General features: G+C 47.8%; 45 protein-coding genes, 1 rRNA gene and 1 riboswitch. Of the genes, 35 read left to right on the forward strand and 11 right to left on the reverse strand.

Annotation, left to right across the window (positions count from 1 at the left end):
• Positions 1-6 precede the first annotated feature (6 nt).
• Positions 7-122: ribosomal RNA gene (gene rrf / locus KU855_RS10335) — 5S ribosomal RNA — on the forward strand.
• Between the two features lie 187 nt (positions 123-309).
• Here the strand turns inward: rrf and KU855_RS10340 are convergent.
• Positions 310-693, reverse strand: coding sequence for a RidA family protein (locus KU855_RS10340; RefSeq protein WP_218530207.1), 384 nt, complete (start codon positions 691-693; stop codon positions 310-312).
• 79 nt (positions 694-772) lie between these two features.
• A complete protein-coding gene (locus KU855_RS10345) occupies positions 773-1,327 on the reverse strand; it encodes a lysophospholipid acyltransferase family protein (RefSeq protein ID WP_218530208.1) in 555 nt (184 codons plus the stop codon).
• Between the two features lie 93 nt (positions 1,328-1,420).
• Between KU855_RS10345 and KU855_RS10350 the strand changes: the two genes are divergently transcribed.
• A complete protein-coding gene (locus KU855_RS10350) occupies positions 1,421-1,843 on the forward strand; it encodes a DUF4440 domain-containing protein (RefSeq protein ID WP_218530209.1) in 423 nt (140 codons plus the stop codon).
• On the opposite strand, the gene KU855_RS10355 is transcribed toward KU855_RS10350, so the two are convergent.
• Both KU855_RS10355 and KU855_RS10360 read right to left on the reverse strand, forming a co-directional pair.
• A complete protein-coding gene (locus KU855_RS10355; protein WP_218530210.1) occupies positions 1,818-2,579 on the reverse strand; it encodes an NRDE family protein in 762 nt (253 codons plus the stop codon). The two genes, KU855_RS10350 and KU855_RS10355, sit on opposite strands and share 26 nt — an antisense overlap.
• A 54-nt stretch (positions 2,580-2,633) precedes the next feature.
• Positions 2,634-4,166, reverse strand: coding sequence for a metal transporter (locus KU855_RS10360; protein ID WP_218530211.1), 1,533 nt, complete (start codon positions 4,164-4,166; stop codon positions 2,634-2,636).
• A 194-nt stretch (positions 4,167-4,360) separates the two neighbouring features.
• On the opposite strand from KU855_RS10360, the gene KU855_RS10365 reads away from it, so the two are divergent.
• Entirely contained in the window at positions 4,361-4,954 is a 594-nt protein-coding gene (locus KU855_RS10365) for a YhgN family NAAT transporter (RefSeq protein ID WP_218530212.1), read from the forward strand.
• Here KU855_RS10365 and KU855_RS10370 read toward each other — a convergent pair.
• A complete protein-coding gene (locus KU855_RS10370; protein WP_218530213.1) occupies positions 4,951-5,499 on the reverse strand; it encodes a chorismate lyase in 549 nt (182 codons plus the stop codon). The genes KU855_RS10365 and KU855_RS10370 overlap by 4 nt on opposite strands.
• Before the next feature lie 106 nt (positions 5,500-5,605).
• Here KU855_RS10370 and KU855_RS10375 point away from each other — a divergent pair, with 106 nt between their 5' ends.
• Together KU855_RS10375 and rlmF are read left to right on the forward strand one after the other, a co-directional pair.
• Positions 5,606-6,004, forward strand: a complete 399-nt coding sequence (locus KU855_RS10375; protein ID WP_218530214.1) for a flagellar basal body-associated protein FliL — start codon at positions 5,606-5,608, stop codon at positions 6,002-6,004.
• Between the two features lie 36 nt (positions 6,005-6,040).
• Complete coding sequence (gene rlmF / locus KU855_RS10380) at positions 6,041-7,051, forward strand: 23S rRNA (adenine(1618)-N(6))-methyltransferase RlmF (RefSeq protein ID WP_218530215.1); 1,011 nt, start codon at positions 6,041-6,043, stop codon at positions 7,049-7,051.
• Here the strand turns inward: rlmF and KU855_RS10385 are convergent.
• Positions 7,048-7,953: a helix-turn-helix transcriptional regulator gene (locus KU855_RS10385; protein WP_218530216.1), complete on the reverse strand. Its 906-nt coding sequence runs from the start codon at positions 7,951-7,953 to the stop codon at positions 7,048-7,050. The genes rlmF and KU855_RS10385 overlap by 4 nt on opposite strands.
• Complete coding sequence (locus KU855_RS10390; RefSeq protein WP_218530217.1) at positions 7,950-8,789, reverse strand: formate dehydrogenase accessory sulfurtransferase FdhD; 840 nt, start codon at positions 8,787-8,789, stop codon at positions 7,950-7,952. The genes KU855_RS10385 and KU855_RS10390 overlap by 4 nt, the downstream gene beginning before the upstream one ends.
• Before the next feature lie 309 nt (positions 8,790-9,098).
• Here KU855_RS10390 and KU855_RS10395 point away from each other — a divergent pair, with 309 nt between their 5' ends.
• The 12 genes from KU855_RS10395 (at position 9,099) to KU855_RS10450 (ending at position 22,739) form a co-directional block, all read left to right on the forward strand.
• Positions 9,099-9,554: a DUF3305 domain-containing protein gene (locus tag KU855_RS10395; RefSeq protein ID WP_218530218.1), complete on the forward strand. Its 456-nt coding sequence runs from the start codon at positions 9,099-9,101 to the stop codon at positions 9,552-9,554.
• Entirely contained in the window at positions 9,551-10,195 is a 645-nt protein-coding gene (locus KU855_RS10400) for a DUF3306 domain-containing protein (protein ID WP_218530219.1), read from the forward strand. Before KU855_RS10395 ends, KU855_RS10400 begins: the two co-directional genes overlap by 4 nt.
• 150 nt (positions 10,196-10,345) lie before the next feature.
• Positions 10,346-11,989, forward strand: coding sequence for a 4Fe-4S binding protein (locus KU855_RS10405; RefSeq protein ID WP_218530248.1), 1,644 nt, complete (start codon positions 10,346-10,348; stop codon positions 11,987-11,989).
• A 10-nt stretch (positions 11,990-11,999) separates the two neighbouring features.
• On the forward strand, positions 12,000-12,665 hold the full coding sequence (locus tag KU855_RS10410) for a molecular chaperone (protein ID WP_218530220.1): 666 nt from the start codon (positions 12,000-12,002) through the stop codon (positions 12,663-12,665).
• Between the two features lie 124 nt (positions 12,666-12,789).
• Positions 12,790-12,984: a twin-arginine translocation signal domain-containing protein gene (locus tag KU855_RS10415; RefSeq protein ID WP_218530221.1), complete on the forward strand. Its 195-nt coding sequence runs from the start codon at positions 12,790-12,792 to the stop codon at positions 12,982-12,984.
• Positions 12,985-13,046: 62 nt separating this feature from the next.
• On the forward strand, positions 13,047-15,896 hold the full coding sequence (locus KU855_RS10420) for a molybdopterin-dependent oxidoreductase (RefSeq protein WP_218530222.1): 2,850 nt from the start codon (positions 13,047-13,049) through the stop codon (positions 15,894-15,896).
• 23 nt (positions 15,897-15,919) lie between these two features.
• Positions 15,920-16,522: a formate dehydrogenase FDH3 subunit beta gene (gene fdh3B, locus KU855_RS10425; RefSeq protein WP_218530223.1), complete on the forward strand. Its 603-nt coding sequence runs from the start codon at positions 15,920-15,922 to the stop codon at positions 16,520-16,522.
• 35 nt (positions 16,523-16,557) lie between these two features.
• The gene (locus KU855_RS10430) at positions 16,558-17,616 is read left to right on the forward strand and encodes a formate dehydrogenase subunit gamma (protein WP_256260976.1); all 1,059 of its coding nucleotides are present in this window, start codon (positions 16,558-16,560) and stop codon (positions 17,614-17,616) included.
• Between the two features lie 412 nt (positions 17,617-18,028).
• Entirely contained in the window at positions 18,029-18,226 is a 198-nt protein-coding gene (locus KU855_RS10435; RefSeq protein WP_218530224.1) for a twin-arginine translocation signal domain-containing protein, read from the forward strand.
• A 15-nt stretch (positions 18,227-18,241) separates the two neighbouring features.
• Positions 18,242-21,094 carry a formate dehydrogenase subunit alpha gene (locus tag KU855_RS10440; protein WP_218530225.1) on the forward strand — a complete coding sequence of 951 codons (2,853 nt, stop codon included), beginning with the start codon at positions 18,242-18,244 and terminating at the stop codon, positions 21,092-21,094.
• A gap of 29 nt (positions 21,095-21,123) precedes the next feature.
• Entirely contained in the window at positions 21,124-21,693 is a 570-nt protein-coding gene (gene fdh3B / locus KU855_RS10445; RefSeq protein WP_218530226.1) for a formate dehydrogenase FDH3 subunit beta, read from the forward strand.
• Positions 21,694-21,761: 68 nt separating this feature from the next.
• A complete protein-coding gene (locus KU855_RS10450) occupies positions 21,762-22,739 on the forward strand; it encodes a formate dehydrogenase subunit gamma (RefSeq protein WP_218530227.1) in 978 nt (325 codons plus the stop codon).
• 451 nt (positions 22,740-23,190) lie between these two features.
• Here KU855_RS10450 and KU855_RS10455 read toward each other — a convergent pair whose 3' ends face one another.
• Complete coding sequence (locus KU855_RS10455; protein WP_218530228.1) at positions 23,191-23,970, reverse strand: HNH endonuclease; 780 nt, start codon at positions 23,968-23,970, stop codon at positions 23,191-23,193.
• A gap of 944 nt (positions 23,971-24,914) precedes the next feature.
• On the opposite strand from KU855_RS10455, the gene KU855_RS10460 reads away from it, so the two are divergent.
• From KU855_RS10460 to KU855_RS10470, 3 genes are all read left to right on the forward strand, one after another.
• Entirely contained in the window at positions 24,915-26,252 is a 1,338-nt protein-coding gene (locus KU855_RS10460; RefSeq protein ID WP_218530229.1) for a coproporphyrinogen III oxidase family protein, read from the forward strand.
• Positions 26,253-26,524: 272 nt separating this feature from the next.
• Positions 26,525-26,695 carry a hypothetical protein gene (locus KU855_RS10465; RefSeq protein ID WP_218530230.1) on the forward strand — a complete coding sequence of 57 codons (171 nt, stop codon included), beginning with the start codon at positions 26,525-26,527 and terminating at the stop codon, positions 26,693-26,695.
• A gap of 459 nt (positions 26,696-27,154) precedes the next feature.
• On the forward strand, positions 27,155-28,015 hold the full coding sequence (locus KU855_RS10470) for a patatin family protein (RefSeq protein ID WP_218530231.1): 861 nt from the start codon (positions 27,155-27,157) through the stop codon (positions 28,013-28,015).
• On the opposite strand, the gene KU855_RS10475 is transcribed toward KU855_RS10470, so the two are convergent.
• Complete coding sequence (locus KU855_RS10475; RefSeq protein ID WP_218530232.1) at positions 28,012-32,250, reverse strand: hybrid sensor histidine kinase/response regulator; 4,239 nt, start codon at positions 32,248-32,250, stop codon at positions 28,012-28,014. The two genes, KU855_RS10470 and KU855_RS10475, sit on opposite strands and share 4 nt — an antisense overlap.
• 152 nt (positions 32,251-32,402) lie before the next feature.
• Between KU855_RS10475 and KU855_RS10480 the strand changes: the two genes are divergently transcribed.
• Positions 32,403-33,485 (forward strand): two-component system response regulator, encoded by a 1,083-nt coding sequence (locus KU855_RS10480; RefSeq protein ID WP_218530233.1) that lies wholly within the window; start codon positions 32,403-32,405, stop codon positions 33,483-33,485.
• A gap of 50 nt (positions 33,486-33,535) precedes the next feature.
• Here KU855_RS10480 and KU855_RS10485 read toward each other — a convergent pair whose 3' ends face one another.
• Entirely contained in the window at positions 33,536-34,654 is a 1,119-nt protein-coding gene (locus KU855_RS10485; RefSeq protein WP_218530250.1) for an MFS transporter, read from the reverse strand.
• A gap of 295 nt (positions 34,655-34,949) precedes the next feature.
• Here KU855_RS10485 and KU855_RS10490 point away from each other — a divergent pair, with 295 nt between their 5' ends.
• Positions 34,950-35,798, forward strand: a complete 849-nt coding sequence (locus tag KU855_RS10490; RefSeq protein WP_218530234.1) for a PfkB family carbohydrate kinase — start codon at positions 34,950-34,952, stop codon at positions 35,796-35,798.
• Positions 35,799-35,879: 81 nt separating this feature from the next.
• A complete protein-coding gene (locus KU855_RS10495) occupies positions 35,880-36,380 on the forward strand; it encodes a GNAT family N-acetyltransferase (RefSeq protein WP_218530235.1) in 501 nt (166 codons plus the stop codon).
• A gap of 110 nt (positions 36,381-36,490) precedes the next feature.
• Here the strand turns inward: KU855_RS10495 and KU855_RS10500 are convergent, their stop codons facing one another.
• On the reverse strand, positions 36,491-38,140 hold the full coding sequence (locus tag KU855_RS10500; RefSeq protein WP_218530236.1) for an electron transfer flavoprotein-ubiquinone oxidoreductase: 1,650 nt from the start codon (positions 38,138-38,140) through the stop codon (positions 36,491-36,493).
• A gap of 210 nt (positions 38,141-38,350) precedes the next feature.
• A riboswitch (molybdenum cofactor riboswitch) is annotated at positions 38,351-38,486 on the forward strand.
• Between KU855_RS10500 and moaA the strand changes: the two genes are divergently transcribed.
• From moaA to KU855_RS10560, 12 genes are all read left to right on the forward strand, one after another.
• Positions 38,474-39,454 carry a GTP 3',8-cyclase MoaA gene (gene moaA / locus KU855_RS10505; protein ID WP_218530237.1) on the forward strand — a complete coding sequence of 327 codons (981 nt, stop codon included), beginning with the start codon at positions 38,474-38,476 and terminating at the stop codon, positions 39,452-39,454. Its footprint overlaps the riboswitch before it by 13 nt.
• A gap of 88 nt (positions 39,455-39,542) precedes the next feature.
• Entirely contained in the window at positions 39,543-40,019 is a 477-nt protein-coding gene (gene moaC / locus KU855_RS10510) for a cyclic pyranopterin monophosphate synthase MoaC (protein WP_218530238.1), read from the forward strand.
• Between the two features lie 4 nt (positions 40,020-40,023).
• The gene (gene moaD / locus KU855_RS10515; protein WP_218530239.1) at positions 40,024-40,272 is read left to right on the forward strand and encodes a molybdopterin synthase sulfur carrier subunit; all 249 of its coding nucleotides are present in this window, start codon (positions 40,024-40,026) and stop codon (positions 40,270-40,272) included.
• A 3-nt stretch (positions 40,273-40,275) separates the two neighbouring features.
• Positions 40,276-40,731 (forward strand): molybdopterin synthase catalytic subunit MoaE, encoded by a 456-nt coding sequence (gene moaE / locus KU855_RS10520; RefSeq protein WP_218530240.1) that lies wholly within the window; start codon positions 40,276-40,278, stop codon positions 40,729-40,731.
• Positions 40,732-40,733: 2 nt separating this feature from the next.
• Complete coding sequence (modA, locus tag KU855_RS10525; RefSeq protein ID WP_218530241.1) at positions 40,734-41,534, forward strand: molybdate ABC transporter substrate-binding protein; 801 nt, start codon at positions 40,734-40,736, stop codon at positions 41,532-41,534.
• Between the two features lie 2 nt (positions 41,535-41,536).
• Positions 41,537-42,214, forward strand: coding sequence for a molybdate ABC transporter permease subunit (gene modB, locus KU855_RS10530; protein ID WP_218530242.1), 678 nt, complete (start codon positions 41,537-41,539; stop codon positions 42,212-42,214).
• Positions 42,201-43,313 (forward strand): ABC transporter ATP-binding protein, encoded by a 1,113-nt coding sequence (locus KU855_RS10535; RefSeq protein ID WP_218530243.1) that lies wholly within the window; start codon positions 42,201-42,203, stop codon positions 43,311-43,313. Before modB ends, KU855_RS10535 begins: the two co-directional genes overlap by 14 nt.
• 155 nt (positions 43,314-43,468) lie before the next feature.
• On the forward strand, positions 43,469-43,840 hold the full coding sequence (locus KU855_RS10540; protein ID WP_218530244.1) for a NirD/YgiW/YdeI family stress tolerance protein: 372 nt from the start codon (positions 43,469-43,471) through the stop codon (positions 43,838-43,840).
• A 183-nt stretch (positions 43,841-44,023) separates the two neighbouring features.
• Positions 44,024-44,551, forward strand: coding sequence for a PepSY domain-containing protein (locus tag KU855_RS10545; RefSeq protein ID WP_218530245.1), 528 nt, complete (start codon positions 44,024-44,026; stop codon positions 44,549-44,551).
• Positions 44,552-44,560: 9 nt separating this feature from the next.
• Entirely contained in the window at positions 44,561-45,238 is a 678-nt protein-coding gene (locus tag KU855_RS10550) for a response regulator transcription factor (RefSeq protein WP_218530246.1), read from the forward strand.
• Between the two features lie 120 nt (positions 45,239-45,358).
• The gene (locus KU855_RS10555; RefSeq protein ID WP_218530251.1) at positions 45,359-46,615 is read left to right on the forward strand and encodes a HAMP domain-containing sensor histidine kinase; all 1,257 of its coding nucleotides are present in this window, start codon (positions 45,359-45,361) and stop codon (positions 46,613-46,615) included.
• Between the two features lie 11 nt (positions 46,616-46,626).
• On the forward strand, positions 46,627-47,304 hold the full coding sequence (locus KU855_RS10560; protein WP_218530247.1) for a TIGR01621 family pseudouridine synthase: 678 nt from the start codon (positions 46,627-46,629) through the stop codon (positions 47,302-47,304).
• Positions 47,305-47,452 lie beyond the last annotated feature (148 nt).

Genomic DNA, 47,452 nt, shown 5'->3' on the forward strand with positions numbered 1-47,452 from the left:
AATTTGTCTGGAGACCATAGCACTGTGGCCCCACCTGATCCCATTCCGAACTCAGAAGTGAAACGCAGTCGCGCCGATGGTAGTGTGGGGCTTCCCCATGCGAGAGTAGGTCATTTCCAGGCGCCTAATAAGAGATAAGCCCGTTACTGATGTAACGGGCTTTTTTCGTTGGGCATTTTTTGATGTTAGATGGTGATAGCTAGGCGCAGCAGCGTGAATAGGGGGCTGTGACAACTGGGCTTTTACCTTGTTAGGCTGGTGAGCAGATTAAAAGGTCACCTTAAGTGATTTTTTTGGCACGCAGTGGGGTTATTTAATGTAAGCGATGGCTTCGACTTCCACCAATGCGTCTTTGGGTAATCGCGCCGCTTGAACGCAAGAGCGAGCTGGCGCCGCATCGTCACCAAATACTTGGGTGTAGACTTCGTTGAACGCGGCGAAATCAGCCATGTCCGCTAAGAAACAAGTGGTTTTTAACACGGTATCTAGCCCGGCACCGGCTTGCTCTAATACTGCCTTTAGGTTCTTGAGAGATTGCTGCGATTGTTCTTTGATCCCGCCGCTAACAAACTCCATGGTGGCTGGATCGAGGGGGATTTGCCCTGAGGTAAACACCAAATTCTGAAATGCAATTCCTTGTGAGTAAGGACCAATTGCTGCAGGTGCGCTGGCAGTATTAATAACAGTCTTCATTACGTTTCCTCATCGCTGATCATTTATGCTTGTGCCTACTATTGTAAGCACAATCGATTCACCCTTCGAGTGCTTGGTGTTACTCGTCACGGTACTCAGGGATTTGTTTGGGTTTACAGCCATTAATTGTTCGGTAAAAGTTTAGCAGCTCATTGATATCATGACGTTTATTTCCTGTCGGCATGAATGACGGTGCGATGATGATTTTTTTGAGCGAAAAATCCAAACCGACGGCGACAATAGGCACTTGGGCTTGTTGGGCTATATGGTAGAAGCCGGTTTTCCAACGCGTCACTGGGCTGCGGGTTCCCTCTGGCGCTAGTGCTAATTTATAGTGTGGCTGGGTGGCAAATAATAGTGCGGCGGAATCCACTAGGTTATTGTTTTTTCTTCTGTCGACTGGGCTGCCACCTATGGCTCGAAAAAACCAGCCCCAAGGTGGGATAAATAGTTGATGTTTACCAAGAAAATGAATTTGAGTTTTAAGGGCGCCTCTGGCGATAACGCCAATAATAAAGTCCCAATTACTGGTGTGGGGGCCGACAATCATGATGTACTGGTTTATCTGAGGTGGTGAGCCTTCAAAGCGCCATCCAGAAATTTTCATTAGCCAATGACATAATCGATTAAACATAGTAACTCGCTATTATTAAAGCACAATAAATTGTACAAACCCTTTTCTTCTATTGATGTATAGTACAAGTTATTGAGTAAATGGAGAAATTCAATGATATCCAAATGGCTATTGCTGATATTAATTGCCTGCTCGTGGCCGCTGCATGCGGTGCCTAGTGATAATATTCGCGCGGTGTTGCAAGCCCAGCAACAGGCTTGGAATGAAGGGGATCTCGATACCTATATGCAGGGGTACTGGAATGATCCTCAGATGCGTTTTGTGTCCAATGGTAAGTTTCGTTATGGCTGGCAAGAAACGTTAGCTGCTTATAAAAAACACTACCCTGATGCAGAGTCTCTTGGGGTGCTGCTATTTACCATCAAAGACATCAAGATGCTTAGTAATTATTCGGCCTTAGTGGTCGGGCGTTGGCAGTTGACCCGGGTCAAGGATATGCCTGGTGGAGTCTTCACTTTGCTGATGGAGAAAATTGACGGTCGTTGGGTCATTACCCATGATCACACATCCAGTTAATTACTTCTGAGCCGATGGTTTTTCCTTTTTGATTAAAGCGGGTTTCGCTTAATTCAAGCTGACCTTGCTGATTTTTAATTAAGATACTGGCGCTGCGAGTGCCATAGTCAGGGCTGATGATGAATATGGCAGATAATAGTCTTTCCCATTCTCTGCCGATCCCGGTATTGGGAAGCAAATCATCACTGGGGCGACTCTGATCTTGTAGCAGGGGTAATAATTGCTGGCGATTGATCTGGCTACTGCTAGAGATCGCTTCCTCCAATGCTTTGCGGCCGGTGGCCATCTTCGGCCATTCGTCATCCATGGCACCATTGCTGATGGCGTGAAATCCCGAAGACAGCTTGTGGCTGCGCGCAGACATGCTATTGAAACAAAAATAATCTTGGCCTTGTTGGTAGATCAAGTTAAACGGATTGTATTTATCTGCATTCGTTAGCAGCCACTTGTGCATGGGCTCTGCCGATAACGCCTTAATGACTAAATCACCGCGAGACAGGCGATTGGCTTGATTGGCTTGTGGCGTTCTTAGATTGGTGAGTGCTGCAAACTGCCCCTGTTGATTGATCCCCAGCCAAGTGCCTCCGGCCTGTAAATCACGTCCAGCGATGATGCCACTCGGTTGCTGCCATTGATGTAAAGGTTGGGTCGCTCGATGATGAAATTCATCGCGGTTAGCACAAACGATTAAAGGGTAATCAGGATGGCTGTTAATGGCCAAAAATAATATACACATAAAGGCTGCTTAGTGGCTATGACTAAAACAGCCTGTCGGTATATGTCGTTAATGTCAATGATGGTGATGGCTATCGTGGTGATGACTAATTTTGACTTTATCCAGCATTAATCGCTTCATCACTCCTCGCGGGCCGACGCGCAATAAGCTACCAGCAAATAGCAGCGCCACCATCCCTAATGCGATGAGGTTGATACTCTCAGGTAAATGAATCCATGGCTGCCATTGAATATTGACGCTATGGGCTATCAGCAAAACTGAAGCTAAGCAGGCCACGAGGATAGCGCGCTGCAGCCAAGTTATGCTCATTAATTGCGCTCGGTTAACGATAGGGGCGGCAATCAGGGCAAATAACACCGCTAAATTGCTCCAGCCACTATTGGCCAGTGCCACCGCTAAAACCGCACCAGCAAGATTGCAAAAACGGCTAGGAATAAACACCATTGTCAGTAGCGCTAGCTGGAGCAATGGGTGATTGAGCGGTACCGATGGGTGGCCAATAAGATTCGCTAGGATCAGGCAGAAAATAATCCACGGGGCCGAGCGATCAACTAAATGGACAAAGCCAAACTGAATGGATTGTGCTGGTATATTTTTATGGGGCTGCACCGGCTGAATTTGCCAATAACTCAATAATGCCCCTAGGCCTAACAAGGCACCCGCTTGGATCAAGGTCATGGCGGGGCCGAGTAAGAACAACGTGATAATTAATGCTTCGGGGCCTGCGAGTCGTTGTAACCATAAGCTCGACAGTGTGCTGGTGTTAGGACGTATACCAAACACGAATCTGAGGCTGGCACAGGCATAAGCTAATAACAAAATCGGGGCGATGCTGGTGAGCCAATAAAACAATTGGTCTGTACTGTGATCATGATGATGATGACTGTGTGCACCGGAATCTAAGGTCAGCAACAGCACTAACAACCCCACCCCCAGCAGGCTACCAATGCCAGCTTGGTATTGGTATTTGCCCTTAGTGTCATGCTCTGATTGGCCGTGGGGTTGGTGTAACACCACATGTAAAATTGATCCGGTGACAAATGCTTGTAGATACACAGTGTTATCTAAGCTTAGGTGTTGCAGGAGTTGGCCGCCGGCAAAGTAACCCACGCCGGTAAGCACCATCATGGCTGCAATGACCACCGCCGCCCAGCGATTTCCTACCTGAGGTTTGAGTAACCACCAAATGGCCAGCCCAACGGGCAAGCGGTGCAGTACGACTCCCAGTGCCAATAAAGGGGAAGCATCTTGTTGCTGAGCGAGGACCATGGCGCCACCATCGGTAATGGTGTGCAGTAGCAGGCCGCCAATCCCTAACACTAAAGTGAGGTTATGAGTCATATTCGACCAGCGATGAAATACCTTTTCACTGGCGGTTGGCCCCCATAAACCCAACATGACAAACAGTAACGACAGGAGTCCGCCATGCTCTAATAATTCGGGCAAGATATGGATCAGTACCAAACCACCCAAAGAGACAAAAATGAATCCATCTAACCCTTTGTGCAGACCACTGCCAGAGGTGAAATATCGATAGAAAAGTGGTCCTAAGAGCAAGGCCAAACAACTCGCAACTAAATAAAGCATAATCTCAAAGGGGGTTGGCTGGAGAAGTTGGGCATTATAGCAGTTGTTGTCAATTTCAGCAGGGATAGTCAGCGCTAATTTTCGTGACGGGTTAATGTACCGAAAACTTGTGTATTTTTGAGCTGTTGGGGTAAAAGTATTGTCAGGATGTTATAGAATACCCCTTAACTCTTTCGTTGATGTGAATTTGCGTTATGGAAACTTGGTCGGCAGCAGTGATGTTGTTCTTAATTATGGATCCCTTGGGTAATTTACCCATTTTTGCTTCTATTTTACGGCATATCGAACCAAAGAAGCGGCGCAAGGTGCTAATCCGCGAGCTGTTGTTTGCCTTAGCGATCATGATGCTCTTTTTATTTGCCGGCCAATCCATTCTTAATTTTCTGAATTTACGCTCGGAATCGGTCAGCATTGCTGGCGGTATCATTCTGTTTTTAATTGCCATTAAAATGATTTTTCCGCAACCAGGGGGAGTGACTGGCTTGGCGGCGGGGGAAGAACCATTTATTGTGCCGATGGCAATCCCATTAATGGCGGGGCCGTCGATTTTAGCCGCCTTAATATTACTCGCGAACGCCGATCCCCTTCGCATGGTCGATTGGAGCATTGCGCTGGCCTCTGCTTGGGGCGCGAGCGCGGTCATTTTAATGTTCTACCAAGTGTTCACTCGAGTATTGGGCGAGAAGGGCCTCACTGCTGTTGAGCGATTAATGGGGATGGTGTTGGTGATGCTGTCGGTGCAAATGTTCCTTGATGGCGTCGGGACGTATCTGGCCAATAAGGGTTAACTCTTTCGCTGTGCCGCCGCTTCAATGATGGCTCTGGCTTTGGGCAAAAAGATTTCACTGACGATTAGCGTGTCATCGCCCAGATGAAAATAGCGACGACGCCCCCACAAGAGATCGTCGTTGGACATTGTCATTGCCATGGGCAGTCGAGCAAGTGCTTTCCTGCCATTGACGCTGGCAATTTCGATATTGCCGGCAATAAAGTCACCGGCGAATAATTGCTCTCCTAGCGGCCGATTGCCAAGGCTGGCTAGCTGGGCGCTCGGGTGATGCATTAGGGCGTCGGGAATGTGGGTGTGGGCAAACACCCACGGGATGCCATCTAGGCATAACAATACTTCGCGCACCCATAGGGCTGGTGATAATTGACTGTGGGTGATGAGCTTAACTTCAAAGTGCTGGCAACAATTTCTTAGCCTGGTGGTTAGGCTTCCTTTATCGGTGAGCCATTGATTCATGGCAACTGACGGTAAATTGTTGCATTTATCTGGCGAAAACCATTGAATTGATTCACCATTAGGGAAGCACTGGCTGGTCATGTACATTGAAAACTCATCACAATAACGACTGTCCCAAGCAGTCTACCATGACCTAAAAACCACTGATAGCAAAGCTTGTTAACATATATTAATTAAGGAAAAGATGGTTATCATGAAGATATTAATACCCCTGTTATGTTTGCTGACGAGCTTGATTGGCACCTCGGCGTTTGCTGCAGAAGAGCAAAATGACTTTAGTTATTATGGCTTTGAGCCAGAGATAGTCACCAATTACATTAGTAAGGGTAAGAAACTTGGTTTTGTCCGTATTAGTGTGGAACTGATGGTTAAGAACCCGGCCGATTTAGTGGCTGTGGAGCATCATGATCCATTATTGCGCAGCGCGATTGTTGAAATATTAGGTAATCAAACCGAAGAGAAAATTAAATCCCTCACTGGACGTGAAGAGATCCGACGCGAGTGTTACGATACGGTCAATCAGCTTTTGACCAAGGAAACGGGTCAGGCAGCGGTGGTCAATTTACTCTTTACCCGTTATTTATATGATTGACCTGAGTTGACCGGGATCAATCTTTGATTGGTCAATATGGCATTTAAGAAGACACATACCCCTGCGCGCTCTCTCGATAAACAGGGATTGCATCGCCGCAACATTCATAACCAAGGCTATGATTTCAGTCGATTAATTGAGGTCATGCCTGAATTATCTGGCTATACCCGGGATAATGGTTATGGCCGAGTTTCAATAGATTTTGCCGATCCAAAAGCCGTCAAATGCTTAAATCGTGCGATTTTACTGGCCGATTACCATGTGCTGGATTGGGATATTCCAGACGGGGCCTTGTGTCCGCCGATCCCCGGGCGCGTCGATTATATTCATTATTTGGCGGATTTATTGCAGGTGAATGGTAAACCGCTCACAGGATGCAATATTAAGGCACTCGATATCGGTACCGGTGCCAATGGGGTGTATCCGTTGTTGGGAAATAGTTGCTACGGCTGGCAGTTTGTCGCCACCGATATTGCCCAAGATTCCCTGGCCAATGTTGCACACATTATTGAGCGTAATCCGCCCATGTCACATGCGATCAGCCTGAGATTGCAACGCGATAAACAGGCGATATTTACAGGCATTATTCAAGCGGGCGAAATGTTTGAAGTCAGCATGTGCAATCCGCCATTTCACGAATCAAAGCAGGCGGCCGCTCAGGCAGCCAGTCGTAAAACGTCTAACTTAGGCCGAGCTAAAAAACAAAAGTCTGCCACTGCCCTGAATTTTGGCGGCCAAGATAATGAGTTATGGTGCCCAGGCGGTGAGTTGACGTTCCTCACAACCATGATTAAAGAAAGCCTGGCGTTCTCGCATCAATGTTTATGGTTTACCTCGTTGGTCTCTAAAGGTGATAACTTGGCACCCTGTCGTAAGTTATTGATGGAGCAGGGTGTTGCCGATATTCAAGTGATCCCTATGGAACAAGGGAATAAGCTCACTCGGGTGATTGCTTGGAGTTATTTGGCCGCTAACCATCGTCAAAAGTGGTTAAAGCTAAAACAACAACAGCCCAAGTTTGCCCATTCCCCCAGTTTAGGGATCTAACTGGCACTCCAAATTAAGCTGCCCGTGTTCGAGAGATCATAGCCACCTAACAATGCCGCCATTTGTCTGGACTCTGCACTGGTTAAGCGTTTGAACAAGTGCTGTAACTGACGCCTAAAGTAGATATTTTGTGGCATGACAAAATCAAACGATTCTTGCAACACGGGAATAAAGATTAAGCCGCTTTCATTGGCCACGGATTCACAACCAAAACCAATATCGGCGTCCCCCCGGGCGATGTAGCCTGCTAATTCTCGTTCACTGTAGGCGGTGATCACTTGATTTATATCAGAGACTTGCACCCCTTGTGCTAATAACCAATGCTCAAGGTGCTGTTGACTGCCGGCGCCACCTTGGCGACCAACCCAGCGTAATGAGTGTTTTACCAGTTGCTGTTGCTGTTGACTGATATGATGTAAGTCAGGGCGTAACAATAAACCTTGGCGCCGCTGATAACCATGCACCATGACCCATTGTTGGTGATTGGCATAGCCTTTGAGCAAGGCCGGATGGCGAATATTGCGCTCCTCCAAAGAACCCCAATGTAAGGTACAAACGTCGGCATAACCTTTGGACAGTAAATCTAAGCCTAAGCGCGAGCCGGTCGAGCTATAACTGATTAACTCGCGACTGCCGACGTCGGCCATCATCCGTGCGACTGTCATCGACAGTAATGGATCATCACTGCCAGTGATTAACATGCGATCGGTGAGCATGCCGTTATGACATGAGTCCATAATCCAGCGATCAATGAGAATTTTTGGGAATAACCATTTGCCGGTGATTTTAGTCGCTGGCAAAATACGGTCATTGGCCATTGAATAAACTTTCTTTTCATTTAAATCTAAGTATTCAGCAACTTGCTTTGCACTCATATAGACTAAATCACTGGCTTCCGTCATGATTTAGCTCCCTGTTGAGCGTCAAATTCAATATTGTCCGCACCGTTGTATACCAAGAAGTGGCGACCCTTAGCGCGAGCGATCATGGTAATACCTAACTTTTGCGCTAACTCCAAGCCCATTTGGGTCACACCGCTACGGGACAACAACACGGGAATGCCCATTTTCGCGACCTTAATCACCATCTCTGAGGTTAATCGGCCGGTGGTATAAAAGATTTTATTGGCGCCGATATCTTCAGATAACCACATATCACCAGCCAAGGTGTCGACCGCATTATGACGGCCAATGTCTTCGACAAATGCTTTAATGACATCATCTTCACACAAACCACAACCGTGAACGGCGCCGGCATTTTTGTAGGTTTCGTTATAGGCATTAATGTTATTGAGCAAGCCATACAGTGTGCTTTGTTTTAAGTGGGGTTGTGGTAAGACGATGTCGTCGACACCTTCCATAAAACCACCAAAAACCGTGCCTTGGCCGCAGCCTGTGGTGACGGTTTTTTCATTGAGCTTTTGTTCAATATCGGCCGTTTGCTCGTCGGTGATCACGGCGGCAGAGTTAGTGTCCCAATCCACTATTACAGATTTTAGTTGCGATAAATCAGAAACAAACCCTTGGTTTTTAAGATAACCAAGCACCAATGCTTCGGGTCGGGCGCCTAAAGTCATTAAGGTCACGATGGGGCGCCAGTTAAGATAAATGGTTAAAGGGCGCTCGCAGGCTACAAACTTTTCCAGTACTTCACCATGTTCATTGATGGCGGTTACCGGGATGGTCATGGCAACTTCTGCTTGGGTCTTAATAAACGCAATTTTTGATTGTTGTGTCATGTCGATTGTTTCTGATGAGGCTAAAGTCTGTAAGACGCTCTGCAAAGATCGTACCCAAAACCGTTATCCCGATATTTTGCGGACAAGATCGCACTTTCTTGGTGAACGATGGCGTTTATGTCCATACTCAGAAACGAGCTTGGACAATTTGTCCCAAGGTTAAGGGCGAATTAATGATCCAGTTCAAAAAACTCTCGAATAATATCTATGGCACTAAAATTGCTTGTTGTAGTTTATCGGTTGAGCGCGCACCATCCGCTTAGTAAACGACATTATTCCTCATGAATAGGATTAAGATTCGGAGTCACAATGCAACATTCTGAAAGTATTTGGCCTATGCACGTTTCTCTTAAACAGGTAGAGAAGCAGATGGGGCGCTGGAGCTCTGTCCAATGGGAATTAGATCAGGTGTTACCCGGCAATGATCCAACACCAGCAGGCTTTAAAACCATCGCCTTAGAGCTGTTTTTAGATGAGCGTGCCAGTTATCGCCTTAACCTTGATATGGCAAACCCAACGCTATTTATCGTCTGTGATGAATTACAAGATGGTACGTGGGTGCCTGCGGTAATCTCGGCGGATCAAAATGTCGCAGCCGGTTGCTTAGAGGGCGATACGCCAGTGCTCAGCATGCCGATGCCCGATGCCGTTGCGTGTTGGCTTGAGGCCTTTATTACTCGTCATGGCGAAGTCGAAATTAGTGCTCACAGACGTAAACATGTTAATCGCCGTAAAGAGTTGGCCCAACAAGGGAGAAGTCGATGACCGCGGAAAAAGGCTTACTAAGCCGCTGGCAGTTACGTCGTCAGCAAGTCGCGGCTGAAGCTGAAGCTGAGCAAGCTCAGTTCGCGCAGCAACAAGCGTCGTTGGAGGCCAAGCTCGAGCCGTCATCGTTAGACGATGGCGAGGTGGTCGGTGAGGCTGAGGTTGTCGAGTTACCCGATCCTGAAAAAATTGAAGTGGGTGGTAGCTTTGCTAGTTTTATGGCTGACAATGTCGACCCATTAGCAAAAAAAGCGGCGTTAAGAGCACTTTGGAAACAGCCTCACTTTAATGAAATTGACGGCTTGCTAGAATACGCGCTCGATTACAGCAACCAACCTAAATTGTCTGCTGAAGTATCCGAAGAGCTAGTCAATAAAGTCTTTAAGCGAGTCATCGAAAGAGAGCAGCAAGAGTTAGCCGAGCAACAGGCCCGTGAAGCGGCACAGCTGGCTGAGCATGATGACGTGCTAGAAGCATCAAGTGGCGTTGCCGAGGGGCAAGACACTCCCGCAGAGCAAGAGGAGCAAGCCTTGATGCTAAATGAAGGAAATATAGACAATTTGCCAGAGCCATCAACGACAAACGATCAGAATGTGGCAAACGAATCATTAGCACAAACTAAACCGGTTACTTTAGGTTAGTTTAGTGAATTATAAAGACCACCACTCTGGTATGGCTATTGCTGTGTATAGAACGACTTATATGGAAATTCAACAATATAAAACGGACTACAGCAAGGTTATAGACAGGGTTATGTTCAGGAATGCAATGTGAACAATAAACACAATCCCATGGAGTTAACTGCGATTCGTCAGCGCGTGATGGCGAATACTCAAATTTTACAAAATTTGATCCCTCCTACCGTGAGTTACATCACTCAGGGCAACGTATTAATTATTGGCCCAGAAGATTTGGCTAGGCTGGCGGCTGAGCAATTGTCGCAGATGGCAAGCTTGGTTATTTTGGCTACCGATGCCATTACCAGTCAAGATGATGAACACCTTGAAAAAGTCATGAACTCTGCCGTTAATGTTGAATGTTTTTATAACAAAATTATCGACATAAAAGGGTTTCTCGGACAGTTTCAGGTGGCAGTGGAGCAAGGTGAGACCTCTGCACCATTGAGTGTGGTCGCGATTCGTAAACCGCACTTTGATATGATTTTAGATCTCAGCCAATCTCCTTGTTTGAATTTAGAGATGCTGCCTCCTGGCTATTTCTACGTAGGTTATGATCAAGCGCAACTCGCGCTGGCGCTGGCTGAAATACCTGAGTTAGTCGGTGAATTCGATAAGCCTAGATACGTCAAAGTGAATGCCGATGTTTGTGCTCATAATCGCAACGGCATCAATGGTTGTAACTTGTGTTTAAACTTCTGCCCAGCCGATGCGATTAGCAGCCAAGACCACAAGATTGAAATCGACCCTTACCTTTGTCATGGTGCAGGCAGTTGCACCAATGCTTGCCCAACCGGCGCGATTAGTTATGACTTGCCGAATCCGCAGTCGTTATTAACTTATCTGCAAAAATTGATCGGTCGCTTTAGTGACGAAGCCAATATCGCCCCAGTGGTGATGTTCCATGACAATAAGTCAGAAGACAGTCAACTGCTGCAACAATTAGCGGGAGATGTACTGCCTATCGCTTTAGAGGAAATCACCGTTGCGGCCATCGATCATTGGTTTGCGGCGTTAGCGTTTGGTGCTCGCCAAGTACTGATTATGCAAACCGATACTACCGCCCCCACTCTGACGCAAATGCTGAGCGGTGAGCTCGCGCTCGCGAATCGGATGTTGACCGAAATGGGTCAACCCGAGCGTATTAGCTTAATTAATGCGAAAGAGCTGGATGCTCTCGATGCCTTATTGGCCGTCAGTAATGACTGGCCCGTGATCGCACCAACCCAAATAGCCGTTGGCACTAAACGTAGTGTGCTGTTTAGCGCGATTGATCATCTCAATAGCCAAGCTGGGGCGATTAGCACCATAGTGCCGATGGCCAATGTGCCTTATGGCCGCGTTAATGTGAATTTAGACACTTGTACCTTGTGCGTATCGTGTGTGGCGATTTGTCCCACTCAAGCGCTGCGAGATGGCGGTGACTTACCTGCATTACGCTTTACGGAGCAAGAGTGTGTTCAATGTGGCTTATGTGAAGCAGCTTGCCCTGAAAATGCCATCAGCTTAACGTCGCAAGTTAACTTTGACCGTAACAGCCGCCAAGCGTTAACCACGATTAAAGAAGAAGCGCCATTTGAGTGTATTCGTTGTGGCAGTGCGTTTGCGACTCAGTCGATGGTGCATAAAATGCTCGACATGGTTGGGGCGCATAGTGCGTTTAGCGCTAATATTGAACGCTTAAAAATGTGCGGTGATTGCCGTGTGAAAGATATGTTTGAAGACATTCTTCAAGATCCAGAAAAGCAACTGAGATAAGAGTGCAGATATGACCGAATTAGTGAGAGAAGTAAGTGAAAACGATCAGTTGCGAGCCGATATTTATCAGTTGCTTGCGGCCCTTATTCGCCGCCAACCTAGCCAAGAACTATTAGACTTTTTGGCCCAGCTCGATGTTGAGGCTGACGAAGATAATGACATGACCCGAGCGTGGTTGGCCGTGAAGTTAGCCGCAGCCCAATTCAATGCTGAGCAGTTAGAAGACGAATATTTTGCCGTCTTCTTGGGCGTAGGTCGTGGTGAAGTCTTGCCTTATGGCAGTTGGTTTATGACCGGCTCACTCATGGATAAGCCTTTAGCATTATTGCGAAATGACTTAAAGCAACTAGGCTTTGAGCGTGAAGATGATGTCAAAGAGCCAGAAGATCACGTGGCAGCCCTGTGCGAAGTGATGGCAACCTTAATTCTGGAAATGCCAAGCTATCGACAATTGGCTTTTTATCAGCGCCACTTAGGTAGTTGGATTGCCCGTTTTTGTGACACCTTAGCCGCCGCTCCAAGCGCCGCGTTTTATGCCACGGTCGCCCAATTGGCGAAGGCATTTTTCGTGTTAGAAGCCGCGGAGTTTGAGCAGTTAAGTTTAGATATCCCAGTGAACTGTCCTGGTAATTCCGATATGGAAGAAGCTAAAGAAGAAGAGATTAAAGTGAATTAAGGGTCACTCGCCCTTATCGGGACTGTCTGCCGCCCAAGCGGTAATAGGAAAGTAGACAGTGAATAACGAAGGCAAGGATGCCTTCATAAATCGGGCATATGCCCTTGTATCAACAGGAGACACCATGAAGAAGCAAGCAGCAGCCATGAGTCGTCGTGAGGCCTTAAAAGCCTTAGCGATAGGCACAGTAGCGGGCACTGCCGTGACATTAACGTCAACGGCTGTAGCTGAATCTAGCGACGTCACCCCAGCAGTATCGAAAGGTGAAGGTTACCGAGAAACCCCCCATATCCGAGCTTATTATGCCAGTTTGCGTTAACGCTAACTCATGATCTAGTTTTGGATAGACGCTTAAGCGTCAACAACATAGGAGGATGTGTGATGCGACTAACACGCACATCAGATACGGTCAGCCGCCCTGAAAAGCCTGGCTTAGGTCTCAATCGCCGTCAGTTTCTAAAAACTGCCGGACTCTCTGCTGGTGGCATCGCCGCCGCGTCAATGCTTGGCACTGCCATGATGCGCAAGGCTCAAGCAGAATTTATTCCCCACGATACCCCCGTTGAAGTCAAAAAAACCGTCTGTTCCCATTGCGCCGTCGGCTGTGGCATTTATGCGCACGTCCAAAATGGGGTGTGGACAGATCAAGAGCCAGCTTTTGACCATCCCTTTAATTCTGGTGGTCATTGTGCCAAAGGCGCTGCCGTGCGCGAAGTGGGTCATGGTGATCGGCGCTTAAAATACCCAATGAAAAAAGAAGGCGGTAAGTGGAAGCGCATTAGTTGGGAACAGGCGATTAATGAAGTCGGCGCTAAAGCGTTAGAAATTCGCGAGCAGTCAGGGCCTGATTCCGTATTCTTTATGGGAAGTGCAAAGTTTTCCAATGAGCAAGCCTATTTGTACCGCAAATTCGCGGCCTTATGGGGCACAAATAATGTCGATCACTCGGCACGTATTTGTCACTCTACCACGGTAGCTGGGGTGGCCAACACCTGGGGCTATGGTGCGCAAACGAACTCCATCAATGACATGCGTAATGCCAAAAGCATGATATTTGTTGGTTCAAACCCCTGCGAAGCCCACCCCGTGGCCATGCAGCATATTTTGATTGGTAAAGAGCGCGGTGCCAAAATTATCGTTGTGGATCCTCGCTTTACCCATACAGCAGCTAAGAGCGATGAATATGTGCATATTCGTCCAGGGACCGATATTCCGTTTATTTACGGTCTCTTGTGGCATATTTTTGAGAATGGTTGGGAAGATAAGCAGTTTATCGAAGAACGGGTTTATGGCTTGGAGCTCATCCGTGACGAGGTGAAGAAGTTCCCCCCTGAAGTGGTTGAAAATGTCGCGGGTGTTACCAAAGAACAGATGTTTAGGGTGGCGAAACTGCTGGCCGATTATCGCCCTGGAACCATCGTCTGGTGTATGGGCGGCACCCAGCACCATATGGGGAATTCTAATACTCGCGCATACTGTATCTTGCAATTGGCCTTAGGCAATATGGGCGTTTCTGGCGGTGGTACCAATATTTTCCGCGGCCATGACAATGTCCAAGGCGCTACCGATTTTGGTTTATTATTCGATAACTTACCTGGTTACTATGGCTTAACCACCGGTGCATGGCAGCATTGGAGTGCGGTGTGGGATCTCGATTATGAGTGGGTCAAGAACCGCTTTGATCAAGGCACCTATTTAGGCCAGGTCCCGATGAATTCGACCGGTATTCCTTGTTCTCGTTGGCAAGACGGTGTGCTTGAGCCCAAAGATAAAATCGCCCAGCGCGATAATATTCGCATGGCATTTTTCTGGGGGCAGTCGGTCAACACCGAAACCCGTGGGCCCACCGTTCGTAAAGCTCTCGATACTATGGACATGGTCGTGGTGGTTGATCCTTTCCCCACCATGGCAGGGGTTTTACCTGAGCGCAGTGATGGGGTGTATTTATTGCCGGCAGCCACTCAGTTTGAAACCTATGGTTCTGTATCGGCCACTAATCGTTCTCTGCAGTGGCGCTCTAAGGTGATTGAGCCGCTATTTGAGTGCAAGCCCGATCATGAAATCATGTACCTGCTTGCTAAGCACTGGGGCATCGAAGGTGAGATGTTTAAACATATCCAAGTCAATGGCACTGAGCCTTTGATTGAAGATATTACCCGTGAGTTTAACCGCGGTATGTGGACTATCGGCTATACCGGCCAAAGCCCTGAGCGTTTAAAGCTCCATCAAGAAAACTGGGGAACCTTCAGTGCCGACAGTTTAGAAGCCGCTGGTGGCCCATGTGCGGGTGAAACCTATGGCTTACCTTGGCCGTGTTGGGGCACCCCAGAAATGAAGCACCCAGGAACCCAAATCCTCTATCGCAACGATAGAGAAGTGCGTAATGGTGGTGGGACCTTTAGGGCGCGGTTTGGGGTTGAGCATAACGGCACCAATATTTTGGCGGTTGATTCTTGGTCTAAAGGCAGCGCCATTGAAGATGGTTACCCTGAGTTTACCGATGCCATGTTAAAGCAATTGGGTTGGTGGGATCAGTTAACCCCTGCAGAACAAGTGGCGGCAGAAGGTAAAAACTGGAAAACCGATTTATCTGGAGGCATTCAGCGGGTGGCGATTGCCAACGGTTGCAGCCCGTTTGGTAATGCTAAAGCCCGCTGCACCGTGTGGACCTTCCCCGACAATATTCCTATTCATCGGGAACCTCTCTATACCCCAAGGCGTGATCTCGTGCCCATCTACCCCACTTATCAAGATCGTTATGTCGCCAGACTACCGACCTTGTATGAGTCCATTCAAAAACAAGACTTTGCTAAAGATTTCCCCTTGGTTCTGACCTCGGGCCGCATTGTGGAATATGAAGGGGGTGGTGAGGAGACTCGTTCTAACCCTTGGTTAGCGCAATTGCAGCAAGAGATGTATATCGAGATGAATCCTAAGGATGCGCAAGATAGAGGCATTAGTAACGGCGATAAAGTCAAGGTCCACAGTCCAGAGGGGGCCATTATTGAAGTGGCCGCGATGGTGACGCCTAGGGTGATCCCTGGGGAAACCTTTATGCCATTCCATTTTGCAGGGGTGTTTGAGTCTAAGAGCTTGGCCAAGGATTATCCTGCAGGCACCGAGCCATATGTCATCGGCGAATCAGCCAATACCGCCATGACCTATGGTTACGATGTAGTGACTCAGATGCAAGAAACTAAAGCCACCTTGTGCCAGATTAGTCGGGCATAACCCTTGATGAGGAGATAGCTATCATGGCAGTCATGAAATTTTTGTGTGACACCAAGCGCTGCATCGAGTGTAACGGTTGTGTCACGGCCTGTTCCAATGCTAATTCAGAGGCCTTGGTGTGGGGTATTCAACGGCGCCGCGTGGTGACATTACACGATGGTGAACCCGGGGAGGCATCGATATCGGTTGCTTGTATGCATTGTACCGACGCCCCTTGTATGGCCGTGTGCCCGGCGGATTGTTTTTATCGTACCGATGACGGCATTGTACTGCACAACAAGGAAACCTGTATTGGTTGTGGTTATTGCTTTTATGCGTGCCCCTTTGGTGCTCCCCAATTTCCGCAAAAGACCAGCTTTGGTTCTCGCGGCAAAATGGATAAATGTACTTTTTGCGCTGGTGGACCTGATAAGAACTTTTCGGAACAGCAGCAAAAACTGTACGGCGCTAATCGCATTGCCGAGGGCAAATTACCTCTGTGTGCTGAAATGTGCTCCACCAAGGCGTTGTTGGCTGGGGATGCTGAAGTCATTTCAAATATTTATCGTGCCCGCGTCGCTGCGCGAAGTAACCCCGAAACCATTTGGGGCTATGTGCCTGACACTGGAGCAACACCCGACCAGTAATGCCGCCCAATGAGAGATTGGGTAAGGAGATGAAGATGTTGATTCAACAAATCCGTCACCTGTTGGCATTACTGCTACTGGTGACAGTGCCTATGGCTTATGCAGCAGATCCTAGCTCGGAGCAGGCGCAGCAAGAAATGGCGTTAATGGCGCAGCAGCAACAAGTGTTAGCGGCGCAACAGCAAGCGATACAGACATTGCAGCAACATCCGCAACTGGCTGAGGTTGAGCTGTGGAGTGCCATTAAAAATGGTGACCAAGGGGTCAGCGCTGCACAAACCACGGGGGCTGGCAAACTCATTAATGTGGTGGGTAATGAAGGTAAAATTGTCCGCAGTGAGTACATGATGCCCGCGGCAGCATTTGCGGTTGTGGGTGTTTTTGGCCTGTTTTTACTGTTTTTTCTGGTCAATGGTCCAGCCAAGTTGGCTCATGGCTTTTCCGGAAAAATGGTGGAGCGATGGAGTCAGGCCGATATTTGGTTGCATTGGTTTATGGCCATTAGCTGTTTAACCTTAATGTTTACTGGATTGAATATTTTGCTGGGGCGTTTTGTGCTTCAGCCGATATTGCCAGCATCCGTATGGGCGGCGCTGATCTACGGCAGTAAAACCATTCACGATTGGATAAGCCCAGTGTTTATTGTGTCGTGGGTGATCTGCATTTTGAAATGGATGCCATTGCAGCTGTTTAAAATGTATGACCTCAAATGGTTTGTTAGCGTTGGTGGCTACATTAACTTTGGTCCTTTCAAAGGTAAGCACCCCGATAGTGGTTTTGCCAATGCGGGTGAAAAAATGTGGTTTTGGACCTTGGCGCTGTTTGGGTTAGTGGTGGTGGTCTCTGGCTTGTTACTGTTACTGCCGCGCTTAGATTTACCGCGAGATGTGTCGGTATTTGCCTTGTTGGCTCACGATGCCGCCGCGGTGATCTTAATTGCTTTCACGATAGTGCATGTATGGATGGCGACAGTGTTGAGCGAAGGTGGGCTTGAGTCGATGGTGACGGGTTATTGTGACGAAAACTGGGCAATCCAGCATCATAACTTGTGGTATGACGAGCTCAAAAGCGACGGCCGGATTAAGTACAAGTAATCCTCCCCGCAAGAACTAACTACCCAGCCTAAGCGCTGGGTATTTTTTTTGCTAATGCCTGAGGCTTTGACCCTGTTGAGTCATTTTTGCACTAAGCGGCTAATTTTCATGCTGATAGTTTACCTGTATTTCATTTGTAACCCATCTTAGCCAGCGTTTTGCAGCCTCAAATCATATCAGTTTGATTGGTAGTGTGATCCACGCCTCATTTTCGCCTGAATTGTGGCGAAAACAACCGAGAAATCCCACTCTGATCATGGTTTATTTAGGCAAAACTTTTATAGTGAATATGCTTTTTAAGACCATGAAAAATCGTGAGTTTTTAACCAATTTGCAACAAGTGTTACGCGTTGCAAATTGGATTTATCAAGGCATTGATACTCAAATTAATGCCGATTAATCAGGAGCAAAAATGAAGAAACAACAGCCAGATCTGAATCGCAGATCGCTGCTGAAAGCTCTGACAGTAGGTAGTGCGGCCGGTGCCGTCATTGCGACTACAGGTGTCAGTGTCGCTCAGGCAAGTGAGGGCAGTAAGGTAGCTAAGTCGGAAGATGGTTACCACGAAACTGCGCATATTCGTGCTTATTACAACAGCCTGCGCAGCTAATCAGGAGAATTCGCGATGAAATTAACTCGCAAGTCAAATGTCGCCACTGTGGCCGACAAGCCGACGCTAGGTATTAGCCGTCGTCAATTTATGAAGCATGCCGGTATCGCCACGGGTGGTATTGCTGCTGCATCATTACTGGGTACTGGCATGATGCGTCGCGCTGAAGCCGCTGACGTACCGTATGACGCCCCAATCGAAGTCAAGCGTACAATTTGTAGTGCTTGTGCCGTAGGTTGTGGTTTGTATGCCGAAGTACAAAATGGCGTGTGGACTGGTCAAGAGCCAGCATTCGATCACCCATTCAACGCCGGTGGTCACTGTGCTAAAGGTGCTGCGTTGCGTGAACATGGTCACGGCGAAAAGCGTCTGAAGTACCCAATGAAGTTGGTTGATGGTCAGTGGAAGCGTATTTCATGGGATCAAGCCATCAATGAAGTTGGCGACAAGATGTTGGACATCCGCAAGGAATCAGGTCCAGACTCAGTTTACTTTATGGGTAGCGCTAAGTTTTCTAACGAAGGCTGTTACATGTACCGTAAGCTGGCAGCCATGTGGGGCACAAACAACGTCGACCACTCAGCTCGTATTTGTCACTCTACCACTGTAGCCGGTGTTGCTAACACTTGGGGTTATGGTGCGCAAACTAACTCTTTTAACGACATTCAGAACGCCAATGCGATTTTCTTCATTGGTGCTAACCCTGCTGAAGCCCACCCAGTGGCCATGCAGCACATTCTGATCGCTAAAGAGAAGAATAACGCTAAGATCATCGTTGTTGATCCTCGCTTCACTCGTACTGCGGCTCACTCTGATCTGCATTGCCCAATTCGCCCAGGTACAGACATTCCGTTTATCTACGGTATGTTATGGCACATTTTCAACAATGGTTGGGAAGATAAGGCATTCATCGAGTCTCGCGTATTCGAAATGGACACCATCCGCGAAGAAGTCGCAAAATGGAATCCAAAAGAAGTAGAAGATGTGACTGGTTGTTCAGAAGAAGTGGTTTATCAAGCCGCTAAACTGATGGCCGATAACCGTCCAGGTACCGTGGTTTGGTGTATGGGTGGTACTCAGCATCACGTCGGTAACTCTAACACTCGTGCTTACTGTATCCTGCAGTTGGCTCTGGGTAACATGGGTGTGTCTGGTGGCGGTACTAACATTTTCCGTGGCCACGATAACGTTCAGGCGGCAACTGACTTAGGTCTGCTGTTCGACAACTTACCTGGTTACTACGGTTTGACCACTGCAGCTTGGCAGCACTGGACCAACGTATGGGAACTGGATATGGAGTGGATGAAGAGCCGCTTCGATCACGGTACCTACTTAGGTCGTGAGCCAATGACTACCCCAGGTATTCCTTGTTCTCGCTGGCATGACGGCGTATTAGAAGACAAGGCCAAACTGGCTCAGAAAGATAACATCCGTTTAGCTTTCTTCTGGGGTCAATCAGTTAACACTGAAACTCGTCAGTCTGAAGTACGTGATGCTTTGGATAAGATGGACACTGTGGTTGTTGTGGATCCATTCCCAACAATGGCGGGTGTTATGCACCGTCGTCAGAACGGCGTGTACTTACTGCCAGCAGCGACTCAGTTCGAAACTCGTGGTTCTGTGTCTAACTCAGGTCGCTCTATCCAGTGGCGTGAGCAGGTAATTGAGCCGTTATTCGAATCTAAGACTGATATCGAAATCATGTACCGTCTGGCTCAAAAAGTCGGTATCGATAAAGAATATACCAAGCGTATTCCTGTTGAAAATGGCATCCCAGTCATTGAAGACATTACCCGCGAAATTAACCGTGGTATGTGGACTATCGGTATGACAGGTCAAAGCCCTGAGCGTATCAAAGAGCACACCATGAACTGGGGTACCTTCAGCAATAAGACGCTGGAAGCCGAAGGCGGCCCATGTAAGGGTGATACCTATGGTATGCCTTGGCCATGTTGGGGTACGCCAGAGATGAAGCATCCTGGTACCCAGATCCTGTACAACACGCATAAACACGTTAAAGACGGTGGTGGTAACTTCCGTGCACGTTACGGTGTTGAATACAAAGGCGAAAACCTCTTAGCTGAAGGCACCTTCTCTAAAGGTTGTGAAATCGAAGACGGTTACCCTGAATTCTCTGCTCAAATGCTGAAGCAATTGGGTTGGTGGGATGAACTGACGGCTGAAGAGAAAGCCTCTGCTGAAGGTAAGAACTGGAAGACTGACCTGTCTGGCGGTATCGTGCGCGTAGCGATCAAGCATGGTTGTATTCCATTCGGTAACGCCAAAGCGCGTTGTATCGTATGGACCTTCCCTGATGAAATCCCGTTACACCGTGAGCCTTTGTACACTGCTCGTCGTGATTTGGTCTCTAAGTACCCAACTTATGACGATATGCAAGTACATCGCCTGCCAACTCTGTACAAGTCAATCCAAGACAAAGACGTGACCGGTAAGTACCCACTGGTACTGACCTCAGGTCGTCTGGTTGAGTACGAAGGTGGTGGTGAAGAATCTCGTTCTAACCCATGGTTGGCAGAACTTCAGCAAGAAATGTTTGTTGAAATCAACCCAGCTGATGCCGCAGACCGTAACATCCGCAATGGTGATGACGTATGGCTGGAAGGCGCTGAAGGCGGACGTATTAAGGTACAAGCTATGGTCACTCCTCGAGTTAAGCCAGGCGTAACCTTTATGCCGTACCACTTCGCAGGTGTGATGCACGGCGAAAGCTTGGCACCTAACTATCCAGAAGGCACTGTGCCTTACGTGATCGGTGAATCTTGTAACACGGCTCTGACCTATGGTTATGACCCTGTGACTCAGATGCAAGAGACTAAAGCGTCTCTGTGTCAGATTGCCAAAGCGTAAGTGCTGCATAAGCTAGGAGAATTGCCATTATGGCTACAATGAAATTTTTATGTGATACCAAGCGCTGCATCGAATGTAACGGCTGTGTCACTGCTTGTAAGAACGAAAACGCCTCTGCTTTAGAGTGGGGTATTAACCGTCGCCGCGTAGTAACCATCAATGATGGTCAGCGTGGTGAGGCCTCTATCTCTGTGGCATGTATGCACTGTAGTGATGCTCCGTGTATGGCCGTATGTCCTGCTAACTGCTTCTACCAAACCGAAGATGGTCTGGTATTGCATGACAAGGACACCTGTATTGGTTGTGGTTACTGTTTATATGCTTGTCCTTTCGGTGCGCCTCAGTTCCCGAAAAGCGGTGCTTTTGGCAGCCGTGGCAAGATGGACAAGTGTACTTTCTGTGCCGGTGGCCCAGAAGAGAACCACTCTGAAGCTGAACTGAAGAAGTACGGTGCTAACCGTCTGGCTGAAGGCAAGCTGCCAATGTGTGCTGAATTGTGTGCAACTAAGTCATTGTTAGCGGGTGATGCAGACGTTGTTTCTGCCATCTTCCGTGAGCGTGTGGCTTACCGTGGCGCCAAGAACGCAGCTTGGGAATAATTTTCCAAGTTTAGGACAGTCCATCAAGTTGTCTCTGCTTCGGCAGAGGCAACCCTAGAGGATAGATTATGAACAAACTGTTCAAACACATAGGCTTAGCCATCGCACTGTTATTTAGTGCTGTGGCATTCGCCAATGGTGGTGACGCGGCCTTGGCCCAGTCTCAGGATGCGCAGGTATGGGCGCAGCTGAAGGATGGCGTGGTAGGTTACACCGACTCTAAGAGTGAGTTTCACGGTCAAGCGATCAATACTTATGATTTACGCGTATTGGAAGTGCGTGCCGACTGGTTAGCGCCAGCGTTAATGGCATCACTATTTGGCATGATCGTCATTTTCATCCTGTTTATCGCGGTCAACGGTATTTCAAAGTTGCACCACGGTTACTCAGGTAAAATGGTATATCGTTGGTCAAAATCTGATGTGGCCATTCACTGGCTGGGCGCTATCCCGTGTTTGCTGCTGATCGTTACTGGTCTGGTATTGCTGGCGGGTCGTTTCTTCTTCCAACCTTACTTGGGTGAAGGCGTCTGGGCTGGTTTAGTCAATGGTGCCAAGCAAGTGCATGACGTGGTAGCGATTCCATTCATGCTGGGTTGGGCGCTGATGACAGTGCTGTGGGCTAAAAACCAGATCCCTACTATGTACGACGTTAAGTGGTTCATGGTAGTGGGTGGTTATATTAACTTCGGTCCTTTCAAGGGCAAGCACCCTGATGCTGGCTTTGCCAACGCGGGTGAGAAGTTATGGTTCTGGACCTTCGCCATGTTCGGTTTACTGATCTCAGTATCTGGCATGTTGCTGTTGTTCCCAAACTTATTTGAACCAAGCCGCAACTTAAGCTTATTGGCTCTGATTGTTCATGGCGTGAGCGCCATCATCATCTGTGCTTTCTCCATCGTTCACATTTTCATGGCAACGGTTATGTCTGAAGGTGGTATGGAATGTATGGTGTCTGGTTACTGTGATGAGAACTGGGCTACCCAACATCACAACCTGTGGTTTGATGAGATCAAAGCTGACGGTACTCTGAAGTACAAGGATTAATTCTTTTGACTGATAATGTTCAGTCAATGTCTTAATCAAGCTGAAGCCCCGCCAATAACGCGGGGCTTTTTGTTGCCTGTCGGCAACGGGAACTTGGTGTTTCTGCTGGCGTCAGCCGTAGATTGATCATGCTGCGCATGCTGTTGGGTTGATCAGCTATCGCTGATTGATCTGGCAAGGCTTCGCCTTGCAGAAGATCGCGGGCTTCCAGCCCACACCCGGGCAAAGGGGACTAGACGGCTTCGCCCCCTTTGCAAACCCCCTGCCGCCCCAGACGGTGCCGACAGCCCCTCGAGCTTATGGCGAAAAAAGCTGACGGTTCAGACGCTCGTCCATGATTCGACTGAACCTGCTTCGGCATCCATGCCTCGCCACGCATTTTTCGCCAACATTCTTCGGCGGCACCGACGGGGACATTGGAGTCGCCTGTAAGTTTAGCAATTAAGTTATACTAATCAAAACCTGCTTGGACTCGTTCAGGTTTACCTGTTCTGCTGAGTTTATATACGCAGTATTCACTTTTTTCACCTTTGGCGAAGCCTGGTATTAAACAACGTTTGTTGTACCTTTTCTGGGCTATGGTTTCTTCTGTTCGCTCTACTACTTTAGTAAGTAATGAATACGCTCTGCTGAAGACAAATACATACTCCGAACCACTTTGATTGGCTACGATAAAACACTCTTTGTTGATATTTTCGACATTGCTGTTTTGGGCTAAATCATGGAAGGGATCATTCTTATGAGCCTTTTTGTATTCGTCCGTTATATGGTTTATTAAATTTGCTCCACCCCAAGATACAAGCACAACATTCTTTTCCATATTTAGAAGCTTTTGGTGTTGTTTGAAGTATTCTCCTTTAGTTAGGAATACTCCATATTTGTATATATCCTCACCTTTAAAAGGTAGGGAGACCTCGAATCTCCCGTTACTGTTTTTTGCTGTCTGAATCATGTTGATAACAGCTTTATCTCCCTTAGCAGCCATGCGGCCCAGCTTGTTAGCTGCTTCAATTGCGCCATCACCTGTTGATGTTGTTCTTGAAATCAGTCCAAAAAGTGCGTCTATTTTACTTTTTTCAGTATTGCACTTGCGACATACATGGAAGTCGCCTTTGCGACTTATGCTGACAGCTGATTCTGGAATCATGTGTTCTACAGAGCGGGCGTCATCAGTATTTCTTGCTTTTCGTATCTGAATCCCACAATAAACACAGCTGTTTGTTTTAATCACAGTGATGACACCTTTAGATATGAGGATACTCTTTGGGCAACACCTTAATTCATAGCTATATCAAAAAGATAGATGTTTGGTGCCTTAAGGCTCCTTTATCCCAGATTGCACCGACTTCCCGTCCGACGTTGCCGGAGGGAAATGGCTGCAATAGCAAGCCCCGTCATGGATGACGGGGCAGCCACCGCTGATACAGGGATGTGGAATCGGTGGCGGTTGCGTGATTGAAGTCATTTTACGATGGATAACAACTTCGGTTGGGGCGGCAGGGGAGATCCAAAGGGCGAATGCTCGCCTCAGGCAAGCGCGCTTATGAGCGCGAACCAAGGAGGGTGAGCTGGCCGTTAAACAAGGATGTTGTTTGCCGCTGTTGAGCCCCTCTTGGTCGGGTGTGGGCCGAAGCTCCACGACGTTCTGCCAAGTGCTGCTTGGCAAAACAATTAGTCCCTTGGCGCATGAAAGACAGAAAAACACGCGCCAGCGTAGCTTGGCAATAAAGCCTCACCGCAGGTGAAATCCATGCGATTGATTAGAATCGCCAGCTAAACTTGGCTAATAAAACTCCCAACGGGAACTGGGGCACGAAGCTCCAGGACGTTCTGCCAAACGTAACTTGGCAAAACAACCAGCCCCCTGGCGACTGAAGCCACTCAAACTCCATGTAATGGAAACCCACAACACTTGGTGTTGCCCTTCACTCCCTAACCCAAAATCTTGTGGTTATCTATAGGTTTGCATCATTAGCAACGCCTGAATTATGAGATCGAGTTAACAATTTATTGGTTAAAATTTAGTAAGGGGCTGTAATTTCCGACTGCCTCACGGTTTGAGACATTTATTCCCGTTAACCTCGTACGCTCACAAAGTTAACCATTTTGAGGTATGGCTGCGTGGTCATCCGGTAACATACCGGGTGCGGAAATCATCAATCGTCAGGAAATATTATGTCGCAGATAATTCACACTTTGGATAATGGCCTGATTAAGCCGTATGAAGCCAATATCACTGTTCCCGACTGGATGCTGTCCGGTATGGAGCGGGTGATGCAGTACTATGTCGATAAGAACCTAAGGCTGGACACCCAATCTGCTGACATTATGCCGGCACCGATTGCTGGTAAGAAGTACATGCTCTACGCTCATGTGCCTTTTTGTCATACCTTGTGCTCCTACTGTACCTTCCATCGCTTCTTGTTTAATGAAGACAAGGCGCGCGCCTATTTTATTGCGCTGCGTAAAGAAATGGAGATGGTAAAGGCCTTAGGTTATGACTTCGAGTCCATGTACATTGGTGGTGGAACCACCACGGTATTAGAAGATGAGTTAGTTAAGACCATTGAACATGCACGCACCCTGTTTCCATCCATCAAAGAGGTATCGTGCGAATCCGATCCGGTGCATTTGGATAGCCCTGGCTTTAAAGACTTAAAGGGGCTGGTAGATCGGATGTCGATTGGCGTGCAGAGCTTTGATGATGGCATCTTAAAGATGACGGATCGTCTCGAAAAGTTTGGTACGGGTCAGCAGACGTTCGACAAGATCATGGCGGCTAAAGAGTTATTCCCTATCATCAATGTCGATTTGATTTTTGGTTTCCGTGGTCAAACTGAGGCGGTGATCCAACATGACTTGGATATGGCTAAACGCCTCGACCCGCGTCAAATCACCACCTACCCCTTGATGATCACTCATCAAACTCGTAAAAGTGTTAAGGGTAAACTGGCGGCGCCACAAGGTGAAATGGCTGATCAGTATCGCCAAATTCTGAATAATTTGAATGGCCAATATAACCAGCTAACGGCATGGGCCTTTGGTAAAGCCAATAACGAAGGCTTTGATGAATACGTTATCGATTATGATGAGTACTTAGGTGTCGGTTCTGGTTCGTTCAGCTTCCTAAACGACACCCTCCATGTGAATACCTTCTCCTTGCGTAAATACCAAGAGCGGATTGCCGCCGGTAAGATGGGGGTTGAGCAACAAAAACTTTACACTAAGAAAGACGTTATGCAGTATCGTTTCTTGCTTGGTATGTTCTCTGGGCGGTTATCACGTAAGTACTTTAGAGAGACTTTCGGGGTTAATTTGGATACCAGCTTGTTTAAAGAAATGACTTCGATGAAATTGATTGGTGCCATTAAAAATGACCCGAGCGATCCCGATAACCTTATCGTCACAGATAACGGTAAGATGATGGGCTTATTGATGATGAAAGAATTCTATTCTGGCATGGATAACGTCAGGGCCCAATTACGTAAACCGCTGCAGCAGCAAGATATGTGATGTCATCACTGCGGTGGCAACGGCTAACAAAGGCGCCATTTGGGCGCCTTTTTTATTAATTATTTTTTATGCTAACTTGGTAATAAAGTAACACTATCTATATGTAACGCCATGAAATACAATATAAATGTGATGTTGCGCACGCTTGTTTGTAGTTAATTTTCAGACTTATCGCATATATTAGTTATATGGCGTTTAGCTTAGGTGTTATTGATTTGTGATTTCGATTGATTTAGTCTCGCCTGCAGACATGATTGAAACGATGGCGTGATATGGAACAAACTTTATTATTTAATGATTTTTGCGAGCGTTACGACTTGGATGAAAGCTGCCAAGATAGCCGCCGTTTATATCGGGTATATCTAGCTAACTTCACCACCTTTAATTTAGCCATCAGTCATCTAGTGGTGGCGGAAGCCTTGAAGAAAGCCGCGGCTTATTAAGTTGTTGCCCGCATCCCCCCGCCCCAGAATCCCACTGACCCCACCTTGGTATGGTTGCCATCACGTTGCTTAATGGCATCTTGATTGATTTGCCGCTTCCTTGCTTATTTACGCTCTGGCTGGCCGTTAGGTGCCAGCAAGTCTTAGGTTACTCAGGTGAAGGTGTCTCGGGCGTTAGCGGCTGATGGTGATTGCTGACAGCAGCCTTGCATGGCATTTATCACCATGGGGGGCTGATTGGGACTGCAGAGGGGCACCTAAGGGGGACGTTATCGGTTGATCACCGGCGAGCGCCAGCGAGACTAATAAGCCATAAGCAAATAATAACCCTAAATAAATTCGGAATCGTGATGTATGTCTACGGCGTCTTGGCATAGGCTATTGGTCATCGGGTATTTATCTATAAGATACACAAGCCGTTAGATTTTACCAGTCATATTAGGTTAGGGAGAAGCTGAGATGTTAGATGCCGCATTGGTGGTCGAGGGGGGCGGTTTACGCTCGATTTATGCTGCCGGTGTGATGGATGCCTTTATGGAGGAAAATATTGAATTTCCTTATGTGAGCGGAGTGTCAGCAGGCGCCATTTATGCTGCGTCGTTTATTTCCAGGCAGCCGCAACGCAACCTCAACATTCAGCAGCAATATCTCACTGACAAACGCTATATGGGCTTACGCCATTGGTTGCGAACCGGTAATTATGTCAACACAGAGTTTACCTTCACCCGCATGACTAAAGAGTTGCTTCCTTTTGATTTTAAGAGGTTTAAGGCTGCGGCGACTGAGTTTCATGTGGGCGCTTTTGATTGTGTGTCGGGCCAGATGCGCTATTTCACTCAGGCGGATTTTACCTCCCCTGATGACTTAATCGCAGCGTTAATCGCCTCGAGCAGTTTACCCTTGTTAGCCCAGCCACAGGTGATTGACAGTCGAGCTTACCTTGATGGTGGCCTCAAGGAGGCTATCACCAGTCGGCAAGCTGAACGAGCCGGTTTTCGTCAGCAAGTGGTCATTTTGACGCGGCCACCGGCATACGTGAAATCGCCATTATCACGTCTGGCTGCCGCAGCCATTCATACCCTATATCGACGCTATCCCAACGTGGCCGAAGCGTTAACCACTCGTCATCAATATTATCAGCAGGATATGGCGTTGCTGCGACAAAAACAGTTGGCGGGAGAGGTGGTGATTATCCAACCTCACACGGCCTTGCCCATTGGCCGCTTAGAGGCCAATGTCACTAAGGTCGAGCAGGTATATCAATGGGGGCTGAAGGATGGCCGGCGAGCCATCCCTCAGTGTGAGTCACAATTTGCTTAGGCGGATTTCGACTTTTCAATCAGTTTATTTAACTCCTCTTGAGCGGCGCTGAAGTTAAACTCGGCAATCGCCTTTTCAAGGGCGGCAAAATCGATACCTAAGGCATTGATGGCTTCTGCGTTTTGCTTCATCACGGCAATAAAGTCGATGGCTTGGGTATCAAAGTTATCCAATAGCATTTGCAGTTGCTGCAGTTCAATCATCAGTTCAGTGGTGTCATAGGACTTCACTTCGCTGCTTTGGGGTTTCACTACCTCTTCCTTGGGGCCGAAGTCGATGACTTCTTGCTGTAACTGATTGAGCATGTCGCTTAGTTGCTGCAAGAACTCCGCCGATGGTGCCGTCTTATTATGGCCAAGGTCTTCTAATTCTTTACCAATAATCGCGAGGTTATCGGCGCTGATATTGGCGGCTGCGCCCTTAATTGTATGGCCGACGCGGCCAATAAATTCCCAATCAGCATCAGCGACTGCTTGATGTAATTTTTGCTCTTCTTGTTGCCGGCTATTAATGAACGAACTGACGATTTGCCAGTAAAGCTTTTCATTGCCACCGAGGCGACCGATGCCGTCATCAATGTTGAGGATGCCACCTCCAGCCGGCATGCCGTTATTGTTGAGATGATGATCCATCTCTTCTGTGTATGCATCTTCCGTTTGATTGAGATGAATGATTTCAGGCATTGATTCATCGCTGTCGGCGTCGATGATGGTAGTGCTGGTCTCTGAATTGTCAAAGAAATCACAGATATCATCCTCGACCTCATCAGCAATTTCGATCACGGTGATGCCACCGACCACTTGCTCGTCTTGCTCCGCTTGTGAGTCCAATAGACACTCAGTGCTTGGGGCAACATTGGCCACGCCTGCCGCGCCCTCACTTAACCAACGGCACATTTTTTTCAGTAATTCGTTGACGTTTATGGGCTTGCCAAGGTGGTCATTCATGCCCGCGGCTTTACAGTTTTCAACATCCTGACTCATGGCATTGGCGGTCATGGCAACGATAGGAATAGCTGACTTGAGGGTGTTGCGTATGTGCTTGGTGGCGGTAATCCCGTCCATCACCGGCATTTGCATATCCATCAATACCAGTTGGAAGTTTTGTTTTTCGAGCCAGTCCAGCGCCTCTTGACCATTGTTAGCCACCTTAATGTTGGGCCCGTAGGGTTCGAGGATACCGATGGCGACTTCTTGGTTGGTTTCATTATCTTCAACTAATAACACATTGGCATTTTTAATGATGCTGAAATCGCTTTGCTCGGGCTCTGAGCGGCGCGCTTCGAGGGCTTCAGTTTTTTTCATGACCCCAAAGGCGTTCATGATGGCATCAAAGATCAGTGACGGATTGACTGGCTTAATCACTAAGCCATCAAATAATTTCTCATTTTCGCCGCTAAGACCGACTTCTCGGCCGTAGGCGGTGACCATGATAAATTTCGGCAGTTTATCTTCACTGATTTTGTCACGAATTTGCTTGGTGGTTTCGATGCCATCAATTCCTGGCAACATCCAATCCATAAAGACTACGTCGAAAGGGTCTAACTCATTAATGCCTTTTTCAACGGCAGTCACGGCTTCAAAACCATTGCTAACGGTCATGACTCTAAAGTTCATGGCCTTGAGTAAGCCCATCATGATCTCTCTGGCAGCATCATTATCATCAACCACCAACACGCGTTTCGCTTGTAAATCATCGACGGGTTGATAAAACTTTCTTGCCTTAACATCTTGCAGGCCAGCTTCAATCGTGAAGCCAAAGACCGAGCCTTTGCCGGGCTCACTCTTCACCCAAATATTACCCCCCATTAATTCAACCAAACTCTTAGAGATGGTTAAGCCTAAACCGGTGCCACCATATTTACGGGTAATTGAGCCATCGGCCTGAGAGAAGGATTTGAATAAGCGTCCAAGTTGCTCTTCGCTCATACCGATACCGCTATCGATAATTTCGAATTGGATAATGATGTTGTCGTCATCACTGCTCTCTAATTGCTTCACCTTAACGATGATTTCCCCTTTTTCGGTGAACTTGATTGAGTTACCACAAAGGTTAATCAGCACTTGCCCGAGACGGAGTGGATCACCCACTAAGGCTGAGGGTAGGTGAGGGTCGATATCAAATAAAAACTCGAGATGTTTATCATCGGCCTTCATGCCGATTACGTTGGCGAGGTTATCTAACACTTCATCCAGCAGGAAGTCGATATTTTCAATGCTGAGCTTACCCGCCTCGACTTTAGAAAAGTCGAGAATGTCGTTGATGATGCCTAACAGTGATTTAGCGGCATGATCAATCTTACTGACATAATGATGTTGTTTATCAGAGAGGCCGGAATGCAGCGCTAAATGGGACATGCCGATAATGGCATTCATGGGCGTGCGGATTTCGTGACTCATATTCGCCAAGAACTCACCCTTAGCCTTACTAGCCTCATCGGCGGCGTCTTTGGCGCCCCTGAGCTCAATTTCAAGCTCTTTTTGTTCGGTGACATCAACAAACAGCCCCACAATCCCTTTAGGATCGCCCTTACTGGAATAGTAAGTGGCTTCAAAAATACTGATATGGCGTTGTTCATTTTCTGCGTTTTTAAGATTGAGATCGTATTGGGTGGTACCTGGGGCTTGCAGTAAGGTTTTTTCAGCATTATTAAATATTTGCGATGTTTCAGCAGGAAATAAATCCGCTGGAGTACAATCTAAAATGTCCGCTTCGAATAGTCCAAGGAAGTCGCTAAAACCATTGTTGACTCCAAGGTAGCGGCCGTTGGAGTCCCTAAAGTACATAGGGCTTGGAATCGCATTGAGTACTTGCTGATTAAACTCAAGTTGTTCGGCAATTCGGCGTTCAGCCGCGGCTTGAAGTTCACTGTTACGCGTGAGCTCAAAATTGATCGCCAAGTCATCTTGAACCTTATTTAGCCAAATCAAGTGGGCCTCGGCTAGCGGACTGGTGAGCCCAAGCTCTAATAGACCAACAATATTATCGTTGACCTTGAGTGGAAAGAAATGCAATTCGGCTAAGGATAGCTCGCCATCTAACAAGGGGATTCGATACTTGCCATCGAGATCGCGCAATGAGAAGTGACTGCGGCTACGCAGTAAACTGATTTGAATTGAATCTCTGTCGGCAATGGTCTGGCTACTGCTGCTGGAGTAGCCACATCCCGCAACACGGGTCAGTTGGTTGTCATAAAATTTATAGATACCAATCAAGGGGATTTCAAACCGTTCGGCTAAGAAATTGATGACATTACCGCCTAATTCGTTGGCATCGGCAGAGTCACGCATTACATCGGTGAATTCCTTAATCGAGGAGTTCATTTGTAACTGTTGACTCACTTCTTGCAGAATTAAATTTTGGGCTCGAGCCAAAGGCCTGAGCGCCCCTTTGTTATGCTCGGTAATTTGGAAGCCAAAATCATGGTTGTTGACTTGATTCACTAACTTGCGCTGCATGCGATACGCCGGCGACAGTACGTAGGTCCATAACAATATAAAGGAGGCGATGGCGATGATCGAGAGCATGGTTAAGGCTATGATTTGGTAATCATAGAGGGTGTGTATCTTAGTTTGAGACTGGTGGAGTTCGGCTTGGGTGGATTCGCTGAGCAGCCGATAAAACTGGCCCACTGGAGTCATTATTTTGCGTTTTTCTTGGAAATACGCGTTACTAAACAATATATCAATGGCTTGCTGCGGGTTGGGCTCAATGCTAACAATCCCCGCTTCGGTGCGTTTAATGCCCTCAATGGCATCAAAGGCCTCACGTTCAAGGTTAACCAAGTTTTCTGACATGTTGATAGCTTGGCGCAACAAAAGTAATTGAGTGGGCGTGATCCCCGCGATTTGCATGCGCTCGAGCAAGCTAGGAAAAGCTTGGTTGCTGTTATTGAAAGGCACCAGCAGTTCATTGGGATCGGAGGTCACATCCCAATATTCAAAGTTGTTGCCGGGGGGAATTGGCGCTAAGCCGTTGCGTACGGCTAAGACTCGATTGAACAGTTGCTTCCATTTGGGGTTACCGGTGGCGGCATAGGCTCGAGCAAACTTGGTTAAATGATCTGAACTTTGTTTGACTTCATGAGCCAACATGATGCGATCATGGATGGTCGTCACCTGCTCATCGAGATTATCGGCGCTGGTATGCACCTGATAAAATAACACCGATAGAGTGATAATCAGCGTCGCAATTAGCGTGCTGAGAACGACGAAAACAGTACGGATTGAACCCATAAACAAACCTCATTTCCTTGAAAGTTGCTATTTCTTCCTTAGAGCGTCTAAATTTAAGGTAACTATTTGACGCTTGATGTTAAGTGTAGGTTACTTACTCGATATTGCTCGGATGGGTTCGGGTGAATGTTATTACAAGGATAGAACATAAGATGGACTCAAAACCCTGCGTACTAATTGTCGATGACGCCCCTGAAAATTTGGCTTTGTTACATGGACTTCTCAAGGATAGTTATTTAGTCAGAGCAGCCAATTCAGGAGAAGCCGCACTTGATGTGGTCAGCAAGATGCCTATTGATATTGTGCTTTTAGATGTGATTATGCCGGGCATGGATGGCTACGAAGTCTGCCGCCGGCTTAAACAAAATGAAGAAACCCGTTCAATTCCTGTGATTTTTTTAACGGCCAAGGACTCCACCAAAGATGAACAGTTTGGGCTGGATCTTGGCGCCAGCGATTATATTGCTAAACCCATCAGCCCACCGATTGTATTTGCCCGAGTGAAAACCCATTTGCAAATTAAGGCGTCACAGGATTTTTTAAAAGATCAAAATACCTTTTTGGAGGCCGAGGTCCAACGTCGTATCCATCAATTGTCGCAAGTGCAAGATGTGACCATTGCGGCGTTGGCGAGTTTGGCCGAAACCCGTGATCAAGAAACTGGCAACCATATCCGCCGAACCCAATGGTACGTCAAACTGTTGGCCGAAAAAGCACGGTATTTACCTCGATTTAGTGAGCGTCTGACCCCCGATGTCATTTCGACCTATTTTAAATCGGCGCCCTTACACGACATTGGCAAGGTGGGGATCCCAGATAATATTCTGCTGAAACCGGGCAAATTAACGGCGGATGAGTTTGAGATCATGAAGCTTCATGCCTATTACGGCTATCAGGCATTAGTAGAGGCAGAAGCCGATATCGGTTATGAGGATTCCTTTTTAACGGCCGCCAAAGAGATTGCGCATTATCATCATGAGAAATGGGACGGTACTGGCTATCCCAACGGCTTGTGTGGTGAGGAGATCCCTTTGAGTGCTCGACTGATGGCCATTGCTGATGTATACGATGCACTGATTAGTAAGCGGGTCTACAAGGATGCAATGTCGCATGATCAAGCTATGGAAATTATTCACAATGGCCGTGGCACTCATTTTGACCCCGACTTGCTCGATATTTTCTTTGAGATTGAATCTGAATTTCAGCACATTGCCGAGAAATACCGCGATGAATAATGAGCATGGCCAATGGGGCATGCTCATTTGTCAGTGACTCGCCGTTAGGATTAGATCTGGGGTAGCACAGGTTTGTTTTGATTAGAGCGGAAGCTTTTAATCATCATATAAATACTGGTAGTGGCCAAACACAACAGTAAATAGTGCAATAAACCGAGGCGATCGTTTGGCATCAATCCCGCCAATATGGGGCCGGCCACTGAGCCGACACTGTAACTCAACAGCATCAATTGGGTTGTCGCCACGATGCGGCTGCGCTCAATATGGTCACAGGCCAAGCTAATTGCTATCGGATACAGGGCAAACGCACTGGCACCTAATATGATATAACCACTGGCATGAAACCAATGATGTTTAGTGATCAGGATGATGCCTAAGGCTAGCGCACCTGACAGTGAGAACATGGCCATCAGCATCTTTTTAGAAAGTCGACTCGACAAATAGCTCACTACTGGCTGAATTAACATCCCCCCCAAAATGACTAACGCCATAATAATGCCGATCTCAGATTCGGTTTTAGATTGCAGCTTGAGGGTTAAGGGCAAGAGGCCGTAGATTGGGCCCAGCACTAAACCCGATACTAGGCATCCCATCAAAGCCGGACGTGAAATCTGTTTTAAGTCATGCCAGCCAATCGCTTGATGGCCTTGCACTGTCGGTTGGCCTTTTTTGATGAGTAACGGCGGTAAACTGGCTAAAAATAATAAGCTAGCGATAACCACAAACGGTAGCCAGCCTTCGGTGCCCAGCGGACCAACCGCGAGTTGGCCAATGGCGGTGCCACCATAGAGTGACGTCATATACAGGCCTAAGCGTTTGGCTCGCTGCTTAGCACTGTTGGCCATCAGCAGCCAAGATTCAACCACCACAAACACCCCAGCGACAGCAAAGCCGGCCACGAATCTTGCCGCGAGCCAAATGTTCGCGTCAGGGAAGGCTGGCATCACGATAACCGTGACTAATAATAGCTGTAAGAAGGCAACAAAGGCTTTACGGTGGCCAATTTTAGCAACAATGGCTTCAATGCTGGTGGCGCCGATTAATAAGCCAAAATAGAAGGTGCTTGCCAACCAAGGTGCTAGATGGCTACCCAGATTAAATGCAGGCAAAGACAACGGGATTAAGCTCATTAAAAAACCCGACGCCAAAGCAAATAAGCTCAAGCCCATCACAGGCACAAACGTACTACTTTGTGGTTCAATGTTGATTTGCGTCGGCACTGATGAGACTCCAAGGGTAAATAAATGAGCATTAAAATAAAAAAAATCGACGGACTTTAATGCGAAAGATACCCGAGGTAAAGCGAGTTAAATTTTCACTATCGGTCAAAAAAATCACACAATAACAGTGTGTTAAAATTTGGTTGCCGAGTGGTTTGCTGATTGATCTAATTCCCGCGGGATCATTTGCTGTGATGCTTGTGATGCCTTACCATGAGGCATCTCAATCGTCTAGGACGTGCGTATGGCTCGTATCATGTTATCTGCCAACTTGAACTGCGATAGGTTATTGATTTTAGACAAATCGCTCACTGTAGGTGGCCGATATCATTATCAAGATGGTGGCAAAAGGATTGGTGGCGGTGGCGCGAATACCGGTATCGGTTTGCTGTGGGCAGGTCATCAGGTCTCACTGGCGACTCAGGTGGGCAATGACGCTATCGGTGATTGGCTAGTGGCGCAAATTAGTACGCTGGGAATGGATTGCCACTCGATCACCCGTTATCAAGCCAACACCTGCGAAATGCTGCTGATGATCACCCCAGACAAAGAGCGCACCATCGTTAGGCCGATGCGCCCTGTCTTTCAGTTACCGGCGCCACCGGATTGGCAAGACTATGACGCGCTTTATATCAACTCCTCGGCGCAAGGCGCCGCCAGCTGGGCCAAGACAGCCTTACCTCATTGTGTGGTGGTAGCGCAATTAGCCAAAGATGATCGTGAGCGCCCTTGTCATGTATTAATTACATCGGCGTCCGACTTGGCCGGTCGCAGCGCACTGCCGCCCTGGGAGTTTGCCAAGCAAATCGCGGGCGACAGTCTCACCGCTTTTATTGTCACCGAGGGGGTCGACGGCGCCTGTGTCTACCGACAAGATAGTGTGCAGCGGGTGGCCGCTATAGTCTCCGAGGTGGTGGATACCACGGGAGCGGGCGATGGTTATGCTGCTGGGCTTATTCATGGGTTGGTGAATGGCCAAAACATTGAGCAGGCCATGCACGAGGCTGCTCGATGGGGCGCGTTGGCTGTCAGTACTGCGGCCTCGGTGCCGGGTCAACCCTTGGCCAACTATTTGAACCATTCGTTGTGCTAATTGTGCACAATGGATAAAAAGATTGCCTAATATTGGCATATTGTGTCGTTGGGTGGGTAAATATGGGGGCAAGAGAACATCATGCTAACCACCGCGAGAATGCATTTGCGGGAATTTACGCTAGACGATGCGCCAGCATTTTACGCACTGAACCTTGACCCACAAGTGATTAAATACACGGGCGATCAACCCTTTGCCAGTGTCGATGCGGCAACGGATTTTATTGCTCAGTATAATCATTATCAGATATTTGGTTTCGGCCGTTGGGCGCTGCAACTGACCTCGATGACGCACATGATTGGCTTTTGCGGTTTACGCCAACAATTGAGTGGCGAAGTGGATCTTGGTGTGAGATTAGCGCAAGCATATTGGGGGCAAGGCTTGGCTTTTGAAGCCAGTATGGCCAGCTTAGGGCTAGGCTTTGGTCGCTATGAATTAACGCATATTAAGGCCAATTGCCATCGAGATAATCTGAGATCACAAGCCTTGATCACTAAGCTGGGGTTCAACTTGGTGGATGATCGTCATGGCTGGTGGCAGTATTGCATGGACTCTTGCGAGTTTCGCGGCGACCGCTATTAATGGGCGCGCGAGCGGTGAAGCGTTATTTGGCGCCGGATCAGCCGAGCTTATCAGCCACTAACAATCGTGACTACCACTCCCCCAGCCTAAGCTGGGGGGAACTGAGGCGTTTACATATTGGGGTAATTGGGGCCGCTACCACCTTCGGGGGTTACCCAGGTAATATTTTGACTAGGATCTTTAATATCACAGGTCTTACAATGAATGCAGTTTTGCGCATTAATTTGCAATTGATTTTGGCCATCAACGCAATGGATTTCATAGACGCCAGCGGGGCAGTATCGCTGAGCCGGTTCATCAAACTGTGGCAGATTAACTGCCACCGGAATGGTGGCATCGCTCAGGCGTAAATGGCACGGTTGATCTTCGTCATGATAGATATTGGCAAGATACACCGATGACAATTTATCAAAACTCAATTTACCGTCAGGCTTGGGGTAGTCAATGCGCTGCGTGCTTGCCGCGGGTTTTAGTGTTTGATGATCGGCAATCGAATCTCTGAGGGTAAAAGGCATCTTGCCCTTAAACCAATTTTGGTCGACTACGTTAAAGGCGCCGCCAACTAAAGTGCCAAATTTATGCAGTGCGGGGCCAAAATTACGCGATTGATAAAGTTCTTCAAACAGCCAACTCTTTTCAAATTGTTGCTGAAAGCAATCGAGATCTTTGCCGCCATCCACCCCTGATATCAAGGCTTGGCCCAAGGTTTCTGCGGCGAGCATGCCGCTTTTCATGGCGGTATGAGTGCCTTTTATTTTGGCGAAATTGAGGGTGCCAGCATCACAACCCAACAGCATGCCGCCCCTGAAGGTCATTTTGGGTAATGAATTGAGACCGCCTTTGGCAATGGCGCGGGCGCCATAACTGATGCGCTCACCATCGCTCAAGGTCTTGGCTATCAGCGGGTGAGTTTTATAGCGTTGGAATTCGTCATAAGGACTGAGGTGGGGGTTGTCATAATTAAGATCGACAATTAATCCAACCAAGACTTGGTTATTTTCCATGTGATACATGAAGCCGCCTCCGGAGGCGCCTTGACCCAAAGGCCAGCCCGCGGTATGCACGACTTTTCCTGGCTGGTGCGCAGCGTCGGGTACCGTCCAAATCTCTTTAAAGCCAATGGCGTAATGTTGCGGACTCTTGCCTTTATCTAATTGATACTGTTTGATGACTTGCTTGCCTAAATGACCGCGGCAGCCTTCGGTGAGCAAGGTATATTTGGCATGTAACTCCATGCCGGGCATATGGCCGTCTTTGGCCTTGCCATCGGCGCCCATCCCCATATCACCAATGAGAATGCCTTTGACACTGCCATCATCGCGATACAGTAATTCGCTGGCAGCAAAGCCGGGGAAAATTTCGACCCCCATTGCTTCAGCTTGTTCGGCCAGCCAACGGCTGAGACTACCGACGCTAATGATATAATTACCATGGTTATGCATGGTGTTGGGTGTGAGGGCTGCTGGCAGGCTGTGGCTGCTGGATGCTGATGCTAGGTAGTAAATTTCATCGAGGTTAACTTGGGTGTGTAACGGCGCTTGGCGTTTTTTCCAATCGGGGAACAGCTCATTGAGCACCTTAGGTTCAAATACGGCGCCAGAAACAATATGGGCGCCGACTTCGGATCCTTTTTCGACCACACAGACACTCATCGGTTTTTCTGTGCTGGCAGCGATTTGCATCAGTCGGCAAGCCGCGGCTAATCCAGCCGGTCCAGCACCGACGATAACGATATCAAACTCCATTGATTCACGTTCCATCTTGCAACCTCGTCATGTCAATTTGTTGTTATTTTTTTGATCACCTTACCTGAAATTGTCCCCCTATCCCAGAGCTAGGAATGTTTTATCTATCCGCTTTTGCCATTTAGCTATCTGAGGTCGATCACATTTAGCGCCATTTTTAGGGAGTTTGGTCGAAATTTTATCGTTAGGCCATGGGCTTAAAACTCGGAGTTTGGCTATAATGAGCCATTGACGGTTCTCCGAGCTTTTTGTCCTACGTCACTACAGATACGGACTCTTAGCCGTGGTAATTTTGCCACCGGGGTGAGTAAAGAAATGCACTCACCTCCCACACTTGGAAAGGTTAACATGTCCCAGCTTCAAGACAGCTATGGTCGTAAATTCCACTATTTGCGGATGTCAGTGACTGATGTTTGCAACTTTAAGTGCAGCTATTGCCTTCCCGACGGTTATCGCCCAGATGGTAAGCCTAAGTTTTTGTCTCTTAATGAGATCAGCAACTTGGTTGGGGCTTTCGCTCAAGTCGGCACCCAAAAAATTCGTATCACAGGTGGCGAGCCTTCGCTGCGCAAAGACTTTACCGATATTATTCGGGTGGTCGCCGCCCAACCCAATATTCATACGATTGCCACCACCACCAATGGATATCGCTTAGAGCAGCATGCGCAAGAGTGGTTTGATGCTGGTCTTAGACGTATTAATGTCTCGGTTGATAGTTTAGATCCGCGGATGTTTCATCAAATCACAGGCGAAAATAAATTCGATACAGTGATGCGCGGTATTGATGCAGCGTTAACCGCCGGATTCGAGCGGGTTAAAGTCAATGCGGTGCTGTTACGTGGGCTTAATGATAAAGATTTACCTCGTTTTCTCGAATGGATTAAGCATACCCCCATCGACTTGCGCTTTATTGAGTTAATGGAAACGGGGTTAGGGCGTGACTATTTTGAGGCGCACCACTTGGCTGGCGTTGAGATCAAGCGACACTTAGAAGAAAGTGGCTGGCACTATAATATCCCCGATGCTGCCGATGGCCCCGCCCAGAACTTTAGTCACCCTGACTATCAAGGCCGTATCGGGTTGATCATGCCGTATGCTAAAAACTTTTGTGCTAGCTGTAATCGTTTACGCGTCTCAGCCAAAGGCAAGTTGCACTTGTGCTTATTCACGGAATCGGGGGTGGATTTACGTGATCTCCTCCAATCTGAGCAGCAACGCCCTGAGCTCATCGAGCGACTCCAGCAACAATTAGTGCAGAAGAAAGAAACCCACTTACTGCATCAAGGTGTCACCGGGGTAACCCAACATTTGGCATCGATTGGCGGGTAGGTGCTCATCACAGTCAAGTATTTTCCCGACAATAGCCCCCTCGAATTAAGGCGGGCTCGGGTCTTAGCGATTTAATATAGGTAATTTCATGACCACAGGATTTACTCACATTAACGCCGATGGCAATGCCCATATGGTGGATGTTACTGATAAACAAGTGACTGAGCGTGAGGCGCGTGCCGAAGCATTTATTGAAATGGCGCCCGAGACGCTGGCAATGATCATGAGCGGCAGCCATCACAAGGGTGATGTGTTTGCAACGGCGCGAATTGCTGGCATTCAAGCCGCAAAGAAAACCTCTGATCTCATTCCGTTATGTCATCCTTTGATGCTCACTAAGGTTGAAGTTGAGCTCGAGGCGCAGCCAGAGCAAAACCGTGTCCGGATCACCAGCTTGTGTAAACTGTCGGGTAAAACCGGGGTGGAAATGGAAGCATTAACTGCGGCGTCGGTTGCGGCATTGACCATTTATGACATGTGCAAAGCTGTTCAAAAAGATATGTTGATATCCAATGTGCGTTTATTGGAAAAGCGTGGCGGTAAATCCGGCCACTTTAAGGTGTGATCTTATGATTAATGTATTATTTTTTGCGCAAGTTCGTGAGCTGTTAGGCGTGGCATCGATTCAAGTGGCCAGCGACTCAATTACCACGGCTGAGCAATTGCGTGCCCATTTGGCCGCCAAAGATCCTAAGTGGGCGCAGACCTTAGGAACAGAAAAACTATTGGTGGCGGTCAATCAAACCATGAGCCAATGGTCGGCTGAGGTCAAGGCTGGTGATGAAGTGGCCTTTTTCCCACCGGTCACTGGAGGTTAACTCATGATCCGTGTGCAGCAACAGGACTTCGATGTCGCCGCTGAATATGCTTTATTGGCCGCTGATGATAGCGATGGCGCCATAGTGAATTTTATCGGGAAAGTGCGCGATTTTAATGATGGCAGTCAAGTCACGGATTTAACCCTTGAACATTACCCCGGAATGACCGAAGCGGTGCTTCATCAAATTGAAGCCGAAGCGCGCGAACGTTGGCCGTTAAACAAGGTCACCATTATTCATCGTTTTGGCACCATGGGGCTGGGTGAGCAGATAGTATTTATCGGGGTGACGAGTGCCCATCGCAAAGCGGCTTTTGCGGCCTGTGAGTTTTTAATCGATTTTTTAAAGACCAAGGCGCCCTTTTGGAAGTTAGAGAGCAGTGGCCAGCAGCAACATTGGGTCGAAGCTCGAGATTCCGATGAGCAGGCCGCCAGTATGTGGCAGGACGAGCAAGGATAATCATGGGTCAATGGCGAAGGTGGGTAACGCGTTACCAACTGGGAGTATTATTGGTCTCTCTGTGGCTAATGACGGCATCCGCTTGGGCTCAGCCGCCGGCGATTGCGGCGGCAGCCAATATTAAGTTTGCGCTAGATGATATCGCCGCGCAATTCCAGCAAGATACTGGAAAGCGGGTGCGGATTTCTTATGGTTCATCAGGCAATTTTGTTGCGCAAATCCGCCATGGCGCCCCGTTTGAGTTATTCCTCAGTGCCGATGAAAAGTACCTGCAACAGCTCGCCAGTGCCGGCGTCGCGCTGACGCCACCGCAATTATATGCCAGAGGTAAACTAGCATTGGTCACACCCAAAGCCAGTCAAATTCAGCTCGACCCGCAACTCGACGGGATTAAGCAAGCCCTAGACAAGGGGCAAATCAGCCGCTTTACCATTGCTAACCCCGAGCATGCGCCTTATGGTGAGCGCGCCCAAGAGTTACTTGAGCGGCGCGGTTTGTGGCACAGCGTTACCCCGTACTTGATCCTCGGGGAAAATGCGTCGCAAGCGGCTCAATTCGCAATTAGTGGCTCGACGCAGGCCGGGATTGTGGCGTTATCCTTGGCGAAGGCTCCCCAGTTTGCCGCTCGGGCCAATATTCTTGAGTTGCCCGAACAAGATCATCAGCCTTTGGCGCAATATATGAGTTTATTGCCGCATGCTGGCGCCACGGCCACTGAGTTTTATCAATATATTCAATCTCCCGCCGCACAAGCAATTTTCCAAGATTATGGTTTTGCCGTGCCGCCACCACAGGTGCCATAAGTATGGATTGGGTCGCGTTGTGGTTATCGGTCAAGTTGGCAGCCGTGACGGTATTGATTTTAATTCCGTTAGCCATCCTCGTCGGACGGCTGCTCGCTTATCGTCACTTCGCCGGTAAATCTGCTATTGAAGCCTTAATCATGGTGCCTTTGGTGCTGCCTCCGACCGTGATTGGCTACTACTTGTTGGTGGGATTAGGTAATCAAAGTTGGATTGGTCAGTGGATTGAGTCCTGGTTTGGTCAAAGCTTGGTGTTTCATTTTTCTGGCTTAGTCGTTGCCTCGATAATCGTCAATATTCCGTTTGCGGTGCAACCTATTCAGCGTGCCTTTGAGAGTGTGCCGCAAGACATCCGTGATGCCGCCGCCTGTTGTGGCATGAGTCGTTGGCGCTTGTTTTGGCGCATCGAGCTGCCGTTGATCTGGCCTGGGGTGTTAACGGCGTTAGTGCTGTGTTTTTCCCATGTGTTAGGTGAGTTTGGGGTGGTGCTAATGATGGGGGGCAATATTGCCGGAGAGACTAAGACCATCTCGATTGCTATCTATGACAATGTGCAGGCTTTTGATTTTGATAGCGCAGGCATTATGTCGCTGGTGCTGCTGATGTTTGCGGTGACCGCCTTGATTGTGACCACCAGTTTATCGCGACGCCTAGGAGCACAGTACCGTGAGCGCCACTGATTTACACTGTTGCATTCAGCAAGCTAGCCCGATCCCGCTAAACGCCGAATTCCGTTGTAAGGCGGGTGAGATCTTGGCCGTGGTCGGCCCGTCGGGGGGCGGTAAATCCACTTTGCTGCGGATGATTGCTGGCTTGAGTCAGGCTGGGGTAAGTAAAATCTATTTCGGTGATACCCCTTGGAGCGACAGTGAGCTGGGGGTACAGTTGAGTCCGCAGCAGCGCCATATTGGTTTTGTGCCACAGCATTTTGGTTTGTTTCCCAATCTGACCGTACTCGACAATGTGATGTCGGGGCTTGATCATGTACCTAAGGCGTTGCGGCGTCAGCGGGCGCTCGATTGGCTCGAGCGGGTTAATTTAGATGGTTTACCAGAGCGCTTACCGAGCCAGTTATCTGGTGGGCAAAAACAACGGGTCGCTTTGGCGCGTGCCTTAGCTAGGCAGCCTAATATTCTGCTATTGGATGAACCGTTTTCGGCGGTGGACCGCGAAACCCGTGAACGCTTGTATTTAGAGTTAGCCCGGCTGAAAGCGCAGTTATCCTTACCGGTGATCATGGTGACACATGATCTCAATGAAGCCCTCCTGCTTGCGGACCATATGGTGTTGATTAGTCAGGGCCAAATGTTACAGCAAGGCGCTCCGAGAGAAGTGCTAGCTCGCCCTAAAACTGCGGCTGTCGCGCGGCAAATGGGCTTGCGGAATATGTTTACCTCGACCGTGATCGCCATCGATGAGCAGGCCAATCTCGCGTGGTTAAGTTTAGGTAATCAACAAATTGCCTGCGATCGCCCGCAAGACGTAGTCGTTGGCCAGCAAGTGCTATGGGTGATCCCTAATGCGGGCATAAGGTTTAACTCCATTAGCCATGGCCGCTTGTGTCGCAGCTTTAACAAGCTTACCGTGAAGGTCATTAATGTCTTATTCATGGGCGAATCCGCGCGACTCCAGCTGAGCATTAAGGGGGTTGATGGTATGTTGAATGCCGAAGTTCCCACGCATTTGCTGGAAAAATTAGCCTTAGCGGTTGGTGTCGAAACTGAAGTGGCGTTAAAGTCCGATCAACTTCACATTCTTGGTGATAATCTGGTTAAATGATCCAGAGTTAATCTGTTGTTCACCCTCCCTTGGGGCGGAATTAGTTAATATTTCAGCATAATTTATCACATGGCTTAAAGTTAATTTCCACGCAAGCTCCGTTTATACCCTCCTTCGATACACTCTGTGGCGTTTATTCAAAGGAGATCTTCACTATGTTAAAGAAATTAAGTTTCGCACTGATTGTTGGTGGTTGTTTGTCCTTGCCAGCAATGGCGGCCTATACCGGCCCGAGCTCAGGCTCAACAGCGACAGAGGCCAACACTGCGACTATCGCGCCAGATAACACCCCTGTTGAACTGTCGGGGTTTATTATTCAACACCTTGGCGATGATAATTACTTGTTTGAAGATGAGACGGGTCAAGTTCAAATCGAAATTGATGATGATTTGCTGCAGGGATTAGATATTGACTCCACGACTCAAGTCACCTTAGTTGGCGAGGTGGATGATGATCTAGGTGGCCGCGAGATTGAGATAGAGACCATTACGTTAGTGCCGGCGGTTAATGGCGCGACGAACCACTAATCTCAGCTAGCCACCCCTTGCCACTGTTTACTATTTGCTGTGATTTAGTGCATTGATTAAACCGTGGCAACTGATCTTTCTCGGTTGCAATCTGCTTCACAGTCTTGTGTTAATATTTTTCTATTAATTGAACATTTCAGTTACTCTGAATTGTTAATTTTCTGCTGGATAATCGGAGAGACCATGAAACCTTGGGTCTATGGTTTGTTATTACAGGTAATGAGTTTCAGTGCATTTGCGCAGCCGCAATTAATGACGTCATTGCAAAATAGCAACCTGTACTCGCCAATGAGCATATTAGATAAGGTCACCAAATTATCACCTGGCATAGTGTCTGAGTTTGACACTCGGCTTGACGGCGAACGCCTAGTGTATCTTGTGGAAGTTGTTGATACCAAAGATAAATCGCACACGGAATATATAGTTAATGCTGAGTCCGGTGCCGTGCTCAGAGTCTTTAAAAGCAAACTACAAGCCAAAGATATGGCTGAATATCGTGCCGCAAACTCTCTGGTTGCAAAAGAACATGATATGCAGCACTTCTTAAAGCAAGCGATTAACAATCAACCTGGACGGTTAATACAAGCCAAGCTTGATAATGATTTAGGCATTAATTATCTCGAATTTACCATTTTAGATGGCAGTAAGGCGCACACGCAGGCATTTAACATTGACCGCATGCAGCCTATTCCATTGCTGACGCGGGACTGAGGAGTTTGTATGAAAATATTGTTGGTTGAAGACGATGCCACCACGCTTGATTATATCGTTAAGGGTTTTCAAGAGCAGGGTTACAACATTGAAACGGCTTCTGATGGTCATCAAGGTTTATTAATGGCTACCACTGGGCATTATGAGCTGATTATTTTGGATCGTATGTTACCGCAATTAGATGGCTTAAAATTATTAGCGGCACTGCGTGCCACGGGCAGCCAAGCTCCGGTATTAATTTTATCGGCGTTAAGTCATGTGGATGAAAGGGTCAAAGGACTGAGAGCTGGCGGTGATGACTACATGACTAAGCCGTTTGCCTTTTCTGAGCTATTAGTGCGTGCGGAAAAACTGATGCAGCGTGGCCAAACCATTCAGGTGATGACAGATCTTAAAGTGGGTCCATTAGAAATGGAATTATTGACTCGTCAAGTGACCTTAGATGGCAATGAGTTAATGCTGCAACCCAAAGAATTTCAACTGCTTAAATATCTAATGGAGCATGTTAATCAAGTCATCAGTCGCACCCTGTTATTTGAAGCCGTATGGGATTATCACTTCGATCCTCGTACCAATGTTATCGATGTTCATATTGCCAAGTTACGCCGTAAGTTTGAAGAATATGGTCACGAAGAACTCATCGAAACCGTGCGCGGTGCGGGTTACCGTTTACGCCATCGTCATTAATGAGCTCTTGGGTCAGTAAATACTGAGTTTACTATATCAATCAGATAATTAGGTGCCATGAAGAATATCCGTCCTTACCACAGTAGTGTGTGGCGAATTACCATCATATTTACTTCGATGGTGACGATCATCATAGGCACCTTGTTGTTTTCGCTTTATCGCCAGCTAGTGATAGAGCAGCAACATCAATTGGAATACCACTTGCAAAGTGAGTATCAGCGTTATCAAGAGCTTGCCGATACGGTTAATCGCCAGAACTTTGCAATTCAAGTCAGTGCGCCTGATCCCAATGGTATTTTGGTGGCATGGCAAGATGGCGACACCACTCGAGGCGCCTTGTCTTTCTTACCCAAGGACTTACCCTTTTTGCCACAGACTCAGGAGTTTCCTATTCTGACCTTAGGTCATGAAAAGTTGAACCTCTATCGTGGCGGCTTGCTTAACACTCGCTACGGGGATGTGCTTATCGCTAGCCGTACCGATCAGCTGGCCACTTTAATTAATAAGTTTCTTAATGCGGCCACCTGGGCGGTGATGTTTACCATTGTCGTGACCTTGGCAGCGGGTTATTTGTTTTCTAAAGCTTTGTTGATGCGCTTGGTTCAATACAACAAAATAAGCAAAAAAATACAACAGGGTCAGTATGATAAGCGGCTTCCCATCAGTAGTCAGCGTGATGAAATTGATGTGCTAGCCAGCCAGTTTAATACCGTGCTTGATGCCTTTGAGCGCAATTTATTAGCCGTAAGAGGGGTGACGGACAATATTGCGCACGACTTGCGCACGCCCTTGTCCCATATTCGGATTGGCATTGAAAAGCTGGCTACCACCGAGGTGGTGGACGTGGCTGAAGAAAGTGCCATGTTATTGGAAGAATTAGATCATTGTTTGGCGACTTTCAATGCCATGTTGTCGATTACGCGTATTGAAGAAGGTCAGCAACAGCTCGAACTCCAACCGCTGAGCCTGCAAGCATTATGTCATGATCTAGTGGACATGGCGCAAGCCGTTGCCGAAGATAGAAATCAGCAATTGAGTTTTGAGAGTGGCCAAGACTTTGAGATTAAAGCCGATAAGTATCTCTTGTTTACCGCGTTATTTAATCTGGTCGACAATGCGATTAAGTACGCCGGCGATGGGGCTATCATTGAGATAGTCCAGGCCGGTAACCTCATTCAAATTCGCGATAACGGCCCCGGGATCCCCGATGAGGCCAAAGAGAAAGTGTTTGAACGCTTGGTGCGGTTAGATCCGAGTCGCCATCATGTGGGTACCGGACTTGGACTGTCGATGGTAAAAGCGATATTATCTCGCCATCATGCCAATATCGAGTTAACTGATAATCATCCAGGGTTAATTGTCAGCATTCGATTCTAATTAAGACAACTATGTATCAAATCGTGGCCAATGAGCCAGAGTTTGTGGTGGTCAATAAAGACGCCGGTGTCCACTTTCACTCCCAAGATGGCCAAGCCGGTATTGCCGCGCAATTAGCCTTAGATCTAGGGATTGAGTTATACCCAGTGCATCGACTCGATACGATTACCTCCGGCTTATTGATATTCGCCAAGACATTAGGCGCCGCCCAGCAATTTGGCGATATGTTTGCTCGGCATCAGGTGCAAAAGTATTACCTCGCCATTGCCGGTAATAAGCCGACCAAGAAACAAGGCAGTGTGATGGGCGATATGGCCAAATCTCGCCGTAGCCAATATAAGCTATTACGTAGCCGCGTCAATCCAGCGATTACTCAGTTTTTCTCTCAGTCATTAGTGGCGGGGAAGCGCCTCTACTTACTGAAACCCCTCAGTGGTAAAACCCATCAATTACGGGTGGCCTTAGCCTCACTGGCCGTGCCGATTTTGGGGGATAAATTATATGGTGGCGACGACAGCGACCGTGCCTATCTGCATGCGTGGCAACTTAGTTTTAGTTTTCAAGGCCAATCGTGGAAGTTTGCCGCATTACCCTCCAGTGGCGAATGGTTTGCTCATGAAGCCTTGGCGGCAACATTGACGCAGTGGCCGCAGCCGGACTCACTTAATTGGCCCAAAAAAAGTGGCTAGCAGATAATAAAAAACCGCCCAAGGGTAATGCCGTTCACTTAGTGTGAACGGCATTTTTCTTAGACTTAATGGGATACTTGTTTTTACTCATTTTTAACGCACGTGGATAGGCCCTATCCCGTTTCCCATCAAGCTTGAACTGTCTCGC

Source organism: Shewanella sp. NIFS-20-20, assembly GCF_019209865.1.
Lineage (GTDB): Bacteria > Pseudomonadota > Gammaproteobacteria > Enterobacterales > Shewanellaceae > Shewanella.

What these genes read in the sequence shown, in the direction of transcription:
- KU855_RS10465 (WP_218530230.1), top strand. Translation starts at nt 26,525, where the DNA reads ATGGAACAAACTTTATTATTTAATGATTTTTGCGAGCGTTACGACTTG.
- KU855_RS10370 (WP_218530213.1), bottom strand. Translation starts at nt 5,499, where the DNA reads ATGTACATGACCAGCCAGTGCTTCCCTAATGGTGAATCAATTCAATGG.
- KU855_RS10405 (WP_218530248.1), top strand. Translation starts at nt 10,346, where the DNA reads ATGGAGTTAACTGCGATTCGTCAGCGCGTGATGGCGAATACTCAAATT.
- KU855_RS10395 (WP_218530218.1), top strand. Translation starts at nt 9,099, where the DNA reads ATGCAACATTCTGAAAGTATTTGGCCTATGCACGTTTCTCTTAAACAG.
- KU855_RS10480 (WP_218530233.1), top strand. Translation starts at nt 32,403, where the DNA reads ATGGACTCAAAACCCTGCGTACTAATTGTCGATGACGCCCCTGAAAAT.
- modB (WP_218530242.1), top strand. Translation starts at nt 41,537, where the DNA reads ATGGATTGGGTCGCGTTGTGGTTATCGGTCAAGTTGGCAGCCGTGACG.
- modA (WP_218530241.1), top strand. Translation starts at nt 40,734, where the DNA reads ATGGGTCAATGGCGAAGGTGGGTAACGCGTTACCAACTGGGAGTATTA.
- KU855_RS10365 (WP_218530212.1), top strand. Translation starts at nt 4,361, where the DNA reads ATGGAAACTTGGTCGGCAGCAGTGATGTTGTTCTTAATTATGGATCCC.
- KU855_RS10435 (WP_218530224.1), top strand. Translation starts at nt 18,029, where the DNA reads ATGAAGAAACAACAGCCAGATCTGAATCGCAGATCGCTGCTGAAAGCT.
- KU855_RS10450 (WP_218530227.1), top strand. Translation starts at nt 21,762, where the DNA reads ATGAACAAACTGTTCAAACACATAGGCTTAGCCATCGCACTGTTATTT.
- KU855_RS10400 (WP_218530219.1), top strand. Translation starts at nt 9,551, where the DNA reads ATGACCGCGGAAAAAGGCTTACTAAGCCGCTGGCAGTTACGTCGTCAG.
- KU855_RS10375 (WP_218530214.1), top strand. Translation starts at nt 5,606, where the DNA reads ATGAAGATATTAATACCCCTGTTATGTTTGCTGACGAGCTTGATTGGC.
- KU855_RS10345 (WP_218530208.1), bottom strand. Translation starts at nt 1,327, where the DNA reads ATGTTTAATCGATTATGTCATTGGCTAATGAAAATTTCTGGATGGCGC.
- moaC (WP_218530238.1), top strand. Translation starts at nt 39,543, where the DNA reads ATGACCACAGGATTTACTCACATTAACGCCGATGGCAATGCCCATATG.
- moaD (WP_218530239.1), top strand. Translation starts at nt 40,024, where the DNA reads ATGATTAATGTATTATTTTTTGCGCAAGTTCGTGAGCTGTTAGGCGTG.
- KU855_RS10390 (WP_218530217.1), bottom strand. Translation starts at nt 8,789, where the DNA reads ATGACACAACAATCAAAAATTGCGTTTATTAAGACCCAAGCAGAAGTT.
- KU855_RS10545 (WP_218530245.1), top strand. Translation starts at nt 44,024, where the DNA reads ATGAAACCTTGGGTCTATGGTTTGTTATTACAGGTAATGAGTTTCAGT.
- KU855_RS10430 (WP_256260976.1), top strand. Translation starts at nt 16,558, where the DNA reads ATGTTGATTCAACAAATCCGTCACCTGTTGGCATTACTGCTACTGGTG.
- KU855_RS10340 (WP_218530207.1), bottom strand. Translation starts at nt 693, where the DNA reads ATGAAGACTGTTATTAATACTGCCAGCGCACCTGCAGCAATTGGTCCT.
- KU855_RS10475 (WP_218530232.1), bottom strand. Translation starts at nt 32,250, where the DNA reads ATGGGTTCAATCCGTACTGTTTTCGTCGTTCTCAGCACGCTAATTGCG.
- fdh3B (WP_218530226.1), top strand. Translation starts at nt 21,124, where the DNA reads ATGGCTACAATGAAATTTTTATGTGATACCAAGCGCTGCATCGAATGT.
- rlmF (WP_218530215.1), top strand. Translation starts at nt 6,041, where the DNA reads ATGGCATTTAAGAAGACACATACCCCTGCGCGCTCTCTCGATAAACAG.
- moaE (WP_218530240.1), top strand. Translation starts at nt 40,276, where the DNA reads ATGATCCGTGTGCAGCAACAGGACTTCGATGTCGCCGCTGAATATGCT.
- KU855_RS10410 (WP_218530220.1), top strand. Translation starts at nt 12,000, where the DNA reads ATGACCGAATTAGTGAGAGAAGTAAGTGAAAACGATCAGTTGCGAGCC.
- KU855_RS10415 (WP_218530221.1), top strand. Translation starts at nt 12,790, where the DNA reads ATGAAGAAGCAAGCAGCAGCCATGAGTCGTCGTGAGGCCTTAAAAGCC.
- KU855_RS10490 (WP_218530234.1), top strand. Translation starts at nt 34,950, where the DNA reads ATGGCTCGTATCATGTTATCTGCCAACTTGAACTGCGATAGGTTATTG.
- KU855_RS10385 (WP_218530216.1), bottom strand. Translation starts at nt 7,953, where the DNA reads ATGACGGAAGCCAGTGATTTAGTCTATATGAGTGCAAAGCAAGTTGCT.
- KU855_RS10470 (WP_218530231.1), top strand. Translation starts at nt 27,155, where the DNA reads ATGTTAGATGCCGCATTGGTGGTCGAGGGGGGCGGTTTACGCTCGATT.
- KU855_RS10420 (WP_218530222.1), top strand. Translation starts at nt 13,047, where the DNA reads ATGCGACTAACACGCACATCAGATACGGTCAGCCGCCCTGAAAAGCCT.
- KU855_RS10460 (WP_218530229.1), top strand. Translation starts at nt 24,915, where the DNA reads ATGTCGCAGATAATTCACACTTTGGATAATGGCCTGATTAAGCCGTAT.
- KU855_RS10540 (WP_218530244.1), top strand. Translation starts at nt 43,469, where the DNA reads ATGTTAAAGAAATTAAGTTTCGCACTGATTGTTGGTGGTTGTTTGTCC.
- KU855_RS10440 (WP_218530225.1), top strand. Translation starts at nt 18,242, where the DNA reads ATGAAATTAACTCGCAAGTCAAATGTCGCCACTGTGGCCGACAAGCCG.
- KU855_RS10560 (WP_218530247.1), top strand. Translation starts at nt 46,627, where the DNA reads ATGTATCAAATCGTGGCCAATGAGCCAGAGTTTGTGGTGGTCAATAAA.
- KU855_RS10550 (WP_218530246.1), top strand. Translation starts at nt 44,561, where the DNA reads ATGAAAATATTGTTGGTTGAAGACGATGCCACCACGCTTGATTATATC.
- KU855_RS10485 (WP_218530250.1), bottom strand. Translation starts at nt 34,654, where the DNA reads ATGGGCTTGAGCTTATTTGCTTTGGCGTCGGGTTTTTTAATGAGCTTA.
- KU855_RS10355 (WP_218530210.1), bottom strand. Translation starts at nt 2,579, where the DNA reads ATGTGTATATTATTTTTGGCCATTAACAGCCATCCTGATTACCCTTTA.
- KU855_RS10350 (WP_218530209.1), top strand. Translation starts at nt 1,421, where the DNA reads ATGATATCCAAATGGCTATTGCTGATATTAATTGCCTGCTCGTGGCCG.
- fdh3B (WP_218530223.1), top strand. Translation starts at nt 15,920, where the DNA reads ATGGCAGTCATGAAATTTTTGTGTGACACCAAGCGCTGCATCGAGTGT.
- KU855_RS10500 (WP_218530236.1), bottom strand. Translation starts at nt 38,140, where the DNA reads ATGGAACGTGAATCAATGGAGTTTGATATCGTTATCGTCGGTGCTGGA.
- KU855_RS10495 (WP_218530235.1), top strand. Translation starts at nt 35,880, where the DNA reads ATGCTAACCACCGCGAGAATGCATTTGCGGGAATTTACGCTAGACGAT.
- moaA (WP_218530237.1), top strand. Translation starts at nt 38,474, where the DNA reads ATGTCCCAGCTTCAAGACAGCTATGGTCGTAAATTCCACTATTTGCGG.
- KU855_RS10360 (WP_218530211.1), bottom strand. Translation starts at nt 4,166, where the DNA reads ATGCTTTATTTAGTTGCGAGTTGTTTGGCCTTGCTCTTAGGACCACTT.